This window comes from Chelatococcus sp. XZ-Ab1 (genome assembly GCF_029309855.1).
In the GTDB taxonomy this organism is placed as follows: domain Bacteria; phylum Pseudomonadota; class Alphaproteobacteria; order Rhizobiales; family Beijerinckiaceae; genus Chelatococcus_A; species Chelatococcus_A sambhunathii.
In genome coordinates, this window is the sequence record NZ_JARKII010000011.1 from 55,868 (window position 1) to 113,538 (window position 57,671).

The 57,671-nt window shown below is 68.6% G+C and carries 44 protein-coding genes (2 of these 44 running past the window's edge); 19 read left to right on the top strand and 25 right to left on the bottom strand.

What is annotated here, in order from left to right:
* From P2T65_RS16255 to P2T65_RS16290, 7 genes are all read left to right on the top strand, one after another.
* Nucleotides 1–514, top strand: partial view of an ABC transporter ATP-binding protein gene (locus P2T65_RS16255; protein WP_055460450.1) — the 3' portion only. The gene continues 191 nt to the left of window position 1, outside the view; 514 of the gene's 705 nt are visible here — the last part of the coding sequence; the start codon falls outside the window, past its left edge; its stop codon occupies nucleotides 512–514.
* 18 nt (nucleotides 515–532) lie between these two features.
* Nucleotides 533–1,327, top strand: coding sequence for a shikimate dehydrogenase (locus tag P2T65_RS16260; RefSeq protein WP_276200201.1), 795 nt, complete (start codon nucleotides 533–535; stop codon nucleotides 1,325–1,327).
* Nucleotides 1,324–2,082, top strand: a complete 759-nt coding sequence (locus P2T65_RS16265; protein ID WP_276200202.1) for an SDR family NAD(P)-dependent oxidoreductase — start codon at nucleotides 1,324–1,326, stop codon at nucleotides 2,080–2,082. Before P2T65_RS16260 ends, P2T65_RS16265 begins: the two co-directional genes overlap by 4 nt.
* A gap of 8 nt (nucleotides 2,083–2,090) precedes the next feature.
* A complete protein-coding gene (locus P2T65_RS16270) occupies nucleotides 2,091–4,295 on the top strand; it encodes an alpha-ketoacid dehydrogenase subunit alpha/beta (RefSeq protein WP_276200203.1) in 2,205 nt (734 codons plus the stop codon).
* A gap of 26 nt (nucleotides 4,296–4,321) precedes the next feature.
* On the top strand, nucleotides 4,322–6,016 hold the full coding sequence (locus P2T65_RS16275) for a choline dehydrogenase (RefSeq protein WP_276200204.1): 1,695 nt from the start codon (nucleotides 4,322–4,324) through the stop codon (nucleotides 6,014–6,016).
* Between the two features lie 509 nt (nucleotides 6,017–6,525).
* Entirely contained in the window at nucleotides 6,526–9,084 is a 2,559-nt protein-coding gene (locus P2T65_RS16285; protein ID WP_276200205.1) for a caspase family protein, read from the top strand.
* Nucleotides 9,085–9,330: 246 nt separating this feature from the next.
* A complete protein-coding gene (locus P2T65_RS16290; protein WP_186437996.1) occupies nucleotides 9,331–9,477 on the top strand; it encodes a hypothetical protein in 147 nt (48 codons plus the stop codon).
* A gap of 234 nt (nucleotides 9,478–9,711) precedes the next feature.
* Here P2T65_RS16290 and P2T65_RS16295 read toward each other — a convergent pair whose 3' ends face one another.
* The 10 genes from P2T65_RS16295 to P2T65_RS16340 all read right to left on the bottom strand — a co-directional run bounded on the left by P2T65_RS16295 (nucleotide 9,712) and on the right by P2T65_RS16340 (nucleotide 22,904).
* Nucleotides 9,712–11,232 (bottom strand): caspase family protein, encoded by a 1,521-nt coding sequence (locus P2T65_RS16295; RefSeq protein ID WP_083585996.1) that lies wholly within the window; start codon nucleotides 11,230–11,232, stop codon nucleotides 9,712–9,714.
* Between the two features lie 349 nt (nucleotides 11,233–11,581).
* A complete protein-coding gene (tssH, locus tag P2T65_RS16300) occupies nucleotides 11,582–14,248 on the bottom strand; it encodes a type VI secretion system ATPase TssH (RefSeq protein ID WP_071924232.1) in 2,667 nt (888 codons plus the stop codon).
* 14 nt (nucleotides 14,249–14,262) lie between these two features.
* Entirely contained in the window at nucleotides 14,263–15,357 is a 1,095-nt protein-coding gene (gene tssG, locus P2T65_RS16305; RefSeq protein ID WP_276200206.1) for a type VI secretion system baseplate subunit TssG, read from the bottom strand.
* A 16-nt stretch (nucleotides 15,358–15,373) separates the two neighbouring features.
* Nucleotides 15,374–17,329 (bottom strand): type VI secretion system baseplate subunit TssF, encoded by a 1,956-nt coding sequence (gene tssF / locus P2T65_RS16310; protein WP_276200207.1) that lies wholly within the window; start codon nucleotides 17,327–17,329, stop codon nucleotides 15,374–15,376.
* 37 nt (nucleotides 17,330–17,366) lie between these two features.
* Complete coding sequence (locus tag P2T65_RS16315) at nucleotides 17,367–17,915, bottom strand: GPW/gp25 family protein (protein WP_245280599.1); 549 nt, start codon at nucleotides 17,913–17,915, stop codon at nucleotides 17,367–17,369.
* A gap of 81 nt (nucleotides 17,916–17,996) precedes the next feature.
* Complete coding sequence (locus P2T65_RS16320) at nucleotides 17,997–18,488, bottom strand: type VI secretion system tube protein Hcp (protein WP_276200208.1); 492 nt, start codon at nucleotides 18,486–18,488, stop codon at nucleotides 17,997–17,999.
* Between the two features lie 137 nt (nucleotides 18,489–18,625).
* Complete coding sequence (gene tssC / locus P2T65_RS16325) at nucleotides 18,626–20,137, bottom strand: type VI secretion system contractile sheath large subunit (protein WP_055460460.1); 1,512 nt, start codon at nucleotides 20,135–20,137, stop codon at nucleotides 18,626–18,628.
* 12 nt (nucleotides 20,138–20,149) lie between these two features.
* A complete protein-coding gene (gene tssB / locus P2T65_RS16330) occupies nucleotides 20,150–20,692 on the bottom strand; it encodes a type VI secretion system contractile sheath small subunit (protein ID WP_082831600.1) in 543 nt (180 codons plus the stop codon).
* 110 nt (nucleotides 20,693–20,802) lie between these two features.
* Nucleotides 20,803–22,236: a type VI secretion system ImpA family N-terminal domain-containing protein gene (locus tag P2T65_RS16335; protein ID WP_276200209.1), complete on the bottom strand. Its 1,434-nt coding sequence runs from the start codon at nucleotides 22,234–22,236 to the stop codon at nucleotides 20,803–20,805.
* Nucleotides 22,237–22,373: 137 nt separating this feature from the next.
* Nucleotides 22,374–22,904, bottom strand: a complete 531-nt coding sequence (locus P2T65_RS16340; RefSeq protein WP_055460462.1) for an OmpA family protein — start codon at nucleotides 22,902–22,904, stop codon at nucleotides 22,374–22,376.
* A 97-nt stretch (nucleotides 22,905–23,001) separates the two neighbouring features.
* On the opposite strand from P2T65_RS16340, the gene tssI reads away from it, so the two are divergent.
* The 3 genes from tssI to tagH all read left to right on the top strand — a co-directional run bounded on the left by tssI (nucleotide 23,002) and on the right by tagH (nucleotide 26,857).
* The gene (gene tssI, locus P2T65_RS16345; RefSeq protein ID WP_276200210.1) at nucleotides 23,002–24,852 is read left to right on the top strand and encodes a type VI secretion system tip protein TssI/VgrG; all 1,851 of its coding nucleotides are present in this window, start codon (nucleotides 23,002–23,004) and stop codon (nucleotides 24,850–24,852) included.
* Nucleotides 24,853–24,893: 41 nt separating this feature from the next.
* Nucleotides 24,894–25,415: a hypothetical protein gene (locus P2T65_RS16350; protein ID WP_245280600.1), complete on the top strand. Its 522-nt coding sequence runs from the start codon at nucleotides 24,894–24,896 to the stop codon at nucleotides 25,413–25,415.
* A gap of 86 nt (nucleotides 25,416–25,501) precedes the next feature.
* Nucleotides 25,502–26,857 (top strand): type VI secretion system-associated FHA domain protein TagH, encoded by a 1,356-nt coding sequence (gene tagH, locus P2T65_RS16355; RefSeq protein ID WP_276200211.1) that lies wholly within the window; start codon nucleotides 25,502–25,504, stop codon nucleotides 26,855–26,857.
* A gap of 25 nt (nucleotides 26,858–26,882) precedes the next feature.
* Here the strand turns inward: tagH and P2T65_RS16360 are convergent, their stop codons facing one another.
* Together P2T65_RS16360 and P2T65_RS16365 are read right to left on the bottom strand one after the other, a co-directional pair.
* Nucleotides 26,883–27,641, bottom strand: a complete 759-nt coding sequence (locus P2T65_RS16360) for a hypothetical protein (RefSeq protein ID WP_063187092.1) — start codon at nucleotides 27,639–27,641, stop codon at nucleotides 26,883–26,885.
* 76 nt (nucleotides 27,642–27,717) lie between these two features.
* Nucleotides 27,718–28,218 carry a PAAR domain-containing protein gene (locus tag P2T65_RS16365; RefSeq protein ID WP_276200212.1) on the bottom strand — a complete coding sequence of 167 codons (501 nt, stop codon included), beginning with the start codon at nucleotides 28,216–28,218 and terminating at the stop codon, nucleotides 27,718–27,720.
* 194 nt (nucleotides 28,219–28,412) lie between these two features.
* On the opposite strand from P2T65_RS16365, the gene tssK reads away from it, so the two are divergent.
* The 6 genes from tssK to P2T65_RS16395 are packed head-to-tail and all read left to right on the top strand — an operon-like array spanning nucleotide 28,413 to nucleotide 38,349.
* Complete coding sequence (gene tssK / locus P2T65_RS16370) at nucleotides 28,413–29,750, top strand: type VI secretion system baseplate subunit TssK (protein ID WP_276200213.1); 1,338 nt, start codon at nucleotides 28,413–28,415, stop codon at nucleotides 29,748–29,750.
* Nucleotides 29,747–31,177, top strand: a complete 1,431-nt coding sequence (gene tssL, locus P2T65_RS16375; protein WP_276200214.1) for a type VI secretion system protein TssL, long form — start codon at nucleotides 29,747–29,749, stop codon at nucleotides 31,175–31,177. The genes tssK and tssL overlap by 4 nt, the downstream gene beginning before the upstream one ends.
* Before the next feature lie 6 nt (nucleotides 31,178–31,183).
* Entirely contained in the window at nucleotides 31,184–34,837 is a 3,654-nt protein-coding gene (tssM, locus tag P2T65_RS16380) for a type VI secretion system membrane subunit TssM (RefSeq protein WP_276200215.1), read from the top strand.
* A 1-nt stretch (nucleotide 34,838) separates the two neighbouring features.
* Nucleotides 34,839–35,528 (top strand): type VI secretion system-associated protein TagF, encoded by a 690-nt coding sequence (gene tagF / locus P2T65_RS16385; RefSeq protein ID WP_071924224.1) that lies wholly within the window; start codon nucleotides 34,839–34,841, stop codon nucleotides 35,526–35,528.
* Nucleotides 35,529–35,551: 23 nt separating this feature from the next.
* On the top strand, nucleotides 35,552–36,286 hold the full coding sequence (locus P2T65_RS16390) for a protein phosphatase 2C domain-containing protein (RefSeq protein ID WP_245282587.1): 735 nt from the start codon (nucleotides 35,552–35,554) through the stop codon (nucleotides 36,284–36,286).
* A 2-nt stretch (nucleotides 36,287–36,288) separates the two neighbouring features.
* Nucleotides 36,289–38,349, top strand: a complete 2,061-nt coding sequence (locus P2T65_RS16395) for a serine/threonine-protein kinase (protein ID WP_276200217.1) — start codon at nucleotides 36,289–36,291, stop codon at nucleotides 38,347–38,349.
* A gap of 3 nt (nucleotides 38,350–38,352) precedes the next feature.
* Here P2T65_RS16395 and P2T65_RS16400 read toward each other — a convergent pair whose 3' ends face one another.
* A complete protein-coding gene (locus tag P2T65_RS16400; RefSeq protein WP_055460472.1) occupies nucleotides 38,353–39,819 on the bottom strand; it encodes a transposase in 1,467 nt (488 codons plus the stop codon).
* A 146-nt stretch (nucleotides 39,820–39,965) separates the two neighbouring features.
* On the opposite strand from P2T65_RS16400, the gene P2T65_RS16405 reads away from it, so the two are divergent.
* Nucleotides 39,966–40,910, top strand: a complete 945-nt coding sequence (locus P2T65_RS16405) for an adenylate/guanylate cyclase domain-containing protein (RefSeq protein WP_276200218.1) — start codon at nucleotides 39,966–39,968, stop codon at nucleotides 40,908–40,910.
* An 18-nt stretch (nucleotides 40,911–40,928) separates the two neighbouring features.
* On the opposite strand, the gene P2T65_RS16410 is transcribed toward P2T65_RS16405, so the two are convergent.
* From P2T65_RS16410 to P2T65_RS16460, 11 genes are all read right to left on the bottom strand, one after another.
* A complete protein-coding gene (locus tag P2T65_RS16410) occupies nucleotides 40,929–42,185 on the bottom strand; it encodes an aminopeptidase (RefSeq protein WP_276200219.1) in 1,257 nt (418 codons plus the stop codon).
* An 84-nt stretch (nucleotides 42,186–42,269) separates the two neighbouring features.
* Nucleotides 42,270–43,757: a xylulokinase gene (gene xylB / locus P2T65_RS16415; RefSeq protein WP_071924221.1), complete on the bottom strand. Its 1,488-nt coding sequence runs from the start codon at nucleotides 43,755–43,757 to the stop codon at nucleotides 42,270–42,272.
* 12 nt (nucleotides 43,758–43,769) lie between these two features.
* Nucleotides 43,770–44,855, bottom strand: a complete 1,086-nt coding sequence (ugpC, locus tag P2T65_RS16420; RefSeq protein ID WP_055460475.1) for a sn-glycerol-3-phosphate ABC transporter ATP-binding protein UgpC — start codon at nucleotides 44,853–44,855, stop codon at nucleotides 43,770–43,772.
* A gap of 16 nt (nucleotides 44,856–44,871) precedes the next feature.
* Nucleotides 44,872–46,479, bottom strand: coding sequence for an FGGY-family carbohydrate kinase (locus P2T65_RS16425; protein ID WP_276200220.1), 1,608 nt, complete (start codon nucleotides 46,477–46,479; stop codon nucleotides 44,872–44,874).
* Entirely contained in the window at nucleotides 46,476–47,477 is a 1,002-nt protein-coding gene (locus P2T65_RS16430) for a sugar-binding transcriptional regulator (protein ID WP_276200221.1), read from the bottom strand. The genes P2T65_RS16425 and P2T65_RS16430 overlap by 4 nt, the downstream gene beginning before the upstream one ends.
* 4 nt (nucleotides 47,478–47,481) lie before the next feature.
* Nucleotides 47,482–48,381 (bottom strand): TIM barrel protein, encoded by a 900-nt coding sequence (locus tag P2T65_RS16435; protein WP_071924218.1) that lies wholly within the window; start codon nucleotides 48,379–48,381, stop codon nucleotides 47,482–47,484.
* 10 nt (nucleotides 48,382–48,391) lie between these two features.
* Nucleotides 48,392–49,213, bottom strand: coding sequence for a carbohydrate ABC transporter permease (locus P2T65_RS16440; RefSeq protein WP_055460478.1), 822 nt, complete (start codon nucleotides 49,211–49,213; stop codon nucleotides 48,392–48,394).
* On the bottom strand, nucleotides 49,213–50,154 hold the full coding sequence (locus P2T65_RS16445; RefSeq protein ID WP_063187076.1) for a sugar ABC transporter permease: 942 nt from the start codon (nucleotides 50,152–50,154) through the stop codon (nucleotides 49,213–49,215). The genes P2T65_RS16440 and P2T65_RS16445 overlap by 1 nt, the downstream gene beginning before the upstream one ends.
* A 7-nt stretch (nucleotides 50,155–50,161) precedes the next feature.
* Entirely contained in the window at nucleotides 50,162–50,713 is a 552-nt protein-coding gene (locus P2T65_RS16450; protein WP_055460480.1) for an SIS domain-containing protein, read from the bottom strand.
* Between the two features lie 81 nt (nucleotides 50,714–50,794).
* Nucleotides 50,795–52,144: a sugar ABC transporter substrate-binding protein gene (locus P2T65_RS16455; protein WP_276200222.1), complete on the bottom strand. Its 1,350-nt coding sequence runs from the start codon at nucleotides 52,142–52,144 to the stop codon at nucleotides 50,795–50,797.
* A complete protein-coding gene (locus P2T65_RS16460; protein ID WP_063187075.1) occupies nucleotides 52,141–53,184 on the bottom strand; it encodes an alcohol dehydrogenase catalytic domain-containing protein in 1,044 nt (347 codons plus the stop codon). Before P2T65_RS16460 ends, P2T65_RS16455 begins: the two co-directional genes overlap by 4 nt.
* Before the next feature lie 556 nt (nucleotides 53,185–53,740).
* On the opposite strand from P2T65_RS16460, the gene P2T65_RS16465 reads away from it, so the two are divergent.
* Nucleotides 53,741–53,941 (top strand): DUF4167 domain-containing protein, encoded by a 201-nt coding sequence (locus P2T65_RS16465; protein WP_055460483.1) that lies wholly within the window; start codon nucleotides 53,741–53,743, stop codon nucleotides 53,939–53,941.
* Nucleotides 53,942–53,962: 21 nt separating this feature from the next.
* Here P2T65_RS16465 and P2T65_RS16470 read toward each other — a convergent pair whose 3' ends face one another.
* Nucleotides 53,963–56,221 (bottom strand): GGDEF domain-containing protein, encoded by a 2,259-nt coding sequence (locus P2T65_RS16470; RefSeq protein ID WP_276200223.1) that lies wholly within the window; start codon nucleotides 56,219–56,221, stop codon nucleotides 53,963–53,965.
* 250 nt (nucleotides 56,222–56,471) lie between these two features.
* On the opposite strand from P2T65_RS16470, the gene P2T65_RS16475 reads away from it, so the two are divergent.
* On the top strand, nucleotides 56,472–57,671 hold the 5' portion of the coding sequence (locus tag P2T65_RS16475) for a circularly permuted type 2 ATP-grasp protein (RefSeq protein ID WP_276200224.1). It continues 219 nt past the right edge of the window; 1,200 of the gene's 1,419 nt are visible here — the first part of the coding sequence; it begins with the start codon at nucleotides 56,472–56,474; its stop codon lies off the right edge, out of view.

The following is a 57,671-nucleotide window of genomic DNA, read 5'->3' on the forward strand; positions in this document are numbered from 1 at the left end:
CATCGCCGGCATGGCGCCGGCCGACATCGTGGGCCGCGGTCTCATCCAGGTGCCGGAGGCGCGCCAGCTGTTCCCGGTGATGAGCGTGCGCGACAACGTGCTCATGGGCGCCTACCATCCCGCCGCGCGGGCCGGAGCGGACAGGCGCTTCGCCGAGGTGCTCGACCTCTTCCCCCGCATCGGCGAGCGGCTCGACCAGCTCGCCGGCTCCCTGTCGGGCGGGGAGCAGCAGATGGTCGCCATCGCCCGCGGGCTGATGGCCAATCCCAAGCTGCTGATGCTGGACGAGCCGTCCCTCGGCCTCGCGCCAATCATCGTGCAGCAGATGTTCGGCATCGTCGATCGCATCTGCGAGATGGGCACGACCGTGCTCCTCGTCGAGCAGAAGGCGTTCCACGCGCTCAAGATCGCCCATCGCGCCTATGTCATCGAGAACGGCCGCATCGCCATCGAGAACACGGGCGCCGGGTTGCTCGCCGATCCGCACATCAAGACCGCCTATCTCGGCATCTGACAGCCGCGGGAACTCAAGATGAACATCACCGGAACCACCCGGGTCTGGGGCATCCTTGCCGACCCGATCCACCACGTGAAGACGCCGCAGGCGCTCAACCCCATGATGGTGGCGCGCGGCGTCGACGGCGTCATGGTGCCGATGCATGTCGGCGCCGGCGCGCTCGCCGCAGTGGTCGGCGCCATGCGGCACGTGCGCAACTTCGGCGGCTTCGTCGTGACCGTGCCGCACAAGACGGCGATCGCCGCGCTGTGCGACGAAGCCTCCGAGACCGTCCGGCGCGTCGGGGCGGCCAATTGCGTGCGGCGCGAAGCGGACGGCCGGTTCGTCGCCGACATGCTCGACGGCAAGGGCTTCGTCGCCGGCCTCAAGCGCGAGGGCATTGATCCCGAGGGGATGGGCGTCCTCCTCGCCGGCGCCGGCGGCGCGGCGAATGCCATCGCCTTCGCGCTTGCCGAGGCGGGCGTGAAGCGCCTCGCCATCGCCAATCGCACCAAGGCGAAGTCCGATGATCTGGCCGCACGCCTCAGCAAGGCCTTCCCCGCGCTGCCCGTCACGACGGAGCCGGGCGGCGTCGGCGGCTACGCCCTCGTCGTGAACGCGACCTCGCTGGGGCTCAGCGAGGGGGATCCGCTGCCGGTCGATATCGCGGGGCTGACGAGCGGCCAGACGGTGGCGGAGGTCATCATGCAGCCGGCGGAGACGGCGCTCATGGCCGCGGCCCGGGCGCGCGGCTGCCACGTCCATCCCGGCAAGCCGATGCTCGAATGCCAGCTCGACCTGATGGCCGATTTCCTGGGGATGCGCGCATGAGCACGGATCGCTCGCAGGATCTTGCCGGCCGCGTCGCGCTCGTCACCGGCGGCGGCTCCGGCATCGGGCTCGCCATGGTGCGGCTCCTTGCGGCGCGCGGCGCGCGCGTGGCGGTGCTCGACCGCGATGCGGAGGTGGCCGGGGCCCTGCCCGCGGGCGTCACGCTCCACACGGCCAGCGTCGAGGATCCGGACGCCGTGGCGCGGGCCTATGATGCGGTCGAGCAGGCGTTCGGACCGCTCGACATCGTCATCGCCAATGCGGGCGTGTCGCAGAACGGCCCGACGCTGGAGCTCGACCTCACCGGCTGGCGGCGGGTGATGAGCGTCAATCTCGACGGCGTCTTCGTCACGGCGCACGAGGCGGGCCGGCGCATGGTGCCGCGCGGGCGCGGCGTCATCCTTCTCGTCTCCTCGATGTATGGCGTGGTCGCGGCGCCCGAGCGCCTTGGCTACTGCGTGTCGAAGGCGGGCGTTGCCATGATGGCCAAGGCGCTCGCCATCGAGTGGGCGCGCCACGGCGTGCGCGTCAACGCCATCGCCCCGGGCTACGTGCGCACGCCCTTCCTGGAGGAACTGATCGCGCGGGGCCGGCTCGACCCCGCGGCCATGGAGGTGCGTACGCCCATCGGCCGCCTCATCCGCCCGGACGAGATCGCCCAACTCGCCGCCTTCCTGGCATCGGACGAAGCCTCCGCCATCACCGGCCAGGTCGCAGGCGCCGACGGCGGCTGGACCGCCTACGGGTACATCTAGGGGCTGCCATGGTCACCCGCACGACATTGTCCGCAGCAGCGCCCTGGACGAGGCTCGCCACCGGTCCGGAGGACTGGGATGCGGCCGATCCGGCTCTCCTCGGGACGATGCTGGCGCAGATGCATCTCATTCGCGCCTTCGAGGAGGAGGTGCTGGTGCTCGCGGGCGAAGGGCTGGTGCACGGGCCGGCGCACTCCTCCATCGGCCAAGAGGGCGGGGCAGTCGGCTCCATCGTCGGCCTGCGGCCGAGCGATCAGATCAATGGCTCGCATCGCGGGCATCACCAGTTCCTCGCCAAGGCGCTCGCTTATGCGGCGCCGGGGCTCGATCCGACGGGCGCCCTCCCGGAGACGGTCGACCGGGTTCTCTACCGCACGCTGGCGGAAATCCTTGGGCTCGAGCCCGGCTTCGGCCACGGGCGCGGGGGCTCGATGCACTTGCGCTGGGCCGAGGCCGGGGCCCTTGGCACCAATGCCATCGTCGGCGGCGGGGTGCCGCTCGCGGCCGGTGCCGCCATGGCCCACAAGCTCGCCGGGACCGGCGACATCGCCGTCACCTGCTTCGGCGACGGGGCCATGAACATCGGCGCGACGCTGGAGACCATGAATCTCGCCGCCGCCTGGTCGCTGCCGCTCCTCTTCTTCGTCGAGAACAATTTCTATGCCGTCGCCACCCGTGTCGACGAGGTGACGCGCGAGGCGCGCCTCTCCGGCCGCGCGCCGGGCTTCGGCATTCCCGCCTGGCGCGTCGACGGCATGGACCCGCTCGCGGTCCACCTCGCCACCGAGGAGGCAGCGGCGCTGCTGCGCGCGGGACGCGGCCCAGCGCTCATCGAGGTCGAGGTCTACCGCTATTTCCACCAGAATGGACCCTTCCCGGGCTCGGCCTTCGGCTATCGGCCGAAGGAGGAGGAGGCGGCGTGGCGCGCGCGCGATCCGCTCAAGCGCACCGCCGACGAGATGATCCGCTGCAAGCTCATCGACGAAGCGGCCGTCGCCGATTTCAGGGACCGTTGCGAGGCGCTGATGCGCGACATCGCCGGGCGTCTCGTCGAGCCGGAGGGCAATCGCCGGCGCATCCGCCCCGGCCTGTGGCCGGACAAGGCCTTCGTCGACGTCGGCATCCGTGCGCCCTTGCCGGCCCACCCGCCCGGGCGCCGCACCGAGGAGGAGGCACGGGGCCTGCCCATGGCCGAGCGCCGCTTCGTCGATGCCATTGCGGACCTGCTCAACCGCCGCTTCGCCACTGAACCCTCGCTCGTTCTCATGGGCGAGGACGTGCATCGCCTCAAGGGCGGCACCAACGGGGCGACGCGTGGTCTCGCCGATGCCCACCCCGGCCGCGTGCTCGGCACGCCGATCAGCGAGGGCGCCTTCACCGGCCTTGCCGGCGGGCTCGCCATCGACGGGCGCTACCGGCCGATCGTCGAGCTCATGTATCCCGACTTCATGTGGGTCGCGGCCGACCAAGTGTTCAACCAGATCGGCAAGGCGCGCCACATGTTCGGGGACGACACCGACGTGCCGCTCGTCCTGCGCACCAAGATCGCCATGGGCACCGGCTACGGCTCCCAGCATTCGCTCGATCCCGCCGGCGTCTTCGCCACCGCGCCCGGCTGGCGCATCGTCGCACCGGCGACGCCCTTCGACTACGTGGGGCTGATGAACGCGGCGCTTCTCTGCCGCGATCCCGTCCTCGTCATCGAGCACGTCGATCTCTACCAGATGACGGGTGCGGTGCCGGCGGACGATCTCGACTATCTCGTCCCGCTCGGCAGGGCACGCATCGTACGGCCCGGCACCGAGATGACGGTGCTCACCTACTCTGCCATGGTGCATCGCACGCTGGAGACGGTGGACGCGCTCGGCGTCGACGCGGAGGTCATCGACCTGCGCACGCTCGACCGCTTGAGCCTCGACTGGGAGACGATCGGTGCCAGCATCCGCCGCACGCACAACGTTCTCATCGTCGAGCAGGGTGCGCGCGGCACGTCCTACGGCGGCATGCTCGCTGACGAGATTCAGCGCCGCTATCTCGACTGGCTGGACCAGCCGGTGCAGCGGGTGCACGGGCGCGAGGCCTCGCCGACCATCTCCAGGGTGCTGGAGCGTGCCGCCTTCGCCGGGCCGGCCGAGATTGCCGCAGGCCTTGCGCTGACGATGGCCGAGAAGGGAAGGCCGCTCGATGCGGCGGCGCTGGGGGCGCTGGTGTGATGGCGGGCAGGACAGCCGCAGACAGCATGGAGAGCTTCGATTTCGTCATCGTCGGCGGCGGCAATGCCGGCTGCGTCCTCGCCGAGCGGCTGAGTGCCGGAGGGCGGCATAGCGTACTGCTCCTCGAGGCGGGCGGGCGTGACAGCGGCTTCTGGATCCCGATCCCCGCCGGCTTCAGCAAGCTTCTCGTCAATGACGTCTACAACTGGCGCTTCGCCACCGAGCCGGAGGACAGCGTCAAGGGCCGCTCCATCGCCATCCCGCGCGGCAAGGGGCTCGGCGGCTCCACGCTCATCAACGGCATGATCTACGTGCGCGGCCAGCCGCAGGACTACGACACCTGGGCGCAGATGGGCTGCACCGGCTGGGCCTTCGACGATGTCCTGCCCTATTTCCGCAAGCTGGAGGCTTTCGACGGTGCAGCGGACGAGACTCGCGGCCGGGATGGCCCGCTCGCCGTCACGACAGTGACCGAGCGTCCAGCGCTGGCCGAGGCCTTCATCGCGGCGGCGGGGGAAGCCGGCTTTCCGCGCAACCGCGACTATAACGGCCGTGACCAGGAGGGCTTCGGCTATTACCAGGTGAACCAGCGGAATGGCCGCCGGGTCAGCGCGGCCGATGCCTATTTACGCCCGGCCCGCGGCCGGCCGAACCTTGCCGTCCGCACCCATGCGCACGTGCTCAGCGTGGATTTCGACGGCCGCCGCGCCACCGGCGTCACCTATCGCAGCGGTGGCCGTGACGTCAGCGTCAAGGCGCGCGGCGAGGTCATCCTCGCCGCCGGCGCCGTGCAGACGCCGCAGCTGCTCGAGCTCTCGGGCGTCGGCGATCCGACGGTGCTCACCGGGCTCGGCCTGCCGGTGCGGCACGCGCTCGCCGGGGTTGGCGCGAACTACATGGACCACTTCTGCACGCGCATGAACTGGCGCGTGAAGCAGAAGGTGACACTCAACGAGGCGACACGCGGCTACCGCCTCGCGCTCGCCGTCGCGCAATATTTCCTGACGCGAAAGGGCATCCTGACGCTCGGCACCGGCCTTGCGCACGGCTTCGTCAGGACGCGGCCGGAGCTTGCCGGGCCCGACATCCAGTATTTCTTCATGCACGCGAGCTATGCCAATGCGGCCGAGCGCAGGCTCGACCGCGAGCCGGGCATGACCATCGGCGTCACGCAGCTGCGGCCGGAATCGCGCGGCAGCATCCACGCCCGCTCGCCGGATCCGCTCGCGCCGCCCGTGATCCGGCCGAATTTCCTCGCCGCGCAGGTCGACCGCGACTGCATGGTGGAGGGCATGCGCATCGCGCGCCGCATCGTCGAGCAGCCGGCCATGGACGCCTTCCGCGCCCACGAGATGAGCCCCGGGCCCGACTGCCGCAACTATGACGACTGGCTCGATTTCGCGCGCAGCAACGGCCAGACGATCTATCACGCCTGCGGCACCTGCCGGATGGGCACGGACGAGCAGGCGGTCGTCGATCCGCGTCTCAGGGTGCGCGGTCTCCAGGGGCTGCGCGTCGTCGACGCCTCCATCATGCCGACGATCGTCTCCGCCAACACCCAGGCGGCGGTCTTCATGATCGCCGAGAAGGGGGCGGATCTCATCCTTGCGGATGCGGCGCAACATTGGGACGTGGGTAGTGGTTTCAGCACACCGGCGATGGTGTCCAGAATCCCGGCGGGGCCGACCGAGGAAAACGCTGGCCATGGCCGGGGAGCATGACATGCCGCCCGGGCGCTCCTCTGCGAGGCGGTCGATCTCGCCTATGCGAATGTCGTCAAAGGCGGATGGCCCTTCGGTGCCGTCGCCGTGAGGGAAGGCGGCCATTCCTGCCCGATGTGCCTCGCCACCATGCGCCCATCCGGCGTCGGTGCGGTCGTCTATGCCTATACGAACGAGGATGCCGCGCTCCACGGTCTGTCGACTGCGGCGATCGAAGCCGATCTTGCGGGCCCTTCGCCGCGCAGTCGATGACCATCAGCCACGATCCCATCCGCCTCGACGGGCGTCCGGACCTCTATGCGGCCTGGCGTCAGTGGCAGCAGAGCCAGGAACGCCGCGACGGAAGCTGACCGGCGCGCCTGTCTGTGCGGCAACGCGCTTTCCTCCTTCACCCCGTGCGAGTAGAATTGGCACACGATGAGAAGGGGGCTGCGGTGATCGCAAGCATTCTCTCGTTGCCTTTCGCCGGATCGTCATGGTGCCCTCGTCGCTCCGGGCCGGTCCGTTTCGTGACTTTCCTCGGTGCCTTTCTTTTCGTCCTTGCCGCTGGCGTTCTAGCCCTTCCGGCGCAGGCCGATACCCGCCGCGTCGCGCTCGTCATCGGCAATGCACGCTATGACACCCTGCCGGCGCTGAAGAACCCGGCCAACGAGGTCGAGGAGGTGACGACGACGCTGCGGCGCGCAGGCTTCGATGTCATCGCCGGTATCGACCAGGACCGGTTGGCGCTGGAGGAGAGCATCAAGCGCTTCTTCCGCTCTCTCAACGGGGCGGATGTCGGGCTCTTCTACTATTCGGGCCATGCGGTGCAGCTGTCGGGCCGCAACTATGTGGTACCGACCGATGCCACCCTATCGACGGCCTATGACGTGGAGATCCAGACCGTCGATCTTGAGGCGATCCTCGACCAGATGCGGCGTACGGCGAAGACGCAGATCGTCTTTCTGGATGCCTGCCGCAACAATCCCTTCCGGGCCGAGCGCTACTGGGTAGCGGAGAAGCTGCGTCCGGTGGAACAGCGCCAGGGCCTTGCGGACATTCGCCCGGGCATCGGCACTCTCATCTCGTTCTCCACTGAGCCCGGCAACGTCTCCTATGATGGCGAGGGGCCGCTCAGCCCCTTCACGCAGGCCTTCACCTCCCGGGCTCTGACGCCCAACCAGGAAATCCGCTCGCTCCTCACGGACGTGCGCCGCGATGTCATCAAGGCGACCGGCGGCCGGCAGGTGCCTTGGGAGAATTCCTCGCTGACCGACCCGTTCTATTTCATCTCGCGCGACGTGGCACCGGTGGTTGCGCCGATGCAGCACGTCCAGGTTGCCGCCGGCAGCACCATCCGCGTGGGCATCCCCGAGCCGCAGACCTACCAGGAGGCGGACCTCAAGGTTTCCTTCGACCTTTTGCCGGAGCAGGGCCGGATCCTGCTCGACGGCGTGCCCGTCGCCGCTGCTGAGCCCTATCCGGCCTCGGCTCTCGGGCGGATCGTCTACCGCAGCGAGGGGGTCGCGCCCGGTTTTGTCGGCATTCTGGGCTACACGGTATCCAACCGCTTCGAGCAGTCGAGCCGCGGGCTCGTTGCGCTCACCGTGACGGACGCGACCGTCGCGCAGGCCGGAGCGCGCGATACGAAAACCGGGCCGACCCGCTCCGCCGAGGCCGAAGACGGCGCCGTGATGGAGCGCTTCGCCAAGCGCCTCGCGGCGCACAAGGCGCGCGTGCCCATCGGCGTCGGCCCCGTGCCGCTCGACCTTCCCGCTTTCGAGGCACCGGCCGGTGCGGGCGAGCCCATCGTCTCGGTCGATGCCATTCCGCCCAAGGGTGTGTTGCGGCTCGACGGCAAGACGGTGCTCGCCGGGGCACGCATCGGCGCTTCGAGCCTCGCCCGCCTCGCCTACGAGCCGCAGATCGGCACGCAGGCGCAGGCCTTTTCGCTGACGCTCGGCCTGCCGAGGGCGGCGGGACGCGCGCCCCTGGTGGCGAAGGTCGCCGTCGAGCCCGTGCTGCACGCCTGCGACGTGCTGGCCGGCGAGCCGCTCGACCTTGCCGGCGTTACGGCCGGCGTCCTGCCCAACGAGATCGACGGGCCGAAGGCACTCGCCGCCTGCAACGAGGCGCGCCGCGACTATCCGCAGGTGACGCGCTTCCTCTACCAGCTCGGTCGCGCCCAATTGGCGAGCCGCGAGCTCGACGCGGCCTGGGCGAGTTTCGAGGAGAGCGCCGCGCGCGGCCATGTGCGGGCGCTCAACCAGCTCGGGTATCTGTACACGGTCAATGCCGGCCGGCCGATGGATCGCGCCAGAGCCAACGACTACTATAGACGCAGCGCCGACCTGGGGGATCCCTACGGCGTCTACAACTACGGCCGGGCGCTCTTCTACGGTCGCGGCCTACCGCAGGATGTGCCGGGTGGCCTGGCGATGCTGCTCAGGGCAGCGGAGATGGGCCACACCTATGCGATGAACGAGCTCGGCGCCATCTTCCTCTACGGCCGCAACATGTCGCCGGACGAGGGCCGGGGCGTCGCCTTCTACCGGGCCGGAGCGGCGCGCAAGGACATCTATTCCTTCAACAATCTCGGCCTTGCCTATCTCGGCGGCACGGGCGTGGAGAAGGATCCGAAGCGGGCCTACGATTTCTTCACCGCTGCCGCGAAGGACGGGCACCCGGCCGCGCCCTACAACATCGGCCGCATGTACCGCGACGGCATCTTCGTGAAGCGGGACGCGGCGGCGGCGGCGCGCTGGTTCGAGCAGGCGGCCGAGCGCGGCGACAGCTGGGGCGCATCGGCCCGGGGCGAGCTCGTTCTGGCCAAGCCGACGCCACGCAACCGGCAGATCGCAGCACAGTTCTTCGCCCTCGCCGTGGCGCTCGACCGCACCAACGGCAATACGGCGGCGCGGGAGCGCCTCACGCAGCTTCCCGCCGAGGCCAAGACGGCCGCCGCCCGCGAATTCGCCCGTCAGCTTAGGCGCAGTTTCGATGCAGGTGGCGGCGAACTCGACGACACCCTCGTCACGCTCGCTCGCGACGCCTGGCAGCAACGCAATCCCCGGGTCGATCTCTTCTGACGGAAAGGAAGACGCAGATGTCCCACGGTGCCACGACGAGCGTCGCTGTGGCGGCGTTGTTGCTGCTCGGCGCAACCTCCCTTCAGGGATGCATGACGCAGCCACGCCCCTATGACACGGCGATGGAGCCCCGCACCTCCCGCACGACGACGGCGGCACCGCGTGGAACGACCTCGCGGATACGGACTACTGCACCCACGAGGGCGCCGGGGTACTTCTCACCAAGCGATTCCGGTAACGGAGGAAATGACGGCGGCCCCGGCGGAGGAGGACCAGGTGGAGGTGGCGGCCCCGGCGGAGGAGGATCGGGCGGTGGTGGTCCAGGCGGCGGCGGAGATCCCGGGCGTGACGGCGGTGGCGGTGGGTGGCAGGGCTGAATGCTGCAGCTACTGATTCAACCGCGAGCAGAAGTAACAGCCAGCCAAGTGCAACGTCCCTACCGTCATGGCCGGGCTTGTCCCGGCCATCCACGCCCTTGATCCTGCATGCTGCTTCCACTGCGTGGATGCCCGCGACGAGCGCGGGCATGACGGCCTTGAGGGATAGGCGGGCGCTCCAGCCCGCCTGACAAGACGTTGCCGGCTGCTGACGCCGGGCCCTCACAGCCGGGCCCGGCGTCACCTGATCCTATCGATACCCGTAACTCGGCGAGGTCGGCATGGGCTGGCGCTGCGGCATCGGGCGATAACCGCCGTCATCGCGCATGCGTGGGGGGCGTGGCCGGCTCATGCCGCCGAAGATGGCGCCACCGATGATGTCGACCGCGATGGCTGGGCCGGGGTCATAGGTGCGCACGGGCCGCTCGACCCACACAGGCTCTTCAAAGTCGTCCGCCGGCGCGGGCGCGCGGCGCGGCTTGGTCGTGGCCTTCTTCGTCTTCTTCGGTGCCGGCGCGGGCGTCAACTTGGTCTTTGTGGGCTTGAGCGCGGGTGCCGGGGCGGGGCATACGGCTGCCAGCTGCAGCCTTGCGCGCTCCGGCGCGGTGGCGGCGAGGCGCATGGCCGCCTCGGCGTGCGAGGAGCCGGGGAACAGGCGCAGATAGAGGGCGAAAGCGTCCTTCGTGCCGTCGCGCACGGCCTCGGCCCAGGCCATCTCCTCCTGCCGCAGCGTCAGGATGCGGTGCACGCGCAGCGCCAGCAGGTCGTCGGGATGGGCGGCGAGGAACAGGCGGTAGGCGTCCAGCGTGTCCCAGTAGAGGGCGGTGCGGAAAGCCTCCGCCGCCGTCTGTCCGGTGAGGGCGGCGGTCGTGACCTGGGCGGCCCCCGTCGAGCCGGTGGTCTCAACCGTGTCGGCTGCCGTCTGCGGCGGTCCTTCGAAGAAGCTGAATGGCGTCGTCAGCGACGAGGTCTCCCATGGTGTCTGCTGGCCGCCGGTGGTCTCGTAGACGGCGAGGCGCACCTGGCGGAACAGCTGCTCCACCGGCAGGCCCGGCTCCCGTACCAGCTTGAGGAAGGCGGCGGCGAAGGGGCTGTGCTCGCCGGTGCCGTCGGCCGCCGTCGCGCCCGGGGAGGTCGAGAAGGCGACGAGGGTGCCGCCCTTCGATTCGATGCGCGCAAGGCCGGTCTCGCCCGCGGGGCCGGCGCCGGCACCGTCGAGGAGCGTCAACGCGAGACCGCGCGCTCCGGCCGGGTTGACGAAGGGATTGTCGCGGCAGGAATCGAGGATGACGATCTTGGTGCGCGCTTTCGTGGCGTCGAGGCGCTTCAAAATGTCGGTGAGCGAGACCGACTGGCCGGGCACGTCGGCATCGGTGCGGGGCTTGACGTCGATCGGCAGCAGGTAGTTCGTGCCGGCGAGCTGGACGGCATGGCCGGCGTAGAAAACGACGGCTGCCGCATCCTCGCCCGCCGCCTCGACCTTCTTGGCGAAGGCATCGAGTGTCGCCTGGAAGGCGGGCAGGGTGGCGTCAGCGAGGTGGACGACCTCGAAGCCCGCCTCCGTCAAGGCATCGCGCGTCGCCGCCGCGTCCCGCATCGGGTTCGGCAGCGCGGGGATCGCCTCGTAGGACGCGTTGCCGACGACGAGCGCGACGCGCTTGGCGGCTTCCGCCGGCCATGGGGTGAGGATGACTGCAACGACGGCGGCAGCGAGCCAGTTCACGAGATGGCCCGGCCGCATCGGCCGGGGAACCACGGCTGGACTGGTCATGAAAATACCCTCCTCAGCTTGCGAGACGGCGTCTCGCGCGCGCACCGGGCATCCATCATGGATGGCAGGCTGTCGGCCTCGTCTCTTCCGGGCGATTTCGCCGCGCAGGCTGCCGCGCCTGCCTGCCGGTGCAGTCCGACGTTAGGCGGGTCTTTCGCCAGCTGCCGTGAGGCGGCGCACATGCCGGCCCGCCGACCGTTCCCGCCGGCTTCCCGTGCCATCAGCCCTCATCGTGCTGTTGCGCACCGCTGCCGGTCTCTTCGTCAGGCATTCTACGCCTGTCTCGACCAGAAGACACGACTTTCACCCCTCCGCCGCACATGGCGGAGGGTTTTCTTTTGCTCGTTCATCAGCGCCAAGCATAGGCGAAGGTGCCTTCTTCGATGAAGACCCGCGCCTCCGCGACCGCTCCCTTGCCAAGGGAACGCTTCAGGAACTCGCGCGAGAGGGCGGGCAGCAGCGTGTTGGTGATGACGTTGTCGATCATGCGCCCGCCGGATTCCGGGTCGCGGCACAAAGCGACGATATGGTCCACCACCTCATCGTCGTAGATGAAGGTGGCGCCGTGGGCCTCGTCGATGCGCCGCGCGATGCGGCCGAGCTGCAGGCGCACGATGCCGGCGAGCACCTCCTGCGACAACGGCAGGTAGGGAATGATAACGATGCGGCCGAGCAGCGCCGCCGGGAACACGCGCAGCAGCTCCGGCCTGAGGGCGGCGGCGAGCGCTTCCGGATCGCCCGCATAGGCCGCGTCCTGCCCGAGCTCCATGATGACATCCGTGCCGACGTTGGAGGTGAGGAGGATGAGGGTGTTGCGGAAGTCGATGCGCCGGCCGGTGCCATCCTCCATCTGGCCCTTGTCGAAGACCTGGAAGAAGATTTCGTGCACGTCCGGGTGGGCCTTTTCGACCTCGTCGAGCAGGATGACGCTATAGGGCTTGCGCCGCACGGCCTCCGTCAGCCGCCCGCCCTCGCCATAGCCGACATAGCCGGGCGGCGCGCCCTTCAGCGTCGAGACCGTGTGCGCTTCCTGGAACTCCGACATGTTGATGGTGATGACGTTCTGCTCGCCGCCGTAGAGCGCCTCGGCGAGCGCCAGCGCCGTCTCCGTCTTGCCGACGCCCGAGGGGCCGCAGAGCATGAAGACGCCGATGGGCTTGTTCGGGTTGTCGAGCCGCGCGCGGCTGGTCTCGATGCGCTTGGCGATGATCTCGAGCCCGTGTGACTGGCCGATGACGCGCCGGTTGAGGATGTCCGGCAGCGCCAGCACGGTCTCGATCTCGTCGCGCACCATGCGGCCGACGGGTATGCCCGTCCAGTCCGAGACGACGGAGGCGACGGCCGCCTCGTCGACATGGGCGTAGATCTTGCGCGCCTCGGCTTCCATCGCATCGAGCGCGGCGAATTTCTCCTTGAGCATCGCGCGCGTCGCCTCGGCCTCGGGCTCTGTCTCGGCCTCCGTTTCCCCCTCTCCCTTCGGCGCGGCGAGCTTGTCGCGCAGGGCGTGGATTTCGGCGATGATCGCCTGTTCTGCCTGCCATTCCTCCTCGAGACGGGCGAGCTTTTCGGTGAGCGTGCCGATCTCGGTGTCAATCGCGGCGATGCGGTCCTCATCGGCGCTGCCGAGGTCGCGCTCAGCGACGAGCCCGGCCTTCTCCTTCTCGCGCGCAGCGATGGCAACGCGCGTGTCCTCGATCGTCGCGGGTGTCGTGGTCTGGCTGATGGCGACGCGGGCCGAGGCCGTGTCGAGCAGGCTCACGGCCTTGTCCGGCAATTGCCGGGCGGGGATGTAGCGATGCGACAGCTCGACGGCGGCGACGATGGCCGCGTCCGAGATGCGCACGCCGTGATGCTTCTCCATGGGGGCGAGGATGCCGCGCAGCATGTCGCAGCAGCGCTGAACGTCGGGCTCGTCGATCTGGATCGGCTGGAAACGGCGGGTCAGCGCCGGATCCTTTTCGAAGTATTGCCGATACTCCGCCCAGGTCGTCGCCGCGATGGTGCGCAGCGTGCCGCGGGCCAAGGCGGGCTTCAGCAGATTGGCGGCATCGCCCGTGCCGGCCGCGCCACCGGCACCGATGAGGGTGTGCGCCTCGTCGATGAAGAGGATGATGGGCTGCGGTGAACTCTGCACCTCGTCGATGACCGAGCGCAGGCGCTGCTCGAATTCCCCCTTCATGGAGGCGCCGGCCTGCATCAGGCCGATGTCGAGGGCGCACAGGCGCACGCCGCGCAAGGGCGGCGGCACGTCGTCGGCGGCGATGCGCTGGGCGAAGCCCTCGACCACCGCCGTCTTGCCGACGCCGGCCTCGCCGGTGAGGATCGGGTTGTTCTGGCGCCGGCGCATGAGCACGTCGACGATCTGGCGGATCTCTTCGTCGCGGCCGACGATCGGGTCCATCTCCCCCGCGCGCGCTTTCGCCGTGAGGTCGTGCGAGAAGCGGTCGAGCGCCGTGGTGCCGGCCTGCTCCGCCACGGCTTCCGCCCCCGGCGTACCGGCGGCCCTGAGGCCCGCGCCGTCGATCGGGCGCAGGTTCTCCTCCTCGGAGCTGGCCCAGATGGCCCGATATTCGCTCGCCAGCTGATCGACCGGGATCTTGCCGAACTCGCGCGAGGCGCTCGTCAGGGCGCGGCGCAGTTCGAGCGACTTCAGCGCGCCGACGAGGATATGGCCCGTGCGGATCTGTGTCTCGCCGAAGAAGAGGGTGGCATAGTGCCAGCCGCGGTCGAGCGCATCGATGACGGCGTTGGACACGCCCGGCATCTCGGTTTCGTTCTTGGCGAAGCCTTCGACGACATGGCCGATGTCGGCGAGCAGCCGGCCGCGTTCAAGGCCGAAATGGTCGATGGTCAGGGTGATGTCGGCCGCGTCGTGCTGCAGGATGTGGAAGAGCCAGTGCGCCAGTTCGACATGGCGGTTTCCGGCGCCCTTGGCCTGGCGGAGGGCCTGGATGAAGGTCTCGTATCCAACGCGGTTCAGCTTGCCGGTGACTGCTTCGAGCGAAATGTCGGCCATGGGGCGCCCCCTTGCTATCGGGCGTTGATGTTGCGGGCGCGCCGCAGACGCTCGGCGGGGTGGAAGCGCGCATCCCGCCGCACCGTTTCGTCGGTCGCCGCCCAATTTGGAGCCATCCAGCTCGTCCAGCCGAGTTCGCCGGAACGGCCGAGACGTACGGGCTCGACGCGGCCGGCGGGCAGGGCGAGTTCCACGTCCCAGTCGAGCATGTCGCCGAGGACGTGGAAAACCGCATCCGCCAGCATGGCCGAGCGGTCGCCACCGGGCAGGAAGCGGCGATAGTCGGCAAGGCTGTCCGTGAAAAGGCGGACGCGGAACTTGTCCTCGACGCTGAAGACGCTGGCGCCCACGAGTACATCGATGCCGAGGCCGCAGTGTTGTCGGCCAAGATGCGTGCGCTCATCTTTCTGGAAGACGAGGCGCGAGCCGACAAATTCTTCGATCTCCACATCGACGTCGAAGAGGCCGGCGAGGAAGCTGCGCAGCCGCGAAGCCGAGCGCGCCTGGGGCGCAAGGAGCCCGGCGAAGGCGAGCTTCTCGGCATCCGGCACCGTGTCGCGCCCGCGCATATGCGGGGAGGCGATGCCGACGGCCGCGCCGATATAGGCGCCGAAACGGTCGAGGTCGGGCCGGTCGTGCTGGGCGATGGGCCGCGCATCGGCCCAGGCACGGAAGAAGAGCTGCAGAAAGCGGTGGTTGAGGATGTCGAGGAATCGCGGAAAGGCGTCGTCATGCGCCAGGTGCCAGGCGTGCGCCTCCTCGGTCGTGGCAAGCGGCAGGGCGCCCTGCGGGCCGAGCAGGCCGAGGAACTTCACGAAGAGCCGGACACGCTCGCGGCTGTCGCGGTCGGCGCGGGCGAGCGTCGAGGCGGGGAAGTCGAGGTAGGGATCCTCTCCGAGCGCAACGTAGTCGTCGCGGCGGGTGGCGCTGTCGCCGATGCGCGGGCACTCGGGATGGTTGCGCTCAAGATGGCGCAGGACCGTAAAGAAGTCGAAGCGCCAGGGCGCGCGCCGAAGAGCGTCGAGAAAACGGTCCTGAGCCGCGCGGCTGTTTTCTGCGGCCGACAGTTCGACGGCATCGGCCATTGCGGTGCGCGGGTTCTCGTTCACGGCGGGCCCCCGGCGGTCACATCAGCGTCCTCGATCCGGCGCGCGGCGGCCCGCGCAGGATCTCGCCGCGCTCTGTCGAGAAGATCACCGTCTCGGTGAAATGGTTGAGCGTGACATATTCGGCAAAGAAACGGTCGAGCACCGTGCCGAGCAGGAAGGCGCCGCTGCCTTCGAAGGCCTTCTCGTCGAGCGTGACCGTGATTTCGAGCCCGCGTGCGGCACCGGTGCCGGCGCGCGCGCGCAGCCGTCGCACAACCGGCCGGCTGGTCAGCGAACGGATGCCGCGCAGCCTGCGCTCGGTGGTGCTGTCGGAAAGATCCGCGAAGAGCGACAGGATCTCGCGCAGTGCCTCCGCATTCTGGCCTGCGCCGTGGCGGACGAGACCAAGATGGTTGAGGCTGAGCATGTCGATAAGCCGCCAGGCGACCGTGCCGGTCGAGGCGTTCTCGCCGCGGCTCTGCCGGTAGGAAACGACGGGCTCGCGCGGCGGCGTCGGTCCGGCGATGCAGAAGACGTCGAGTGCCACGTTGTCGATGAGCCGGAAGTCCGCCCCGCCTTCGCCGATGGGCAAATGCTCCGGCAGGTGGCGGTTGGAGCACAGGGCCCGCACGCTGAGCTCGGCGATGCTCTCCCCGTCGCCTGTTCCGGCCGGCTCGCCGAGCGTGATGAAGACGTCTGTGCCCGTGTAGTCGGATGGTGCGCCCCAGCGGCGCTCTTCGGTGGAGCGGCGACGTGGCAGCCGGCGGATGGTGTAGAAGGGACCGCCGGGATGGCTGGCCGCGGCGGCAGAATAGAGCGGCCGCACCGGCACCTTCTCGCGCCCGCCCGTGTAATGGGCATGCACCTCCAGGATGCGGTGCGGCTCATAGTCGAGGTTGCGGCTTCGGTCCGGCACGACGTGATATTCATGCTGGTTCGGCCGGACGGGAATGCGCTCCGTCGTCTTCTCGAACAGGTTGATCGCCGGCACCGCATAGAGGGCGAACATGCCCGGCTCCACCGCCGCCGGAAGGCGCGTGTGCGCCTCGTCGAAGGCCAGGAGGATGTCGAGCGACCTGGCCTTGACCTGCGGCAGCACCTCGGCGAGCCGCTTCACTCGGAAGCCGAGAAACTTGCGGGGGAAGAGGAAATATTCGCGCAGCAGCTCGAAGCCGCGGAAGATCCGCTTGTCCTGAGGCAGGAGCGCCTCGTCCTCGCCGAAGCCGACCGCCTCGAGGATGTCGGCCGGCATCGGTATGACGATGGGGTCCCCATAGGTGTCGAGATAGCGGAAATAGACCCCGGTGCAGTGGCCGAAGATCTGCTCGTAGAGCGCGATCGCGTCCGCCTCCGCGCCGAGGATGTGGATGGGAAGATCCGTCGTGCGGCAGCCGGCGAACCAGCCCGTGGGCTCCTTGGCATCCTTGTCGGCCGGCTCGTCTTCGCGCCGCGCGGCAAGGCGGTGGGAGAGGGTGAGCCGCAGGCCTGCTGCCGCGTCGGCCCCGCCGGCAGCGCCGAGCGCCTGAAGGCTCGCGGGATTGGCGATATATTCGGCCGCCGCCACGTCGAAGGGCCATAGCGTTACGTCGGCGGCGAGCCGGTAGCGGCAGGTCACGCGCCGGTCGCGCTCGCGGTAGGTTGCATCGAGATAGGCGCCGCGGCGGATGCGGCTGCCGTCACGCAGGCCCGGGTCGGAATAGGGCGGCACGATCTTCGCCAGCATCGCAGAGGGCGTCGGGGCAAGATAGTTCGGTACGAGCTGCTCGATGAGGTTGTTGGTGAACTCGGGAAACTCGTGCTTGAGTTTCAGCTGCACGCGGGCAGCAAGGAAGGCGGCGCCTTCGAGGAGCCCCGCGACCATCGGGTCCATGCGCTCGGCGACGAGCCCGCCGAGGCGTTCGGCGATGCCGGGATATTCCTCGGCGAATTCGCGCGCATGCTCGTTGAGCACCTGAAGCTCGCGATTGTAGAGCGCGAGAAACTCCCTGTTCATCGGCAGTCCGTTCCTTTCCGGTCGCCCTGTCGCAACCTCAGCGGCGGGCGACGACCACCTTGCCGGTGTCGAGCTCGACGTCGGCGACGAATTCGACGGAAGCGGCCAGGGGCTCGCAACCGAGCGCGGCCGCGATGAGGAAGCGCACGCGCAGCGCCGCGGCATCGACGCTGTCGTCGCGTACGACCGTCAGGGAATCGCGTGCAAGGCGAGGCTCGAAGCGGGCAAGCGTCTCAGCAATCTCGGCGCCGATGCTGCCGACGGAGAACTCGTCGATCGAGCGGCGCACGAGATCCGGCCGGCCGTAGTTGAGGATCGAGCAACGCACGTGCTCGGCGGCGTCGAGCGGCAGCGAGGACGCGAGATTGACGGTGTTGAGAAGAATCTCGAGGTCGCGGATCACTTCCTGCCTGAGTTTCGGATCGGTGATGGCGAGGCGCGGGGCGCCGCGCCGCCCGGCGACGATGCGCTCACCCGCCTCGTCTCTCAAGTCGAGCTTCTTGCGCGCGTCGCGGGCCGCATGCGCCTCCCGGAATGCGTACATGAGCGGCGGGCGCAGCCTGTCCTTGCTCTTCGGGTTCACCATGGAACCTCACGCATCCTGCCCGGCATCGCCGGAAAGGCGCGGGCGCCGCCATCAAGGCGGCGCTGCCGGCCAGCCGCCGCTCTAGGCCGAGATGTTCTTCTTCGCATCCCACTTGAACTCGACCGGGGCGCCGAGAGAGCCGTCGGCCTTCTGTTCCTTGTAGGTCATCTTAACCTTGGCGAAGTTGAGCGCCAGCTGCTCCATGGGGATGCTCGACTCGGCGCTGTCGTGCCCGGCCGTGTTGATGGAGGAAATGATGATGTCCTCGAACTCGTAGACCAGGTACTCCTCCTGCTTGCCACCCGCCTTCCTCACGGTGAGCTTGCCCTTGGGGATGTGCTCGCCCTTGGCGCATTTGAGATAGAGCGTTGGGCTCGCCTTGTTCATCCTCATGGTGAAGACGATGTCCTGCAACTGCACCTTGCCGGCGCCGGCGCCGCCACCGTAATGGGCGGTGCCCGACTGGCTGGCGCCCCAGGAAAACGACAGAATGTCGATTTCCTCCTTATGCTTGTCGTCGTGCGATTCGCCCTTGATGCCGTCAAGCTTCAGAAAGTAGTCGACTGATGCCATCGTAGGTCTCCAACGGTTATCTGCAGCCCGGCTCGACCCTAGACACTGAAGGCCCTCGCCCTCGCGTGCCGCCACTGCGGCATCGGGCGGACCTTGTGCGGCAGGGCCCCGGCCCTGCCGTCGTTGTCAGGCACCTTTCACTGATTAACAGGTGCCGGAAGGCGGGATACGAGACTCAGGCCGACATCCATGCCTTCGAGCTGGTAGTGGGGCCTGAGATAGAATTTCGCCGCGTAATAGCCCGGGTTTTCCTCGTTCTCGAAGATGTCGATGCGCGCGTCCGCGAGCGGTCGCCGCGCCTTCGTCTCTTCTGTCGAATTGAGGGGGTCGCCGTCCACATATTCGAAGATCCAGTCCTGCAGCCACTTCTTGAGCTGCTCCTTCTCCTTGGTGGATCCGATCTTGTCGCGCACCATGCACTTCAGGTAGTGCGCGAAGCGCGAGACGGCGAACATGTAGGGCAGGCGCGCGGAAAGGTTGTCGGATGCCGTCGCCTCGACCCCGTTGGGCCCGAAATAGGTCTTGGGCTTGTAGAGCGACTGGGCGCCGATGAAGGCCGCCTTGTCGGTATTCTTGCGGTGGACCAGCGGGATGAGCCCCGCCTTGGCGAGTTCGGCCTCGCGCCGGTCACTGATGGCGATCTCGGTGGGGCATTTGAGGTCGACGCCGCCGTCGTCCGTGGGGAACGTGTGGGTGGGCAGGTTGACGACCTCGCCGCCCGACTGCACGCCGCGGATGCGCGTGCACCAGCCATATTCCTTGTAGGCGCGGTTGATGTTGACCGCCATGGCATAGGCGGCGTTCATCCAGGCGTATTTCTCGCCCTTGTGCCCGTCCGTCTCCTCCTCGAAGGCGAATTCCTCGACCGGCTCGGACTTGGCGCCGTAGGGCAGGCGCGACAGAACGCGCGGCAGGCAGAGCCCGACATAACGCGCATCGGGGGAATCGCGCAGCGATTTCCAGGCCGCATAGTCCGGCGTGTCGAAGATCTTGCCGAGGTCGCGCGGATTGGCGAGTTCCGTCCAGGCGTCCATACCGAGCAGCGTCGGATCGGCCCCGGCGAAGAAGGGCGTATGGGCCGCGCCCGCGATCTTGCTGAGGTCGCGCAGCAATTGCACGTCGGTCGGCGTGTGGCTGAAGTGATAGTCGCCGATCAGGCAGCCGTAGGGCTCGCCGCCCAATTGACCGAACTCGTGCTCATAGACCTTCTTGAACAGCGGGCTCTGGTCCCAGCGCGCGCCGGGAAAGAGGCGCAGGTTGCGGTAGATCTCGTTCTTCGAGATGTTCATCACCCGGATCTTGAGGGTCGCGTCCGTCTCGGAATTGAAGACGAGATAATGGAGGCCGCGCCAGGCGCTCTCGATCTGCTGGAACTCCGGCGCATGCAGGATCTCGTTCATCTGCGCCGTCAGCTTCTCGTCGATGCGCGCGATCATGCTCTCGATGGTGTCGAGCACGTCCTCCTGGATCACGCTGGTGTCGGCGAGAGCCTGCTGCACCAGCGTCGCGACGGCATTCTCGACTTCCGTCGCCGCCCGCTCGGTGCGGGGCTTGAAGTTCTGCTTGAGGATCGAAGCGAATTCATCGGCATCGCGCGTCGTTACGACGGCTTCGTTCGCTTGCCGTTCGGGTCCAGCTGCTGTGGCCATGGCACTCTCGCCTTACTCTTGCGCTTCGCTCTTGGCTGCCTCGCTCCCGCCCGGCGCGGAGGCGAGCCGCTCCTTGAGGGCGAGCATCAGCTGCGGATCGGCCAGAAGGGCCTTGATCTGGTCACTCGCCGCCGCCTTCCCGTCCATGTAGCGCAGGAGGTTGGCGAGTTGCTCGCGCGCCGCGAGGAGCCTTGCGAGCGCCGGCACCTGCCGCGCGATGGCGGCCGGACCGAAATCCTCCATCTTGCGGAAGCGCAGGGTGACGGAGAGCCTCTCGCCATCTTCAGTGCCGAGCCTGTTGGCGACCTTGAAGGACACGCCCGGCTCGATGGCCGCCATGCGCTGATCGAAGTTGTCCATGTCGAAGTCGAGGAAGTTCCGGTCCGCGATGTCGGGCTTTTCCATGCCGGCGTCGTTGCCGGACAGGTCTGCCATCACGCCCATGACGAAGGGCAGCTCGATCTGCCGCTCGGCGTCGTAGGGATCCTCGTAAGAAATGTGCACGCGTGGCGCGCGGTTGCGACGGATGAACTTCTGTCCGGAGTCTGCAGCCATCGGATATCCCCTTCTGCGCGTCAGCGCGTCCGTCAGGGCGCAATTACTCGGATTGCCCACGGGCAACTCGACGAGCCAAGAAGAGCAACGTCGTTTTCGCAAGCACGGCGTCAGTCTTCGGCATCGGATGACCTTAGCTGATCCGATAATACATCTTTTAGCAGACCGAGGAAATCGCGCTGTGCGAGCCCGCACGCGCGCTCGGTCAGGAGCGGAATGGGGCTCGAGGGTTCCGCAGCGCGGTAATATGTGCCGACCGCTTCGATGAGCGTGAGCGCCTCGCGCCGGCTCGTCGCCGCCAGCTGCGGCCGCGGCCCGCCGGCGTCGTTCGCGGACGGCGCCGTTCCCGGAACAGTCGCGGCTTGTCCCCTGCCCGGATCTTCGTCGCCGTCCTCGCCGCCCATCGCCAGAGAAGCGGCCTCGTCCTCCAGGGGACCGCCGTCGTCCGGCAGGAGGCCGGCCAGGCGCTCCAGCGGCAGTTCCAGGACTTGGCGGCTGCCGATTTGGAAAGCGGCCCGATCGGTGAACTCCGGCATCAGGATGCGAACCACGTCGGCGAAGGATTTGCCGATCAGCTCTCGCGCAAGGCCGACAAGGAGGATGGCCGGGTTCGACGGTTCCGCGCGGCGGAAATAGGCTGCTGCTGCGGCGAGCGCGGCGGAGGCTTCGTGCGGCGCGGCGATGACCGCAGTTGCCGGACCGGGGCCGGCGAGTGGCCGCGGCGCCTCGCTCGGCGAGTTATCCTGCGCCTTGGTGGGCGGAGCGGACCCGGCACCGGGATCCCGCCGGGCAACGGCCTCGTCGAGAAGCTTGAACATGGCGTCCGCCAGGGGGGACAGCCGCTCGAAGCTCACCGCCTCCGCGGCGCCGACATTCTCCAGCGTCACGAGGCGGATGCCCGCGAGTGCCGAACGCAGGACGGCGAGGGCATCGCGCGTCGAGACGAGGTCCGTCAGAGGCGTCTCGGTGAAGGCGGCCTCGATTGCGGCGACTCCGGGAGCGTCCTCGCCGTCCCGCGGTTCGGCGACGCCGCTTGCCACGAGGTGGCCGCGATAGCTGATCGCGCCGAAGCGGCGGCTGTGGGCGATTGGCACATGCTGAAGCGGCATGACCACCGTCGGCATGTCGTCGAGGGTTTGCAGCGCCGCGCAGCGCAGCGTGAAGTCGCCATCCTCACCGGCGGGATGCACCTCGCCCCAGCGCTCGGTTAGCAATGAGGCGATTCCGGCGAGGCAGGCAGCAAACTGGTCGAGATCGCGGTTGAGGATGAGGAGCTTGGCCAGCAGCACCAGGAGGCGCAGGTCGCGCGTGCCGGCGAGCAGGCCGGCGAGAGCCGAAATCTCCGCCGGGATGTCGATGCTCCCCCTGTCGAAGGGTACGAGCCGGCCCTCGGCGTCGTGGCTGAGGAAGGAGGCCGGCAGCAGGCCCTCGAGGCGGGCGACGAAGTTCATGTAGTTGGCATCGCCCGCGAGCTCGAGGTCAGGCCCGCAGGGCGCATCCTGCGAGACGGGGGCGGTGAGGGTGGAAAAGTCGATCTCCGGCATCGGCGGGCGAAGTTCCTTGCGAGGGGGCACCGAAATGCCGGAGATCGCGGCTGCAGCTCTTGCCGAGCGGAGAGCGTCTTCGCCGAAACGGACCTTCGGTTCTTCGCCGGCCGGCGTCCATTTCGGCGGCAAATGCTCTAGCGGATCTCCAGGCGCGTCTCGACGCGCCGGTTGGCGGCATCATAGGGGTTGGCCGTGCGCGGCCGTGTCTTGCCATAGCCTCTCGCCGTCAGCCGCGAGACGTCGATGCCCTTCTCGGTGAGATAGCGCACCACGGAACTCGCCCGGCGCTCCGACAGGCCGAGATTGTAGGCCTCGCTGCCGGTCGCGTCCGTATGCCCCTCAACGAGGAAGGTGGCGGTGGCGAGCCTTTGGTCGTTGAGCGCCTTGGCGAACTCGTCGAGGTTGCGACGCGCCTCGCGCGTCAGCACGTCGGAGTTGTAGTCGAAGGTCACGACGAGATCGAAGGGCTCTACCACCGGCTTGGCCGGGGCGGGCTTGCACTCGGCCTCGGTGCCGATGCACAGCCCGCGGGTCGCGCCGAGCTCCGGTTGCGGCGCGAAGTGCCGGATGATGTCGTTGGCATTGTAGGCTGTCTGCGCCGTTGCCGTTTGACAGAGGGGAACAAGCAACGCAAGCGCGAATACTGTAGGGACCTTGCTGCGCATGGGAGCACACCCGGTCTTTGACTGCTCGACGATGCTCCCATTTTCCTATATTGTCAAGTTCCGTACGTGCGCCACAACACGCGTCGAAGGCTGATCCATGAGCACCGATCTCAGTCAGGCACGGCGTATTGCTTCCTTCAAGACACCACTAGGCGACGATGCATTCGTCTTAACTCGCTTCGATGCTCGTGAGGGGCTGAGTGAACTATTCGAATACAGGATAGATGCTCTGAGTAAGCAGCGAAGCGCCAATCTCGAGCCATTCCTGGGCGAGAAGTGCTCCGTCAGCTTCCGGTTGCGCGACGGCAGCGAGCGGCATTTCAACGGCATTGCAGCCGAATGCCAACGTCTCGACGTGCGCGAGCACGAACAGGTCTACCGTTTTGTGCTCAGGCCCTGGTTGTGGCTTCTGTCTCAGAAGGCGACTTGCCGGATCTTCCACAACAAGCGTGCACCCGAGATCATTTGTGACGTTCTCGACAATGAAAGGGGCGCCCGCTACGAGTTGCGTCTGTCGGACGATTACCAGTTGATGGATTATTGCGTCCAGTATCGGGAGAGCGACCTCGACTTCGTGCAACGCCTCATGGAGGAGCACGGGATTTACTATTACTTCAAGCATACGGCCGACGGGCACACGCTGGTGCTGGCGGATTCCCGATCGGCGCACGAGGAACTGCGCCCCTCGGCGGCGCGCGGCGGGGCGCCGGCTGACGGTGCCTTTCCCTTCCTGCCGCGCGGGATGCACGATCAGCGTCAGTGCGAGCACCTCACGCATTGGCTCAGCGAGCGGCGTCTGCGAACCGGGCGCGTCGAGCTCAACGACTACGACTACACGAAGTCTGGCGCCGACCTGAAGCGTTCCAGGGAGGAGGGAGCCGCCCGGGCCAGGGCCTACGAGCTTTACGACTATCCCGGTCGCTACACCGATCGCAAGGACGGCGAACGCTTCGCCGAGATCCGTGTGCAGGCGGCGCAGGCGCAGGACGACAAGCGCCATGCCAGCGGCGATGCCGTGAGCCTCTATCCCGGGGCTCTGGTGCGCGTCGGCGAGGTGCCCGGCGAGAGCTACAAGGGCGACTATCTCGTGACCAGCGCCCGGCACGGCTTCTCGACCGAGGCCTACCGCTCGCAGGCGGGCTCGGGCGAGGACGAGATCTACAGCGGCTCCTACGAATTCCTGCCGACCGAGCGCCGCTTCCGCGCGCCGCTGGTGACGCCGCGGCCGGTCATCACCGGCCTGCAGACGGCCAGGGTCGTCGGCGAGAACCGTGAGGAAGGCGAGGAGATCGACGTCGACAAGTACGGCTGCATCTATGTCCAGTTCCACTGGGACAGGGACGACAAGACGACGTCGCGCCGCGTGCGCGTCGCTCAGATGTGGTCGGGCAAGGGCTGGGGCGGGCAGGTCATCCCGCGCGTCGGTCAGGAGGTCGTCGTCGCCTTCCTCGAGGGTGACCCGGACCGGCCGCTCGTCGTGGGCACAGTCTACAACGACGAGCACGACCTGCCTTATGAGTTGCCGGCGAACAAGACCGTCTCGGGCCTCAAGTCCAATTCCACGAAAGGCGGCGGGGGCTACAACGAGCTGAAGTTCGAGGACAAGAAGGGCGAGGAGGTCGTCACGCTGCACGCGCAGAAGGACCTCGCCTCCGTAATCCGGCACCAGGAGACGCGGGAGATCGGCCAGGATCTCAAGAAGCCGACCGGCGATTTCGCACGCAAGACAACCCTGAAGAAGGGCGACGATCACCTCGACATCGACCAGGGGTGCCTCTACGTCACGGCGAAGCTGAAGATCCGCTTCAAAGTCGGCATGAGCACGATCACGATGGATCCGACGGGGGTGACCATCAAGTCGCCGACCGTGACGGTGAAGAGCACGAAGACCAGCGTGAAGGGTGACGCGACCGTCGTCATCAAGGGTGGCATCGTCCAGATCAACTGAGGCCGGCCATGCAGCGGGTGCGCTTTCCCACGGCGAAAAGCTTGTTCGAGGCCTTTCCGGAAGCGGGGGAGGACATCGCCGCCCCGCCTACGGAAGAGCCGCCGCTCACCTTCGCCCGCCGTCTCGCAGCAGGCGAGACGCCGGAGGAGGCGATCACCTTCTGCGCCTATCTCCTGCCGCGGCGCGAGGCGGTCTGGTGGGCATGCCGGTGCGTCCGGGCGCTCGTGCCGCAGTCGGCCGGAGAGGAGGCGGCAGCGCTCGCCGCCGCCGAAGACTGGGTGCGCGAGCCGGAGGACGGGCGGCGCCGCGCCGCCCTCGCCCTCGGTTCGGCCGGCGACCACGGCCGCCCGGCCACCTGGGCGGCGCTGGCAGCGGCCTGGTCCGGCGGCAGCCTGGTGGAAGGGCACACGGTGCCGTGCCCGCCCCACCTCACCGCCAAGGCGGCGCAGACTGCCGTCCTTACGGCACTGGCACATGTGGATGCGCACGAGCGCGGCGGCCAGATCGCGGCCTGTCTCGAAACCGGGCTGTCGCTGCTGACGCCCGACGGCGAGAGGCGCTGAGCCGATACAACCGGCGCGCAAATTGGTCTAGGATCGGCAGGCGATGCGACGTGCGCGGCGCCGATGCGAGGAGGGCGAGCCCGGCGATGGCCCTGACGCTCACGATCGAGAACATGGCCAGCCTGCCCGACGGCGGCCCGCTCAGCGTCTCCGTCTCCGGCCCCCGCGGGCTCGATATCGGTCGCGACCAGCACCTCGACTGGACCCTGCCGGATTCGACCCGCACCGTCTCCGGCAAGCATTGCGAAGTGCGCTATCACGACGGTGCCTACTGGCTGACCGACGTGTCGACCAACGGCACCTATCTCAATGGCTCGGGGCAGCGCATGCAGTCGCCGCACCGGCTGCGCCATGGCGACCGCATCGAGATCGGCGACTACATCATCGCGGTCGCGCTCAATGCGACCGAGCCGGCGTCGCTGCCGGCAGAGGAAGCCCCCGGACCGTCTGCACGCGCGACCGGGTTCTGGAACAGCGCGCCCGATGCCGCCCCCCCCGCGCCGCGGCGCGACTTCCAGCCGGCGCGCGAGTTGCGTCCCGTGCGGCCGGATTTTCTCGACTGGGCGGTCGAAACGCCCGATGTCGCCGCGGCAGAGCGTGGCGCTGGTGCGGCAGGGCCGGCTCCTGCCCGTAGCGGCGTCCCTGCCGGCGAGGATCTGTCCTGGGCGGCGGCGCCCGTGCCGCAGCCACCGGCCGTTGCGCCCGTGCCGCCCGTCCCGACGCCGCGTCGGCCGCCGGCGCCTGCAGCTGCCAATCCGTGGAGCGAGCCGCCGGAGCCGTCGTCCGCGCCGCCCCCCGCACAGGAGCCTGCGCGTGCGGCAGAGCAGGGGCCGCCACCAGCGGTGCCGTTTCCTGCCGCGCAAGGCGCCGATTTCCTCGCCCGCTTCGCGCGCGGCGCCGGCCTGCCCGAGGAGGCGCTTGCCGGCCGTGATGTGGGCGAATTCGCGGAGCATCTCGGCGTGCTCATGCGCCTCGTCGCCGACGATCTCAAGCAGTTGCTCGCCGCCCGCGCCGAGGGCAAGCGCCTTGCCCGCAGCGCCAGCCAGACGACGATCCAGGCCGTCGACAATAACCCGCTCAAATTCTCGCCAACGGTGGACGATGCGCTGCGCCGGATGTTCGGGTCGCCGGAGAGCGGCTATCTCGATGCGCGGCAGACGCTGGCGCAGAGCTTTCGCGATCTCAAGATCCACCAGGTGAAGACCTATTCGGCCATGCAGCATGCGTTGCGCCTGCTGATGGAAGATCTCGCCCCCGAAGCCATCGACGAGGCGACCGGGGATGTGGGGATCGGCGGCCTCATCGGCTCGCGCAAGGCGCGGCTGTGGGATGCTTATGTTGCGCGCTGGCAGGCGAAGACGGCGCCGCACGAGCATGGCCTCGTCGATGCCTTCATGGTTTATTTCGCCGAATGCTACGACAAGGGCAGACGGGGCGGCTGAAGCGCGTCCCTTTGTGGGCCTGCAGTCAGGACCGGCCGAGGATCTCGTCCATCTTGTGCGGCTGCAGTTCCGGTGGCACCTCGTCGAGGCTCGCCTCATAGCGCATGAGGATGCGAATCTGATCGTGCACGTCCCATTGTGACTGGCCAGCTTCCGCGATTTCCTCCAGATTCACGATATTGCGCTCGATGTCGTAGACGGGTGAGGGCACCGATGGGCGCGATCGCTTCTGCTCCTCAGCAGCCGCATAGGCGGCGCGGGCGCCAGGAACCCACAGCGTGCGGTAGGCCTCGGCAATGTCCTGCCGGAGCGGAGCGTGGCCACGCAGCACGTATTCGGCGGCGGCGCGGAAGGCCTCGGTCAGGCCTTTGTTCTCGGCGGCGCTGTCGGCCTTGTTGAAATTGGCGGGCAGGGCGCGCACCTCGGCGAAGAGCGACTGCAGGGTGCGAGCACGGGTGATGTCCTTGAAATAGAGCCAAGGATAGCGGCCGTCGACCATGACCTGCCCTGGCAGCACGTGCGCCGCCTGGCGTGGGCGCCGTTCGCGGAAATGCTGCCACCGCGCCTCTTCGCATGTGACGCGGGGAAGGGGCGACAATGCCAGCGAGCGGTTCTGCGCATCGCGCAGCAGCGCGAGCCAGCACAGCACCTTCACGACATGGCCGTTGCGCGTCTCGGCATGGGATTTCGCGAGCTGCGGATCGCTCCCGAAATGCTCGACGGTCTGATGCGTGAACCGCGCCGCCTTGGCAGCCTCACGATCGGGAACCCTGCGCATGGCCATCGTGCTTCTCCCTTGCCGCGGCCCCCGCAGTCATCAACCTTCGTTCGCGCGGCCCCGCCGTGCGCCACGGCACGCGTTACGGACCGATGATGACGGTCGGCAGACCCATGGCGATCTTGTTGGGCGGGCCCACCGCCTCAACGATGGTGTCGCCCATGCGGCAGGCTGCGAGATTGTTGATGAGCACCGTCATCGAGCCGTCAACGACGACTCCCGGTCCATGCGGCGGGATCGGGAGCGGTGTCGCGCACAAGTGAATGTCGGCGCCGCCAGCGGCTGCGGTGATGGTCGATCCCATCGCCGTGGCGGCGGCGGCCTTGGCCGCTTCTTCCGCGGCCTTGGCCGCGGGGGCGCCCGGCGTGCCGGCGGCGGCGATCGTCGCGGCCTCGGCAGCGCGGATGGTCGCTTCCGACGCCGCCTTGGCCGACTGGATGGCGGCCGCGGCTCCGGCGATGACGCCGCGCCAGGCCGGCAGGCCGCCGATGAATACCGTGGGGCTGCCCGGCCCAGGCGACAGCAGGCCCGGCAGAGGATGGAGAACCGGGTCTGTGACCCGCGCGGCGAAACCTTTCGGCATCCGGCGATCCCCGACAAATGGGCTTCAGGGCTCGTGCGCGCCCGCACGTCAGTCATCTTGCGCCCGGGCCAACGTGCGATCAAGCGCACTGCTTGCGCGACGACTTCGGCCGGCCCCGCGACAACCTGCAGGCGACAGGTGACGACGGGGCGGGTGCAGTCTATACTTCTTCGGCGAGACCGGCGGGAAAGCAAATGTCCTGGTATAGCAAGGTCGTTTGGTCGGAAGGTCTCTTCCTGAGGCCGCATCACCTGCAGCAGAGTGATCGTTACCTCGAAAATCTGGTCGAGAGCCGCATCCGCCATATCACGCCCTATCCCTGGGGCTTTTCCGCGCTCGAAATCGACCGGGATCTCGCGCAGCAGAGCAAGTTCGGCCTGCGCCGGGCGAGCGGCGTGATGCCGGATGGCACGCCCTTCAGCGTGCCCGACAACAGTCCCTTGCCTGCGCCGCTCGACGTGCCGGAGGATGCCACCAAGCAGGTGGTGTGGCTGTCGCTGCCGGTCGCCGCGCCCAACACGCGCGAGGTTGAGGACGGCGAGGCCGACAGCGCGAGCCGCTTCGTCTCGGCGAGCGCCCTCATGATCGATTCCACCTCGCCGCTCAGGGTCGAGGAGGAGATCGACGTCGCCTATCCGCGCCTCGCCTACGAGCTGCGCCGGACGCCGAAGCCGGGCTTCGTCAACCTCGCCGTGGCGCGCATCCTCGAAGTGCGCGACCGGGCGGTCATCTTCGACGAGAAATTCGCGCCGCCGGTGCTGACGTGCAGCGCCCATCCGGTCGTCGACGGCTGGATCGACCGCGTCATCGGCTGGATGGACAACAAGCTCGAGGAACTCGCCCGCTATGCCGCCGACCCGACGGCGGGCGGCGGCCTGCAGAGCGCCGACTATCTCATCCTGCAGCTGCTCAACCGGCACATCCCGGTGCTCAAGCACTTCCGCCGCTCGCGCTACGTGCATCCCGAGCGGCTCTACGAGGAACTGCTGCGCATTGCCGGCGAACTCGCCACCTTCGTCACGGCCGAGCGGAGGGCGCGCGACTACCAGGCCTATGACCACGACGACCTCGAGCCGGTCTTCGCGCCGGTCATCCGCGACATCCAGGACTTCCTCAGCGCTCAGATCGGTCGCCGCGCCATCCGCCTCGAGATCGTCGAGCGGGCGCACAATGCCTTCACCTCGACCATCCGCGACCGGGCGCTGTTCCGCAACGCGACGCTCGTGCTGGAAGTGGCGGCACAGCGACCGCTGACGGAGATCCAGAACCAGTTCCCGCATCTCTTCAAGGTCGGGCCCAACACCAAGATGAACGAGATCGTGCATGCCCACCTGCCGGGTGTGCCGCTCATCCACCTGCCGACGCCGCCGCCGCAGATTCGGGCGATCACCGATCACGTCTATTTCTATCTCGACCGCACCTCGCCGTTGTGGCCGGAGTTCAGCACGGCGACCTCCATCGGCATGCATTTCTCCGGTGACTGGCCGGGCCTCGAGCTCGAACTCTGGGCGGTGCTGGAGGGGCGGCGATGAGCGGCGACGACAACGGCCCGCGCGATCCCTTCGGGCGCAGCGAGCGCACCATCATCCGGCCGCGGCCGGCCGGGCGCGGCCCGGCGGCGCCGCCTCCGAGCGCCACGCCTCCACCGGCCACGCCTCCACCGCCGGCGGCGAGCCCGCCTCCAGGACAGAATGCGGGCGACGAGTGGGTCGCCGCCGTCCCGCCGCCGCAGGCCGCGGGCGGGGAGCGGCAGGAGGGGCGGGCCCGGGCGCTCGTGCTGCGGCGCGAGGAACTTCTCACCCCGAACGACAATCCCCTCATGCGGGCCGCCGGGCCGCTTCTTCTCCTTCTCGGCGAATTGCGGGTGGGCACGCTCAGGGCGCCCTACGCCCAGCTGATGGAACAGGTGGCCGACAGCATCTCGGAATTCGAGCGCGACGTGCGCGCAGCAGGTCTTCCCGCGGACGAGACGCGCGTCGCCAAATATGTGCTTGCGGCCACCGCCGACGACATTGTCCAGAACATTCCCGGCGAGGATCGGCATGTGTGGACGCAGTACAGCATGCTGAGCCGCTTCTTCGGCGAACGCGTCGGTGGCGTGCGCTTCTTCGACGAATTGGAGCGGGCGAGGGCCGATCCGAGCGTCAACTACGCCCTTCTCGAGCTCATGCACGCGTGCCTTGCTCTGGGCTTCCAGGGCGTGCACCGCACCTCGGCCGGCGGAGTGGCGGCGCTGCAGCAGATCGAGCGCAGTCTCTACGAGACGCTGCGCCGTGTGAAGCGGGCGAATGAGGAACTGTCGCCGCGCTGGCAGGGGCAGGCCGTTCCGGCGGAGGCGGCTCGCCTTCGGGTGCCGGTGTGGGCCGTCGCCTCGCTTGCCGGGGTCGTCCTTCTCGGTCTCTTCCTCCTTCTGCGCAGCCTACTCGGCAATGATGCCGAGGCCGTCGCGGCATCGCTCATCGCCGTCCACCCGACCTCCGAGATCGGCATCCAGCGGCGCGTCTTCTCGGCGCCGCCGCCTCCGCCGCCCTCCGCCCAGGCGAGCCGACTGCAGCAGGACCTCCAAGGCGAGAAGATCCTCGTTCAGGAGAGCGGCAACAAGGTGCTCATCCGCATCTCCGACCTGCCGCTGTTCGCGCCGGGGCAGGCGATGGTGCGCGACGAGTTCAAGCCGCTTCTGGCGCGCATCGCGGCGGCGGTGGAGAAGGAGCCGGGAACGGTCAAGATCGTCGGCCACACCGACAATGTGCCGATCCGCACCGTGCGCTTCCCCTCCAATTTCGTACTGTCGCAGGAACGGGCGAAGGCGGTCGCCGACGTCATCAAGGCGCAGCTCACCAATCCGGGCCGCGTCGCCACCGAGGGCAAGGGGGCCGACCAGCCCATCGCCTCCAATGCCACGGCGGACGGGCGCGCCAAGAACCGTCGCGTCGAGATCCTCATCGAGCGGAGCCATTGACGTGCCATGCCCGCAGCAGACGCCAGAGGGACAAGCAGAGGCCGCCTGACGCTGGCAGGTGCGCTGGCGCTCGGCGCGACGCTCGCCGGGCTCGTGGCCTTCGGCCTGCTGGTGTGGCTGGCGGGGCCGCTCCTCGCCTTGGGCGAGATACGGCCGCTGGAAGATGCCTGGGCGCGTGCCGCGCTCATCGGCATCGTCGTGCTCACCGTCGCAGGGCTTCTTGCCTGGCGCCTCTACCGGCGCCGGAAGGCGAGCCGCGAGCTGGAGGAGGGGATTGCCGCCAAGGCGACGGAGGAGAGCGACGCCGAGGCCCTCAAGGAGGGGATGAAGGATGCGCTCGCCACCCTCCGCCAGTCGAAGGGCGGCAGCGGCGACTATCTCTACGATCTGCCATGGTACCTCATCATCGGCCCGCCCGGGGCCGGCAAGACGACGGCGCTGATCAATTCCGGCCTCAAGTTCCCCCTCGCGCGCGGGGGCACGCCGCAGGCGGTCGCCGGCGTCGGCGGCACGCGCTACTGCGACTGGTGGTTCACCGAGGAGGCCGTGCTGATCGACACCGCTGGCCGCTACACGACGCAGGATAGCGACGCCAAGGGGGACCGCGCGAGCTGGCTTGCCTTCCTCGATCTCCTCAAGGAGAACCGGCCGAAGCAGCCGATCAACGGCGTCCTCGTCGCCATCAGCGTCGAGGATCTCCTGACCGCCGGCTCGGAGGAGATCACCGCCCATGCGGGGGCGATCCGCAAGCGGTTGATGGAGCTCAACCAGCGCCTCGGCGTCGATTTTCCCGTCTATGCGCTCCTGACCAAGACCGATCTCGTCGCCGGCTTCCGGGAGTTCTTCGGCAGTTTCACGGAAAGCCAGCGCCGCATGGTCTTCGGCCATACGTTCCAGACCGGCGACAGGACGCGCAATATGATCGCCGACGTGCCGGGGGAATATGACGCGCTGATCGCCCGGCTCAACGAGCTGCTGCCGGACCGCCTGCACGAGGAGCCGACGCCCCAGGCGCGGGTCGCCCTCTTCAGCTTTCCGAGCCAGATGGCGACGCTGAAGCGGGCGGTGGTCGACTTTCTCGACCGCGTCTTCGAGCCGACACGCTATCATGTCAATGCGACGCTGCGCGGTTTCTACTTCACCTCCGGTACGCAACAGGGCACGCCGATCGATCAGCTCATCGGCACGCTCGCGAGAAACTTTGGTGCCGAGGCCGCGGCGGGCGCGGCCTATTCGGGTCTTGGCAAGAGCTATTTCCTGACGGATCTCTTCCGCAAGGTCATGCTGGGCGAAGCCGGCTGGGTGTCGACGAATCGTGCCGCCGTGCGGCGCGCGCGGATGCTGCGGGCGGCCGCCTTCGGCGTGATCGCCGCCGCCGTCGTCGCCGCCGGCGCCCTGTGGTGGCTGAGCTACAGCAGGAACCGGGACCTCATCGCCTTCTCCGGCAATGCCGTTGCCGAATATCGCGAGATCGCCGCGCCCGTGCTGCGCGAGACGACGGTGGTGGAGCGCGACTTCGGCAAGATCCTGCCGCTTCTGCACAAGCTGCGTTACATGCCGGCCGGCTACGCCCAACGGGACGAGGCAACACCGCTTGCCGCCACCTTCGGCCTCAGCCAGCGCGAGCGCCTGCAGTCCGCCTCCGAGACCGCCTATCACGCGGCGCTCGAGCGCGTGCTGCGCTCGCGCCTCATCTTCCGTCTCGAAGAGCAGATCGAGGCCAATCGCAACAACCCGAGCTTCCTCTACGAGGCGCTCAAGGTCTATCTGATGATCGGCGGCCAGGTGCCGACCGACGCCGATTTCGTGCTCGCCTGGATGCGGCGTGACTGGGCGGACAATCTCTTTCCTGGCGCCGCCAACGCACGCGGCCGCGAGGCGCTGGAGGAGCACCTCCTCGCCATGCTGGAGCTCGAGACGGGCGAGGCGACGATTGCGCTCAATAACGCGCTCATCGAGGACGCGCAGCGGACGCTGGCGCGGATGAGCCTCTCCGAGCGGGCCTACGAGTTGCTGAAGTCGCAGGCGCGCGGCCAGAGTCACAAGGACTGGGTGGTCGCCTTCCGCGGCGGGGCGGACACCGCCCTCGTCTTCGAGGGCACGGGCGGCGAGGACCTCGAAAGCATCCGCGTGCCCTATTTCTATACCTACGACGGCTTTCACGAGGCTTTGATCGCCCGCCTGCCGGACATCGGCGCGCAGGTCGAGCGCGAGCGCTGGGTGCTCGGCCCCGCCGGCCAGCAAGCGGCGGTGGCGACGCAATACCAGACGCTCTTCCAGGATATCCTGCGCCTCTATACGCGCGATTTCGTCGCCGCATGGCAGCAGGCTTTGCTGCGCCTCAAGCTGCGTCCGCTGACGGCGGACAAGCCGCAATATGTCGCACTGAGCGCGGCTGCGGCTGCGACCTCGCCTATCAAGCAATTGCTCGAATCGATCCGCGACGAGACCAGGCTGACGCGCGAGCGCCCGGCGGCGCCTGCCGATAGCGCCAGCAACGGCAAGGCAGCCGCGATGGCCATCGACGCGGCAGCGCGGGCTGCTTCGCAGCTTGGCGGTTCAGTCGGGCGCATCGGCTCTGCGGCCGGGCGCGTCGGTTCCATCGCCGGGCAGGCTGGCGTCGGCCAACGCGTGACTGGCGGGGCGGCCGGCCCGGCCCCCATCTCCTCCGATGGCCAGGCGCCCGGCGCCAATATCGAGGCGCTGTTCAAGCAGTTCCACGTGCTCGTTGATGGCGATCTCGGCCGCCGGCCGGTCGACCAGTTGCTGCAGAGCCTCAGCGAGATCAACCAGAACCTCGCCGTCTCGGCCATCAACCCGGCCCAAGCGACGCAGGCCAACAACGCGCTCGTGCCGCAGATCGCGGTGCTGCGGGCCACGGCCTCGCGCTTTCCCGCGCCGTTCGACCAGATGATCCGCTCGGCGGCGGGCGATTTCGAGGGTGATGCGGCCGGCGCTTCGGTGGTCAATTTGCAGCAGGCGCTCGCCGATCAGGTGACGCGCGTGTGCCAGCAGATCGTTACCAACCGCTATCCCTTCGTGCGCGGCAGCGGGCGCGAGGTGCCGCTTGCCGATTTCGCACGCCTCTTCGCCCCCGGCGGCATCATGGACCGTTTCTTCAGCCAGAACCTCGCATCCTATGCCGATCAGTCCGCCGCCCAATGGACGTGGCGGGGCGACAACCGGGTGGCGCAGTCGCTCTCGGCGGCGACATTGCGGGAATTCCAGCGTGCGGCGCAAGTGCGTGACGCCTTCTTCCCCACCGGCGGCAATATGCCGTCCTTCACCATGGCGGTGACGCCGCTGACGCTCAGCGGCGATGCGCAAAGCGCCCAGCTGGAGATCAACGGCACGGTTGTCGCGAGCCAGCAGGGCGTCAACACGCCGACCAACGTCAACTGGCCGGGCGGCGGCATCGGCCGCACGTCGATCACCCTCGGCGGCGGCTTCTTCAGCGAGGGAGCACGGCTGGAGCGGCAGGGCACGTGGTCCCTCTTCCGGCTGCTTGATGCGGGCTCCGTCCTGCGGCGCGGCGACAGCATCGTCGCGAGCTTCCTCGTCGGCGGCCGCGAGGTGTCCTACCAGTTCAACGTCGGCTCGCTGCTCAACCCGCTCGTGCTCCCGGCGCTCCGGGAGTTCCGCTGCCCGACGGGGCTGTGACATGCGCCTCGGCCTCTTCGGCAAGCTGCCGGCCAAGCGGGACTTCGTCGCCACCGGGCTGCCGCGCGACCTCATCGGCCTGTGGGAGAAGTGGATGGAGGGCGGGCTATCGACCAGCCGCCTCAGGCTCGGCGCGGGCTGGCAGGAGGTGTTCCTGAAGGCGCCGCTGTGGCGCTTCTGGCTCGGCGCCGACCTCTGCGGCGCGACCGTCGCTGGCGTCTTCATGCCCTCCGTGGATGGGATCGGCCGCTATTTTCCGCTCAGCGTCTTCGCCGTGGCGGAGGCGGGCGAGGCCTGTCCCCCGCCCGAGCTCGACCCGCAGGATGGATGGTTCGCTGGGGCCGAGGAACTCCTGCTCTCGGCGCTCGCCGAGGGCGCCACCTACGAAGGCCTGCTTGCCGCGCTCGCCACCTTGCGCCCGCCGGTCGCGCACCTTGTGCTGCCGCCACCGGAGGGGATGATGCGCCTCGCCGATGGCAGCGTCGCGATCAGGGCGCCGCTTGCCGCCCTGCCCGAGACGCTGGCTGCCCTCCGTGTCGAGGATTATGCTCGCGCTTATGCCGCTGCCAGCATGTGGTGGACGGCAGGCGGACCCGGCTTTCCTCCCCTGCTGCTAGTGGCCCGGCGCATGCCGGACCCGCATCTCTTCGCCGGCATGCTGACAGGCGCCTTCGACCGAGCCATTGCGTGACGGAGCCGCTACCGATGCACCAGATGGCCGCAACGTTCGAAACCGGTGCCGCCACTCATACCGGCAAGGTGCGGAGCCTCAACGAGGACCGTTTCCTCGCCCGGCCGCAGGCCGGCTTGTGGGCTGTGGCCGATGGCATGGGCGGCCACGAAGGCGGCGAAATCGCCAGCGCCGCTCTCATGACTGTGCTCGAAACCATCGGCGCGCCGGCATCGGCGCCCGATCTCCTCGCTCGCCTGGAGGATCGGGTGCTGCGCGCCAACCGGCAGCTCCGGGAGATGAGCCGCGCGCGTGGTGGCGTTCTCGGCACGACGCTCGCGGCGCTGCTCGTCTTCGACCGCGATCAGGCCTGCGTCTGGTCGGGCGACAGCCGCATCTATCGCGTGCGCGACGGCTCCATCGCGCAGCTCACGCGCGACCACAGCGAGGCGCAGGAGATGGTGGACCTGGGGCTCCTGACCGCGGACGAGGCGCGCGTCTGGCCGCGGCGCAACGTGATCACGCGGGCCATCGGCGTTAGCGATGAGCCGGAGCTCGAGATCCACCAGGGCCGGGTCGCGCCGGGGGACATCTTCGTTCTGTGCAGCGACGGGCTTACCGCCCATGTTGCAGACGAGGAGATCCTCGCCCATGTCGCCGGCGCGCCGCCGCAGGTGGCCTGCGATGACCTCATCGCGCTGACGCTGGAGCGCGGGGCGAGTGACAACGTCACTGTGGTGGCGGTGCGCTGCATGCCCGGGCCGCGGGCGGGAGGCTAGCCATGGACGAGAAGACGCGCATCGCGCCGGCCCGCCAGCGCATCGTCGCGGGCACGCGCCTCAACGACATCTACGAGATCGAGCGGCTCGTCGCGGTCGGCGGCATGGGCGAGGTCTACAAGGGCCATGCCATCCAGACGGGCGATGCGGTCGCCATCAAGACGATCCGGCCGGATCTTGCCGAGAACGAGGCGGCCATCGCGCTCTTCCGCAAGGAGGCCTCGGCGCTGCACGAGCTCTATCACGAGGCCATCGTGCGCTATTTCGTGTTCTCGCGCGACCCGGTGCTCGATCTCACCTATCTCGCGATGGAATTCGTCGACGGGCAGGCGCTGTCGGAGCGCGTGAAGGCGGGGCCCCTCAGCTTTGCCGAGGTCGACCTGCTGCGCCGCCGCGTCGCCGCCGGCCTCGCCGCCGCGCACGAACTCGGCATCATTCACCGCGACCTCTCGCCCGACAACGTCATCCTGCCCGGCGGCAACGTGGGGCGCGCCAAGATCATCGACTTCGGCATCGCCCGCTCGACCAGGCTCGGCGAGGCGACGGTGATCGGCAGCGGCTTCGCCGGCAAGTACAACTATGTCTCGCCCGAGCAACTCGGCCTCCACGGTGGGGACGTCGGGCCGAAGTCCGACATCTACAGCCTCGGGCTCGTCTTGGCGGAGGCGCTCCTCGGCCGGCCGCTCGACATGGGCGGCAGCCAGAGTGCGATCGTGGAGAAGCGCCGGGCCGTGCCGGATCTTGCCGGCATCGATGCGCGCATGCGGCCGCTCATCACGCGCATGCTGCAGCCACGGCCAGAGGACCGGCCGGCCTCCATGGCCGAGGTCGCCGCCTGGCAGCCGCCGGCGGAGAAGGCTCCTGCCGGGCGCCGGCCGCTGGCCCTTGCCGGGCTCGCCGGCGCGGCGGCTGTGGCGGTTGCAGCCGGGATCGCGGGCATGCCGCTGCTGCAATCGCTGCTTGGTCCGCAACTCGGCGTACGCAGGGTCGAAGCCCCGGTGCTGACGCCGGCATCGCGCCCTCCGAACGTGGAGGAAAGCGCGGCGCAAGGCGAACAGCCCGCCCTCGTACCCGACGACGGTGCGCCGACGCAGCAGGACACAGCGACTCTGCCAGTGCCGCAGGCCGCCCCGGCGGCCGAGACTGTCGCGCCTCCCGCGCCCCCGCCAGCGCAGTCTGCGCCACCTGCCGCACCAGAGCCTCTCGCAACGGAGGTGGACAGCACGCCTCAGGAGGCGCCTGCTTCAGCTGCAGCTCCAGCGCCGGCTCTGCCCCCGGCTCAGCCAGCGGAGGGACGGCCCGAGGCCGGCAGCGCCGATCCGCCGCCGCTGCTTCCGGCCCCGTCGCAGAGCAGGACCGATGTTGCCGCGCGGCCGGCACAGCCGGAGCTCGTTCCCACGACGCCTGCCGTGACGGCGCCCGCGCCGGCCGGGCCGGTGCCGCGCATCGCCGAGATCACGCGCTATATCGACGAATACAGCGGCGGGGACTGCTTCTTCCTCAATCCCGTGGAGGTGAGCGCCAATGCCGCGCAGGTGGAGGGCTACGGCGCCGCGACGCAGCCCTTCGTGGCGTTCGACGAGGCCTTCCGGCAGGTCAACGGCTTCGAGGCGCAGATCAGCCTTCGGCAGGTGACGGGGGCGCAATGCCCGCTCGTCGCCTTCCTGCGCCAGATGGGACCGCTGCGCGGGGAGCCGCCGCGGCTCGACATCGTCGCCTTCAGCCTGCGCAGCGGCGAGACGCTGAGCGGCACGGTCGCCGGTACGGATGGCCGCGAGGTCACGGTGCTGCTCGTCTCCGACGACGGCTATGTGCACAACCTGGCGAGCTTCCTGAAGAAGGACGCCGAGGCGCTGTCCTTCAGCCTGCGCGTCGAGCGCACCAGCGGCACCGGGGCCCGGCCGCAGGTGGTCCTCGCACTCGCGAGCCCGGCGCCGCTCGCCACGCTTGCGGGCGGCAAGACCCTGGATGCAGCGACGCTCTTCCCGCTGCTTTTTGCCGAGATCGACCGGACGGGCCAGAAGGTGGGCGTCGCGGCGAAGTACTTCAGGCTGGAGGAATAGGCCTCAATCGACGCGTTTGCCCGGCGCCGGCTCCACGGCCGCCTGGATGCGCTTGACCTCGCGGTAGCGGGCGAGGCGCACCGAGATCATGGCCTCGAACTTCTTGTGCACTTCGGCGAGGGAGAGGGTGCCGCCGGCCTTGTCGTAGAAGATTGGCCGGTTGGCTTCCGCGGGCTTGGGCAGGAGCTCCGCGGCCACCCGGTCGGGCGCGCCTTCCATGGCGTCGATGAACAGCTCGGCACCGCCCGGGCCGAGGAAATGGACGAGATAGACCTCTCCGCCGGTTAGCGGCCGGCCGATGCGGCGTTCGATGCGCAGCGTGTCGCGCTTCAGCATCTCGGCGGCCAGCAGTGCCGAGAGATAGGGCTCGCGGCGCAGGTCGAGGATGCGGGCGCGCTCGCCGGGGTCGGCGACGACATGGCGCCGGTCGACGCGCTGGATGAGCGCCGCCTCGCCGGCGAGACCGTGCTTGGCGCCGAAGTCCTTCACCACACCGAGCCAGGTGCTCTCGATGAACTGGTAGAGGCCCGTTGCCGAGGAGGTCTTGGCCTTCACCTCGGTTGCGAAACTCGATTCCTTGTCTGCGACGGCCATGAGCAGGGAAGGATCGGCTCCGACCACGCGGGCGGCGCGCACGATCGTCTCGACGAGGTGGCGGCGGATCTTGATGGGGCCGAAGGTGAGGATCTGGTTGGCGTTGCCGGGGGAGGTGACGATGGGGTCCGCCCGCTCCTGCGGCACGATGGTCGGCTCTTCCTTCTCGATGAAGTCGACCGCCTGCTGGGCGGCGGCGAGATCGTCCTCGACGGCGGAGAGCAGAATCGAGGGCGGGGTCGGCGCCGCGACCAGCGCCGGCGCGCTGTCGGACGGCACTGTGGCGCTTTCCTGCCGCAGCGCAAGCACGGCGGTGCCGATGGCCGCCACGACGATGAGGCCGCTCGCCGCGGCAACGAGATGATGACCACGAAGGCGCGCCCGCACGGGCGCCACGGCTTCCTGCGTTGCCAGAGCGGAGGGATCAGCAGTCGGTGATGCCGCTGCCGCGCCGCCGTCTCCCACGCGCTTGGCTATGGCAACGTACCATCCGACGAGGGGGCCGGCGGCGTCCGCGGCCGCGAGGCGCTTCAAGGCGTCGTGCATGTATCGTGCGGTGCCGGCCGGGCAGCCGAGCCGGCGCTGTAGAGCCCGTGCCGAGGGGCCGCCGTTGCGACCGCTGCCGAGCTTCACGGCGAAGAACCAGTCCGACAGTGCAATGCGCAGCGGCTCGAAGGGCGTGCCGACGCAGGGGTAGAGGGCGTGCCCGCAGGCGCGGCAGGCGAAGGCGCGGTGCTTCACGTCGCGCACGAAGCCGCCGTTCCTGCCGCAGGCCGGACAGTCGATGGCGGTGCCGCCGAAGCGCAGCGCCATGATGGTGTCGAGACAGGCGCTTTCCGGGAACGCTGCCCGGAACTGCCTCAGGGCGTCGTCCATGTCTGCCGTCCCCGCCCCTCTCTAAGGCGGCGGTGTCCCCGCTTCTTCTTCCTATTCATAGCACAGGAGGGGCGCCGACGGGTGCCGGCGCGCACGGGCGGCCCGCTTCCGCCGCGCGCCAAAGGCCGCTACAACCGGCAGGCGACATGGGCGTGGTGATGGGCCCGGGCGACAAGGGGATGGTGGCGACGATGGCCGGCCAGTCCTGCGAGATCGGCATCCTGTTCGGCGACATCTCCGGCAGCACGCAGCTCTACGAGGTGCTGGGGGACCGCGCCGCCCTCGCCGCCATCGAGGGATGCCTGCGCGCTGCCACAGGCGTCGTCACGGCGCACGGCGGCGCCGTCGTCAAGACCATCGGCGACGAGTTGATGGCGGCCTTTCCCGATCCTGCAGCGATGTTCGATGCGGCGCTCGCCATGCAGCGCTGCATGGAAACCCAGGCGGGGCCCGAAGGTGCGAAGCGGCTCGCGCTGCGCATCGGCTTCCACTACGGGCCGGCCATCCGCACCGGGGCCGATTATTTCGGCAACACGGTCAATGTCGCGGCGCGCATGGTGCAGATCGCCCGCGCCGGGCAGATCATCACCAGTGGCGACCTCGCGGGGCTCCTCCCGCCGGCGCAGCGTGCGGCGACGCGGGAGCTGACGCGCTTTTCTGTCAAGGGTAAGAGCGAGGCGACACGCATTGTCGAAGTGGTCTGGCAGGAGAGCGGCGGGTTGACGGCCGTCGACGTGCTGTCCCGCTCGCCCCCCACCGTCCTGCGGCCGCTGCTGCAGCTCGATTGCGCCGGCATAGTGCGCATTTTCGAAGGAGAGCGCGAAGTGACCCTCGGGCGGGACGCGGGCAACGACCTCGTCGTTGCCCATGACCGGGTGTCGCGCCGGCATGCCACGCTCGGGCTGCGGCGCGACCGGTGGATGCTGACCGACCACAGCACCAACGGCAGCTTCATCGCTTTCGACGGCGAGCCGGAGCGGCCGCTGCACCTCGACGCCATTGACCTGCACGGCGCCGGCACCATCGGCCTCGGGCAGCCGGCGGCGCTGGGCGGGGGCGTGCGCTTCTCGGTGCTGCTACGCCGCCGGTGACGGCGCCGCGCGCCGTATTTACGCCCACTCTCCCTTGCGGAAAACGGGGACGCGGGTGCCGTCCGTCTTGATGCCGTCGATATCGATCTCGTTCGAGCCGATCATCCAGTCGATGTGGATGAGGCTCTTGTTGCCGCCGCGGGCGGCGATCTCGTCCGGGCTCAGCGCGCCGCCGCCCTCGAAGCACTTGGCATAGCACTGGCCAAGCGCGATGTGGCAGGCGGCGTTCTCGTCGAAGAGGGTGTTGTAGAAGAGGAGCCCGCTCTTCGAGATGGGCGAGGAATGCGGCACCAGCGCCACCTCGCCGAGGCGACGCGCGCCCTCGTCGGTGTCGAGCACCTTGCCCAACACCTCGTCGCCGCGGCTCGCCTTGGCCTCGATGATGCGCCCGCCCTCGAAGCGCACGGCGATCTCGTCGATGAGCGTGCCCTGGTAGGAGAGGGGCTTGGTGCTGACGACGCGACCCTCGACGCGCAGGGCGTGCGGGGTCGTGAACACCTCCTCGGTCGGGATGTTCGGGTTGCAGGTGATGCCGTTCTTCGCCGTCGAGGCACCGCCGTGCCATTCGTGGCCGTCGGCGAGGCCGACGGTGAGGTCGGTGCCCGGCCCGGTGAAGTGCAGCGCCGCGAAGCGCTCGCCGTTGAGCCAGGTCGTGCGCAGCCTGAGCGCCGCGTTGTGCGCCTCCCATGCGCCGACGGGGTCTTCGCCGTCGACGCGCGACGCGGCGAAGATGGCTTCGGCGAGGCGCGCGACCGCGACGTCCTCCTCGTCGCCGGGGAAGACCTGCTTGGCCCAGGAGGCGGTCGGGTAGGCGATGATGTTCCAGTTGATGTCGAAGCCGGCGATCTTCTCCAGCGCCGGCTGGTAGGCGAGCGAATTGGCCTTGTTGGCGCGGGAAACCTTAGCGGGGTCCTGACCGGCGAGCAGCATGGGGTTGTCGCCCACGATGGCGAGGCGAGCCGTGTCGGCGGTGAAGGCCTTGGCGACGCCCTCGTAGAGCCAGACCGGGGCGCGGTCGAAGCTCGCATCCTTGGCGAAGCGGTAGCGGGCGAGCGTCAATTCCTCGTCGGACAGGATGGGCGTAACGAGGCCGGCACCGGCCTTGTAGGCGTGCTCGGCGATGCGCCGCACCAGCGGCAGGGCGGCGACCGGCGCGGTGAGGAACAGGTCCTGCCCCTCGCGCAGCTGCAGGCCGACCCTGACAGCGACCTCCGCCAGCCGGTCGAGCTTCACGGGGTCGATCGATGCGACGATGGTGCGCTGGTGTGTGGTCATGAGATGCCCTGCCTGCGAGAAACCTGTGCGCATCGATATACGCTGGCCGGCCGCGATCACAATGGCGAATGCCGCCTTTATGGCTCAGGAGGGCATGCCGCGCGTCGCCTTTTCCGCCGGATAGAGCTTGCGGAAACGCGCCAGCCGTTCGGCATAGCCATCCTGTCCGCGCGGTGAAAAGCGTTCGCGCAGTGGCGGCTTGCGGCAGATCTCCGCCTCGCTGCCGGCCTCCGCGGCGAGCATGCCGAGCCGGGCCGCGCCGAGCGCCGCGCCCGCCTCGGCCCCCGCCGGCAGGTCGAGCGGCAGGTTGAGGATGTCCGCCAGCATCTGCCCCCAGAAGCGGCTGCGCGAGCCGCCGCCGACGAGCATGCAGCTATCCAGCCGCGCCCCGGCTTCGTCGAGCACGTCGAGGTCGTCGGCGAGGCCGAAGGAGACGCCTTCGAGCACGGCATAGGTGAGCGCGTCCGGCCCGTGCTCGGCCCGAAGGCCAGCGAAGAGGCCGGTGGCGTCGGCGTCGTTGTGCGGCGTGCGCTCGCCGGTGATGTAGGGAAGAAACAGGGGCGCGTGGATGCGGTTGCGCTCGCTTTCCGCAAAGCGCTCCACATCGGCGAGCAGGCCCGCGATGTCGCCGGCGCGGCCGACGAGGGTCGCGACCCAGGTGAGCGCCGAGGCCGCGGCGAGGGTCACGGCCATGCCGTGCCAGCGGCCGGGCAGGGCGTGGCAGAAGGCGTGCAGCGTGCGCTCGGGCAGGGCGGTCAGCCGGTCGGTGACGACGAAGAGCACGCCGGAGGTGCCGAGGGAGAGGAAGCCTTCGCCAGCGCGCGTCGCACCGATGCCGACGGCCGAGGCGGCATTGTCGCCGCCGCCGCCGGCCACCGGCACGCGCCGGCCGGCAAGGCCAAGGAGCGCCGCCGTGTCGGCCGAGAGGCGGCCGGACAGCTCCGAGCCCTCGACCAGTTCGGGCATATGGGCGCGCGTGAGACTGCAGGCCTCGATGAGCACGTCGTCCCAGCTGCGGGCGTTGACGTCGAGCCACAGCGTGCCGGCGGCGTCCGACATTTCCGAGACATAACCGCCGGTGAGGCGGAAGCGGATGTAGTCCTTCGGCAGCAGCACCTTGCGCGTCGCCGCGAAGACATCCGGCTCGTGCCGGCGCACCCACAGGAGCTTGGGGGCCGTGAAGCCGGGCATGGCGATGTTGGCGGCGCGGCGGGTGAAGTCCGGCACCCTCTCCTGCAACTCCCGGCACTCTGCGGCGCAGCGCCCGTCGTTCCAGATGATGGCCGGGCGCAGCACACGTCCCTCGCCATCGACGAGCACGGCGCCGTGCATCTGGCCCGAGAGGCCGATGCCGGCGAGGCCCCGCCATGCCTCGGGCGCGGCGTCCCGTACTCTGGCGGTGGCGGTAAGTGTCGCCTGCCACCATTCTTCCGGATCCTGCTCCGACCACAGCGGATGCGGTCGCGAGATGCCGACCGGCACGGTGGCCTCGGCGATGGTCGTCTGGCTCTCGTCGAGCAGCAGCGCCTTGACCGAGGAGGTGCCGATATCGAGCCCGAGATAGGTCGGCATGGAGATCTCCGATCAGATGGCGCGGCCGGCGCCGTCGAAGAGATAGGCCTGGGCAGGATCGAAGCCCGCGCGGATGCCCTCGCCCGGCGCGAGCGAACGGCGGCCCGGCACTTGCAGGATCAGCGTCTCGCCGTTGCCGGTCTGCGCATAGAGCTGCGAGGTGGCGCCGAGGCTCTCGGCGAACTCACCGCGGAGGGCGAGGCATGCGGCCCCGCCGTCGCCCACCGAAAGATGCTCCGGCCGCAGGCCGAGCACCACGTCCTCACCCGGCTCGACCCTCGGCGCATGGCGCGTGGGCAAGGTGAGGTCGGCGGCGAGCGCCGGGTGCCGCACGGTGACGGCGCCGCCGTTCACCGCCGCGACGGAGACCTTGAGGAAGTTCATCTTCGGCGAGCCGATGAAGCCGGCGACGAAGATGTTGTCGGGGCGCTCGTAGAGGTCGGCCGGCGAGCCGATCTGCTCGACCCTGCCGGCGCGCAGCACGACGATGCGGTCGGCGAGCGTCATCGCCTCCACCTGGTCGTGGGTGACGTAGACCATGGTGACGCCAAGGTCGCGGTGCAGGCGCGCAATCTCGACACGCATCTGGCTGCGCAGCTCGGCATCGAGGTTGGACAGCGGCTCGTCGAAGAGGAAAAGCTTCGGGTTGCGCACGATGGCGCGGCCGATGGCGACGCGCTGGCGCTGGCCGCCAGAGAGCTGGCGCGGCTTGCGCTGCAAGAGGCTCTCGATCTGCAGGATGCGCGCGGCCTCGGCCACGCGCCGGTCGATCTCCTCCCGCGGGGTCTTTGCCATCCTGAGGCCGAAAGAGATGTTGTCGTGCACGCTCATGTGCGGGAAGAGTGCATAGGACTGGAAGACCATGGAGACCTGCCGCGCCGCCGGCTCCGTGTCGGTCACGTTGGCACCGTCGAGGTAGATGGCACCCTCACTCACCTCCTCGAGGCCGGCCACCATTCGCAGCAGGGTGGACTTGCCGCAGCCGGAGGGGCCGACGAAGACGACGAACTCGCCGCGCTCGGCGGTGATGTCGACATGGTCGATGACCGTCGCATCGCCGAAGCGCTTCACGATCTGCTCGAGCTTGAGAAAGCTCATGTCGGGCGGGCTCCTTTCATCTGTCCTGGCCGGAGGCGGCAAGAGCCTTCGCCTCCCGCTCGATGTCGTTGCGGAAGGCGAACAGCTTCAGATAGACGCCATAGGCGGCCTCGTGCGCGGCGCGCCAGCGCGGGTCGGGGGCGAGGCTCTCCTGCGCCGGAGCCATGGCGTCGAGCGCGGCGAAGAGATCCTGCTGCAGGCCGGCCCCGACGGCAGCGACCATGGCCGTGCCGAGTAGCACCGGCTCGGCGCTGTTGCTGAGGACGAGCGCGGCATCGCCGAGCGCGTCGCGGTAAAGCCTCACCATGAGCGGGTTGCGCAGGTGCCCGCCGGAGAGGGCGACGCGATCGAGCGCATAGCCGTGGGCATTGAGGTGCTCGATGATGTGCCGGGCCTGCAGGGCGAGCGCGCGGGCCGTGGCATAGTAGGTTTCGAGGAAGGCGCGGCGGCTCGTATCCTCGCCGACGCCGACGAGGATGGCGCGCACGCTGCCGTCGCCGAGCGGCGCGCGGTTGCCGAGGAAGTCGGGCACGAGATGCCGGCGCGCGGCGAAAGCCGGCCCCTCTGCTTCGAGGAAGGCGAGGATGTCGCGGACTGCGGCCGCATGCGCATCGGCCGAGGCACACCGCGGCCCGCCGGGATGGTGGGCGAGCACAGCGTCGAGTGCCGCGCCGGCGAGCGACTGGCCGGCCTCATGCATCCAGTAGCCTGGAAAGACCGCGTCCCTGAACGGACCCCACACGCCGGAGATGCGGCGCTCGTCGGGCGCGAAGGTCATGTAGCAGGTGGACGTGCCGCCGATAAGCGCCACCGTGCGGTTCATGTTGCCGGCAAAACCGCGACCCAGGACGCCGAGCGTGCCGGCCTCAGCGTCGATGAGGCCGACAGCGACGGGAATGCCGGCAGGCAAGCCCAGGCGGGCGGCGACGGCCTCCGTCACCCGGCCGTGCCGGTGGCCGACAGGTAGCGGCTGGGCCGCGAGTGCGCCGAGCTGAGGCAGCCGGCCGAGGCCGAGGCGCGCGAGGAGGTCGTGCCGCCAGGGCTCGGCATCGGCCGGCAGGTAGGCCCATTTGCAGGCGAGGCCGCAGAGGGAGTGACGGTCCTCGCCCGTCGCCCGGCGGGCGAGTTCGTCGCACAGGTCGCGGGCGCCGGTGACGCGAGCGAAGGCTTGCGGGTCGCGCCGCGCCAGCCAAGCGAGCTTCGGCGTGTGCATTTCTGGCGACATGGAACTGCCGGTATAGGCGAGCAGCCGGTCGCCGCTTGCGCCGATCTCCTCGGCTTCTGCCTCGCCACGGTGATCCATCCAGCAGAATACGTCCGCCTCGCCGGCGAGCGGCGGCGGTCCTTCGTAGGAGAGCGCGAGGGAGGAGGTGGCATCGAAGGCGAGGGCGGCGACCTGTCCGGCCGCCTCCGTGCCGGCCGCAACGAGACAGGTCCGGATCGCCTCTTCGACCGCCGTCCAGATGTCGTCCATGCGATAGACAGCATGATGCTCCGCCGGCCGCAGCAAGGGGAACTCCCGTGCAGCGGTGGCGAGGAGACAGCCGGCGAGGTCGAACAGCCCGGCGCGAGCCGAAAGGGTGCCGACGTCCACGGCGAGCAGGAGTTGCGGGGCGGACGTCATGGCACCTTCTCCAGTGGCATGCCGAGGATCGCGCGGGCGCAGTCCTCGTCGGTGACGAGGCGGTTGACGTAGCCGCCCGACAGGATGGCGTGCACGACCGGCGCCTTGTTGAGCCCGCCCGAGGCGAGGATGGAGCGCGGGACGACCTTCAGTTCCTGCGGCGAGAGGGCCATAACACACTGGTTGAGATGATGGGCGATGGGCCGCCCGTGCGCATCGAGAAAGGTGCCAAGGAGGTCGCCGATGGTGCCGGCAGCCTCGAGTGCCTGCTGGTGCTGGCGCACGGTCTGGGTGGCGGCGAGCAGCGAGTGGCTGGAGACGTCGCCGCAGGAGACGAGGGCGACATCCACCTCCCGCGCCCGGCGCATGACGTCGGCGAGTCCGTAGTGGGTCAGCAGGTCGTTGCGGCTGTGCTCGCTCGGGCAATAGATGGGGGCGGCGAGATAGTGGCATTCACCGCCGATGGCTTCGGCGAGGCGCGTCGCGACTTCGAAGGTGTTGGTGCCCGAGCCGCGCGTGAGCCCGCCCATGAGCGACACGACGCGGCTCGCGGGCAGGCGCCGTGGCCCGAGGCTCGCGACGCTGGCGCTCAGCGTGCGACCCCAGCCGATGCCGATGGACTGGCCGTCGCCCAGCAGGCGGCTCAGCATGGTGCCGGCGGCCTCGCCAATGACGCGCTGCTGGTCCTCATAGCCGGGTACGGCCGGCACCACCGCCACCTCGGCGAGACGATAACGGGCGGCGAGTTCCTCCTCCAGCGCCACGCACGAGGCGAGCGGCAGGCGCACCTCGATACGCACCGAGCCGTCAACACGCGCCTGGCCGATGATCTTGTTGACGCGCAGGCGCGTGAGGCCGAGCCGGTCGCCGATCTCCTGCTGGGTCAGGTTGCCGACGTAGTAGTACCAGACCACGCGGGCCGCGACCTCGTCGCCGGCGCTGCGCTGGGCGGCGCGCGGCGGGTCGGTCATGGTGGTGCCCGCAACGGGATCGTTCATCGCGTCATTCCCCACCGAGCACCGGCGCGAGCACCGCGACCGAGCGGCGGACCCGGTCGAGCACCGCGGCATCGGTCTCCTCGAACGGGTAGAAGACTTCGAGGAAGACGGGCCGGTCGGCAAGCCCGAAACGTGCGAGCGTCGCCGCGACGGCCTCCGGATCGACGATGCCGGGCTCGGTGAAGTCCCAGTGGCGGTCGAGGCGGCCGTCGCTCTGCTGGATGTGGATGGCGCCGATCTCGCGGCCGATCGTCTCGAGCCACGGTTCGACGCGCGCTTCCTCACCCGCATAGGGCGGCGAAAGGATGGCGTGGCCCCAGTCGAGGCAGTAGCGCCAGGGGACCGCGGCACCGGCGAGGTCGTCGCTCAGGCGCCGTGCCTGCCCGGGCGTCCACGGCCACTCGCGCCGGAGCGGCGTCGGCTCGATGTAGAGCTCGGTAAGGCCGTGACTCTGCGCCTTCTCGGCGAGACGTTTCAGGCGGGCGGTGAGGTCAACATAGTCAGCGGCCGGGATCGCGTCTGCCTCTACGGCGTCGAGCCGGGCGCCGATGGCGCCGAGGGGGCCGCCTGCGGCGCGGATGCCGGCCTTGCCGCAGAAGGCATAGGCGCGAGCGAGCCAGTGCTCGGCGGCGTCGCGTACGCCGGGCTCGGGATGAAGCAACTGGTTGAAGGTGTAGTGGGCAAGGCCGATGAAGCCGCTGTGCACCATGATGCAGTGCTCGGCGCAGGCCTTGCGCATGTCCGCGGCCGTCTTGTCCAACACCTCGTCCGGCCACAGCGGATCGACGAGGTCGAACGAGAGCTGCACGAGGTCGAGGCCGAGTTCCTCGCGCACGAGGCGGGCCCAAAGCGCGGGCGTCACCCAGCGCTTGACGCAGAAGGAGAGATTGATGCCGAGCGCCATCGCCGCCTCCCTATTTGGTCGCGCCCATGGTGAGGCCGCGGATCATGTGGCGCGAGACGATGAGGGCGAAGATGGTGACCGGCAGGACGATGACCGTGCCGGTCGCCATGATCTTGCCCCAGGGCAACTCGTAGCCGGACATGAAGCTCGTCGCTGCCACTGGCGCCGTCTGCACATTGCGGCGGGTCAGCACCAGCGCATAGAGCAGTTCGTTCCACGAGAAGATGAAGCTGAAGATGGCCGACACCGCGACGCCCGGCAGGCCGAGCGGCAGGTAGATGCGCCAGAAGACGTCGAACTGCTTCGCCCCCTCGAGCCGCGCCGCCTGCTCCAGCTCGGGCGGGATCGAGCGGAACTGGTCCGTGCAGATCCAAACCACGATCGGCAGGTTGAAGGTGAGGTAGATGAGGATGAGGACGAGGTGCGTGTCGAGCAGACCGAGGGACTGGGCGAGGAGATAGACCGGCAGGGCGAGCACGATGGGGCTGATCATGCGGTTGGAGATGAACCAGAACCACAGGTCGGACTTGCCGCGGAACTCGAAGCGGGCGAGCGCATAGGCCGCTGGCGTGCCGAGGAGGACGGCGAGCGCGGTCGTCGAGACGGCGACGATGAGCGAATTGACGATGGCGGCCGTCACCTTCTGATCCGCCCAGATCTCGGCGTAGTGCTTAATCGTCGGCTCGAAGAGCCACATTGGTGGCGAGGCGAGCAGGTCCCCCTGGTCCTTGAAGCTCGACGAGACCATCCAGTAGAACGGGAACATGGCGAAGGCGAAGACCAGCACGAGGCCGGCCAGATGCGCAAAGCGTGCCGCGGGGCGGGACACCATCACTCGATCTCCCGGTAGAAGATGCGGATGTAGAGTCGGCTCAGCAGGATCGTGAACAGGAGCAGCAGCATCGCCTGGGCGGAGGCCGCGCCGAGATCGAACACGCGGAAGCCGACGCGCTGAATGTAGATGGAGATGAGCTCGGTCGCCGTGCCCGGCCCGCCGCGTGTCATGGTGAAGATCATGTCGAAGAGCTTCAGAACGTCCGCTGAGCGCAGGATGAGCATGGCCGTCAGGCCGGGCAGGAGATAGGGCAGCTGCACGTGGCGCAGCAGCGCCCAGTGGCTCTTCGTCTCCAGCCGCGCCGCCTCCTCGATGTCGACGGGCACCATGGAGAGCCCCGACAGGAAGATGAGGGCGCAGAATGGCGTCCACTGCCAGACGTCCATGATGACGATGGCGGCGAAGGCCCCGCTCGGATTGCCGAGCCAGTCGAAGGGCGCGAAGCCGAACCAGGACAGGAACTGGTTGGCGACGCCGAAGTTGCGGTTGAAGATGAGGTTGCCGAGGAGGCCGACGACGGCATAGGTAGTAGCGAGCGGCACGACGAGCGAGACGCGCGCAAGCGAGCGCATGAAGCCCCAACCCGGCCGGTGCAGCATGAGCGCGATGAGAAGGCCGAGCGCCACCTGGATCGGCATGACGGTGAGGAAGAACCGGCCCGTCAGCAGGAGCGTGTCCCAGAAGGTCTGGTCGCTCAGCACGCGCCCGTAGTTCTCGAAGCCGACGAAGGGGAAGCCCTCGCGCGCCCGGGTGAGATTGTAGCGGCGGAAGGAGGTGACGAGCGCGAACAGCATCGGGTAGAGGCCGATCGCGAGCAGCGTCACCACAGCCGGGGCGAGGAAGAAGAGCGGCGTCCAGCGGCCGTGCTCGAGCCGGCGTCTGCGGGCGGGCCTCGCCCGGGCCGCTTCCTGTGCCAGTGCCTGTCCCTCGACGCTCATCACGTCCCTATTCCAGATTGGTGTGGTTGGCGCGCATGGCCTCGGCGCTCACGCCGAGCTTATCCTTGAGCTTGAGGATCATAACCTCGAAGAGGATGTACTGCGCGCCCTCGTAGAGCGAGCCCATGGGCAGGACGGAGGAGGCGGGTCCCCGGTCGTCGGCCATGGTCTGGGCGGGGATGGTCAGGACCGTGTCGGCCTGTTTCGCCGCCTCGCCGCCGGGCTGCGCGGTGACGAGGAGGCACGCCGCGCCCGCCTTCCGCGCTTCGCCCATGAGCGCGAGAACCGTCGAGAATGCGCCCGGCCCGGCCGAGACGACGAGCAGGTCGCCTTTTCCGAGCGGCGGCGTCGTCATGTCGCCCACCACCGCGGCGTCTCGGCCGAGGTGGAAGAGGCGCATGGCGAAGCCCTTGATCTGCAGGCCTTCCCGACCGACGCCGTAGAGGGCGATGCGCCTCGCCGCGGCGATGCGCTCGACCGCGGCATCGACGGCCTGTTCGTCGATACGGGCAAAGACCGCGCCGAGCTCGTCGAGCGCGCGTTGATAGAGCGAGGGCATGGAAGAGGCTCCGCCTGTGCTGTCACACGTTGGGACGATGCCGGCCGGCCCGGGGTTCGCCCGGGCCGGCGGAGCGTCTCGTTACTGCAGCAGCGCCTTCTTGCCGTCGTAGTAGCCTTCCTTGGCGAGGATGTCTTCCATGCGGGTGCCGATCTCCTTGGCGCCCTGCTCGGTGGACACCTCGCCGAGCATCATCTTGGTGCCCCACTCGGCGATGATCTCGGAGATGGCCGGCCAGGCGGGGAAGCGCGGACGGAACTCCGGCACGCCCTTCTGCCAGGAGGCGACCATCGGCTCGACGAACTTGTACTTGGCCTTGATGTCGGCATCCTCGTAGATGCTCTTGCGGCCGGAGACGCCGCCGGCTTCCACATAGGCGCGGGCGATGTCCTCGGAGGTCGCCCACTGGATGAACAGCCAGGAGGCCTTCTGCTCCTTCTCCGGCGCCTGGGCGGCGACGGCGAGCGAGAAGCCGCCGAGGGCCGGCAGGCGGCCAGCCGGGCCGGAAGGCTCGGGCGCGACGGCGAGGCAGTCGACGATCTTCGACGTCGCCGGGTCGATGAGCGTCGAATAGAAGGCCGACCATTCGGTGATCATCGCGACCTGGCCCTGTGCAAGGGCGTTGACCGCCTCGGCATGATCATAGGAGACGATGCCTGGCGGCATGTACTGCATCAGGTCCTGGCGGAACTTGAGGCCGGCCTGGCTCTCCTCGCTCAGGAGGTTCGACTTGAATTCCTTGTCGAGCAGCGAGCCGCCGAAGGGCCACAGCACGCGCATGAAGCTGTCGGCGGACTGCGTCTCGCCGCGGCGCGACTGCAGTGCGAAGGCGAACTGGTTCTTGGCCTTGTCGGTGAGCTTGGGCGCGTAGGTCTCGTAGAGCTCCTGCCAGGTTTCCGGCGGCTTGTCGAAGCCGGCCTCCTTCAGCATGCACTGATTGTAGAAGAGGAGGCCCGAATAGTTGTCGAAGGGCAGGCCGTAGACCTTGCCGCCCCAGGAGCCGAAGGCGTCGAGCAGCAGCGGGAAGAAACCGTCGAGATTGAGCTTCGGATCGGTGATCGCGGGGTCGCTGGTGAATTTCTCCACCGGTACGATCCAGCCGTTCTCGGCGAATTCGCCGATCCAGACGAGGTCGACGAGCGCGATGGTGAGGTCGCCGTTGGAGCTGAAGTTGAGGACCTGCTTCTCGCGCGAGCTCTCGTAGGGCACGATCTCGTAATTGACCTTGATGCCCGTCTTCTTCTCAAACTCCGGCAGCAGCTGGATGATGGCGCGATAGCCGGGGCGGTCGAGAAAGACGACGTTGATCTGCGTCCCCTTCAGCGGCTCGGCCGCCTTCTCGAGCGACCAGTCCTGCGCCTGCGCCGGCGCGCAGAGGGCCGCGGCAGCGAGCGCGAGCGCACCGACCGCAGCATGCGTGAACAGTCTCATGAGCGTCTCCCCTGATTATTGTCGTTCGGAAAAATGATGCTCTTGACCATGCCGGGGGCGTCTTCGGCGTGCAGGCGGAAGGCCTCCGGCGCCTCGTCCAGCGTGAAGCGGTGGCTGACCAGCACGTTCACGTCGACCTTGCCGGTCGCGACGAGTTCGATGGCCCGCGGATAGACGTCCCCCATCCGCCGGGCGAACTTGATCTTGAGGCCGCGCCGGCGCGCCTCGGCGGCCGGCAGCGTGTAGGTGTCCCCGTCCGGGATGCCGACGAGGACGACGCGCCCGCCGATGCGGGCGGCGAGCACGGCATCGCGGAAGCCTTCGGGCGCATTGGTGGCTTCCACCACGAGCGGGCAGCCCTCGCCCTTCGTCCAATCGCGGATCTCGGCCACCGAGGCGCCCGCGCGCGTCGCGCCGAGCTTCGTGGCGAGGTCGCGGCGGTGCGGCTGCGGGTCAACGGCGAGGATCTCGCCGGCGCCGGCCGCCTTGAGTACCTGCAGGATGAGAAGACCGATCGGGCCGCAGCCGACGAGCGCCACCCGTTCCAGAAGCCGGGGCTTGGCGAGGTCGACTGCATGGATGGCGACGCCGAGCGGCTCCAGCATCACCGCCTCTTCGGGCGTGAAGCGATGGGCCAGCGGCACGATCAGGTCTTCGGGCACCCAGATGCGCTCGGTCATGGCGCCGTCGAACGGCGGGGCACCGATGAACTCGACGTTGGGGCAGAGGTTGGGGTGGCCCGAGCGGCAATGGTCGCAGTGGCCGCAGGCATGGTTGGGGTCGACCGCGACGAGGTCGCCGCGGGCCAGCCCGCGTGCCGGCAGGTCCTCGGCAAGATAGCCGGCAAACTCGTGACCCGGCACGAAAGGCGCAAGGATCCTGGCCGAGCCGATGCCGCCGTCCTTGTAATAGTGCAGGTCGCTGCCGCACAGGCCGACGGCCGCCACCTCGAGCAGCGCCTCGCCGGGCTGCCCCTCGCGCAGGTTGAAGGGGGCGACCCGTGCATCGTGCGCGCCGTGGAGGAAAAGAGCTTTGCCCATATGGTCGCCCCGTTGGTCGCCCGTTCCGAATGCGACTCCTTTATACAGATGTAATTCTTTCATTACAATCGTATCAGCGCGGCGGCGCGGGTTCAGTGACACGCGGCGGTTGCGGCGACTTGAAAGCGCCGCATTGCCCTCCCATATCAGCGTCTCGGGCAGGTTCCGATGCGCAGGATGCGCGGAAGGGCCGGGAGGACAGCTGATCTTGGGGTTGCGTCGACCGCACCCCGATGCCCGTTTACCCAGAACAAGAAGGACATTGCTGCGGCTATGATCGCGGCGGACAGATCATGAGTAAAATGGAGAAGTTGAAGAGCGTGGTTGCCCGGGCGCGTCCGGCGCCGCATGTGGTGGCGACCGGGCCTGCCCGGCGACCCGAGACGTCTCGTCGGTCGGACGTGGCAATGATGCGCCGGGCCCAGGAGCCAATCTGGCATCCCGAACCTTGCGGCCTGTCGCGCGGCGAACTGCGGGCCATCGTCGCCGACGTGCTCGGCTGAGCCGGGCGTGAATGCAAGCGGAGCCGGCGAGGCCGGCTTCACGGTCATGACCCATGAACCAGGATGAATCCCAGGCTATCCGCCCGCGCTCGGCGGAGCGGCAACCGGCCGGCGCCGAGGCGCGCCGCACCTATGAGCGTTATCTCGCGCTCGCTCGCGGCGAAGAGCGCATCGGACACCGCATCGAGGCCGAACGTTTCTATCAATATGCCGAACACTATCTGCGTCTGAGCAAGGGACGGAACGAACCGTAGCCGGCCCGCGCCGGCCCCTCGTCAGCGCAGGCGTGCGGGATAGTGCAGGGCGGGCCGATCCTGCTTGCGCAGCTGCGAGCGCAACATGTCGAACGGCCCGGCCTTGCTGAAGCGGAAGCCCTGCGCCGCGTCGCAGCCGATGGCGCGCAGGAACTCGAGCTGCACGTCCGTCTCGACACCCTCGGCGATGACCGTCAGGCCGAGATTGTGCGCGAGTTCGATGAGGGCACGGATGATGGCCGGGCTTTCAGCTTCCCGACCGATGCCGGCGACGAACGAGCGGTCGATCTTGATGCAGTTGATCGGGAAGTCCCGGAGGTGCGTCAGCGACGAATAGCCCGTGCCGAAATCGTCGAGTGCAATCGGCACGCCGGCCTCGCTCAGTTCCTCGACCGCGAGGCGGACGTTACGTGCCTGCTCGCCCATCAGCACCGTCTCGGTCACCTCCAGCTTGATCCAGGACGGTGGAATATCGCGGGCGCGCAATTGGCGCAGGAAGCGCTCGGCGAAGTCGCCGCCGGCGAATTCTGCCGCACTCGCATTGACGCCGATGACGATCGGTCCCTCGAAACCTTCGGCGCGCAGTTCGGCGAGATGGGAGGTCACCAGGTTGAGGACGCGCTCGCCGATGCGCCGAGCGCTGTCCTGGTCGGCGAAGGCGTGGGAAAAGGCCTGCGGTGACATAAGCATGCCGTCGCGCCCGCGGATCCGCACGAGAGCTTCATAGCCGCTGAGCTGGCCGTTCCGCAGCTTCACGATGGGCTGGTAGAATGGCACGAGCCGGTTGCTCGCAAGGGCCTTGCGCACGGTCTCGACGGCCAGTCGCCGTTCATCGAACAGCGATGCGACCTCCGGAGCGTAGGTTCCGACCGCGCCGCGCTCGCGCCGCTTGGCAGTGTAGAGGGCCACATCCGCGCATTTCAGCAGTCCGTCGGCTGTCGTGGCATCGGTCGGATAGGTGGCAAGGCCGACCGTCGTCGTCACGTAATGGCGATCGCTGCCGATGCGGATGGGCTTTCGAATGGCGGCGACGACACGAGCAGCCACCCGCTCGGCGCCGTCTACCTGGCTGCTCTCGTCGCAGACGATGGCAAATTCGTCGCCGCCGAGGCGGGCGAGGAACATATCCCGGCCGCTGCAGATCTGCCCGAGCCGTTCGGCGACCGCGATCAGCACCCGGTCGCCGACATGGTGTCCGCAGGTGTCGTTGATCTCCTTGAAGCCGTCAAGATCGAGCAGCAGGAGCCAGACGGGCCTGCCGGCGGCGGCGGCTCTATCCACCACCGCCTCGAGATGGGTCTTGAAAGCGGCGCGGTTGGCGACACCGGTCAGCCCGTCAAGGTGAGCCGCCCGCCACAGGGCCTGGGTGGCCTCGATCTCGCGAGTTACATCCTGGACGACGCCGACGACGCGCACGTGGCCGTCGTCGTCGCCCGCCACACGCTCCCCGATCGCGCGCACGGTGCGCCGCTCGCCGGCGGCGGTGACGAGGTCAGCCTCGAAGGAACAAGGACTGCCGGTGCTTGCGGTCAGCTCCAGCTGGCGTCGCATGGCGGCGCCGGCCTCCGGCGTGTAGCGGGCGACCACATCGTCGATGTGCAGGCGGCTGCCGATTTCGAGATCGTGCAGGCGGTAGACTTCGTCCGACCAGATGATTTCCCCCGTCGCGGCGTCATATTCCCATCCGCCAATCGAGGCGAGGTGCTCCGTCTGCGCGAGCAGCCTGTTGCGGCGGGCGAGCGCCTCGCTCTGACACCGGGCATTGGCCTCCGACACGGCAAGCTTGACCGCGTTGGCGTGGGCGCGGATCAGCCCCTCCACCACCTGGTCGAATTCGGTCAGTATGCGGGCCTTGTCCGCGTCGAAGCTCCTCGGCTTCGTGTCGAGCAGGCACAGCGTGCCCAGCTGGTGGCCGCTGTCGCTGCGCAGTGGGCAGCCGGCATAGAAGCGTGCGTAGGGTGGGCCCTGGACGAACGGGTTGTCGTGGAAGCGCGGGTCGGCGTGCGTGTCCTTGATCACGAAGACGCCATTCTCGACGAGGGCGTAGTTGCAGAAGGCGTAGCGCCGCGGCGTCTCCTCGATGTCGAGGCCGTGCCGGGCCTTGAACCACTGCCTGTCCTTCTCGAGGAAGGAGATCACGCTGATCGGGCAATCGAAGAAGGATGCTGCCAATCGCACCACGGCATCGAAGTCAGGCCCGGTGGGGGTGCCGACGATACCCAGCATCTCGAGGGACTGTAGACGGGCCTCCTCATCCCCTGCGATCGGGTATGGCAGCATGTGAAGACCCGCGTGCATTCAACGAATCGATCCATCATAGAATCTTGATGCCCGCCGACAATAGACTGCCTCGGTCCCTGCCGGCCCGGCGGACTGGCCACTGAAAGGGCATGCTTCCGGCCAATCCGCGATCAGTTTGCCCATCTCTTGGGCGGCTATGTGGCGGCTCCCACCTCGCTTCAGCTTTCCACGGGCGATTTGGCACGCAATTTGATAGGCTTCGTCAAGGCGCGTTGCTGCGGGAGGACACATGACGCCGAGAGCCTTCGACGAGATGGGCGGCTTCGGAGAGGGTTGCAGGCCGTGCTACGCGGCACTGAAGCGGTGGCTCGATGAGGCCCCTGCGGAACTCCTCGATCAGCGGCGCAAGGAGGCAGAACTCCTTTTTCGCCGCATCGGCATCACCTTCGCCGTCTACGGCGAACAGGCGGCCCAGGAGCGGCTCATCCCCTTCGACATCATTCCCCGCGTCATCGCCGGGAACGAGTGGCGCAAGCTGTCCCACGGGCTCGAGCAGCGGGTGAAGGCGCTCAACGCCCTCCTAAAGGATGTCTACGGCCATCGCGAGATCGTGCGTGCGGGTGTCGTCCCTGAAGAGCTCATCCTCTGCAATCCCTACTTTCGGCCCGAGATGGCGCAATTGCGCCTCGCAGGCGACATCTACGTTGCGATCGCCGGCATCGACGTAGTGCGCGTCGATGCCGATACGTTCTATGTGCTCGAGGACAATGCCCGCACGCCCTCCGGCGTTTCCTACATGTTGGAGAATCGGGAGGCGATGATTCGGCTCTTCCCTGAACTGTTCTCCCGCCAGAGCATCGCGCCGGTCGACGGGTATCCGGACGAATTGCTCGCGACGCTTCACTCCATCGCGCCGCGACGCGGCGAGGAGCCGTGCGTGGTGCTGCTGACGCCAGGGCCCTACAACAGCGCCTACTACGAGCACTCCTTCCTCGCCGACAAGCTGGGCGTCGAGTTGGTGGAGGGACGTGATCTCTTCGTGCGCGACGAGACGGTCTTCATGCGGACCACGCAAGGGCCCAAGCGGGTCGACGTCATCTACAGCCGCATTGACGACGATTTTCTCGATCCGCTCGCCTTTCGACCTGATTCAGTCCTCGGCGTGCCGGGGCTGATGCTCGCCTATCGGGCGGGCAACGTGAGCCTGGCCAATGCGGTGGGCACGGGCGTCGCCGACGACAAGGCGATCTACAGCTATATGCCCGAGATCGTGCGCTTCTATCTCGGCGAGGAACCGATCCTGCAGAACGTGCCGACCTGGCGCTGCCGCGAGCCGGAGGCGCTCGCCTATGTCCTCGACCATCTCGGAGACCTCGTCGTCAAGGAGGTCAACGGCTCGGGCGGCTACGGCATGCTCGTCGGCCCGGCGGCGGATGCGGCGACGCGACGGCTTTTCGCCGAGAAGCTCAAGCGCCGGCCCGACAATTTC

Bases quoted from the DNA above. Each gene is read 5' to 3' on its own strand.
- P2T65_RS16260 (WP_276200201.1), top strand. From the start codon at position 533: ATGAACATCACCGGAACCACCCGGGTCTGGGGCATCCTTGCCGACCCG.
- P2T65_RS16265 (WP_276200202.1), top strand. From the start codon at position 1,324: ATGAGCACGGATCGCTCGCAGGATCTTGCCGGCCGCGTCGCGCTCGTC.
- P2T65_RS16270 (WP_276200203.1), top strand. From the start codon at position 2,091: ATGGTCACCCGCACGACATTGTCCGCAGCAGCGCCCTGGACGAGGCTC.
- P2T65_RS16275 (WP_276200204.1), top strand. From the start codon at position 4,322: ATGGAGAGCTTCGATTTCGTCATCGTCGGCGGCGGCAATGCCGGCTGC.
- P2T65_RS16290 (WP_186437996.1), top strand. From the start codon at position 9,331: ATGACGGCGGCCCCGGCGGAGGAGGACCAGGTGGAGGTGGCGGCCCCG.
- P2T65_RS16295 (WP_083585996.1), bottom strand. From the start codon at position 11,232: ATGACCAGTCCAGCCGTGGTTCCCCGGCCGATGCGGCCGGGCCATCTC.
- tssH (WP_071924232.1), bottom strand. From the start codon at position 14,248: ATGGCCGACATTTCGCTCGAAGCAGTCACCGGCAAGCTGAACCGCGTT.
- tssF (WP_276200207.1), bottom strand. From the start codon at position 17,329: ATGAACAGGGAGTTTCTCGCGCTCTACAATCGCGAGCTTCAGGTGCTC.
- P2T65_RS16315 (WP_245280599.1), bottom strand. From the start codon at position 17,915: ATGGTGAACCCGAAGAGCAAGGACAGGCTGCGCCCGCCGCTCATGTAC.
- P2T65_RS16320 (WP_276200208.1), bottom strand. From the start codon at position 18,488: ATGGCATCAGTCGACTACTTTCTGAAGCTTGACGGCATCAAGGGCGAA.
- tssC (WP_055460460.1), bottom strand. From the start codon at position 20,137: ATGGCCACAGCAGCTGGACCCGAACGGCAAGCGAACGAAGCCGTCGTA.
- tssB (WP_082831600.1), bottom strand. From the start codon at position 20,692: ATGGCTGCAGACTCCGGACAGAAGTTCATCCGTCGCAACCGCGCGCCA.
- P2T65_RS16335 (WP_276200209.1), bottom strand. From the start codon at position 22,236: ATGCCGGAGATCGACTTTTCCACCCTCACCGCCCCCGTCTCGCAGGAT.
- P2T65_RS16340 (WP_055460462.1), bottom strand. From the start codon at position 22,904: ATGCGCAGCAAGGTCCCTACAGTATTCGCGCTTGCGTTGCTTGTTCCC.
- tssI (WP_276200210.1), top strand. From the start codon at position 23,002: ATGAGCACCGATCTCAGTCAGGCACGGCGTATTGCTTCCTTCAAGACA.
- tagH (WP_276200211.1), top strand. From the start codon at position 25,502: ATGGCCCTGACGCTCACGATCGAGAACATGGCCAGCCTGCCCGACGGC.
- P2T65_RS16360 (WP_063187092.1), bottom strand. From the start codon at position 27,641: ATGGCCATGCGCAGGGTTCCCGATCGTGAGGCTGCCAAGGCGGCGCGG.
- P2T65_RS16365 (WP_276200212.1), bottom strand. From the start codon at position 28,218: ATGCCGAAAGGTTTCGCCGCGCGGGTCACAGACCCGGTTCTCCATCCT.
- tssK (WP_276200213.1), top strand. From the start codon at position 28,413: ATGTCCTGGTATAGCAAGGTCGTTTGGTCGGAAGGTCTCTTCCTGAGG.
- tssL (WP_276200214.1), top strand. From the start codon at position 29,747: ATGAGCGGCGACGACAACGGCCCGCGCGATCCCTTCGGGCGCAGCGAG.
- tssM (WP_276200215.1), top strand. From the start codon at position 31,184: ATGCCCGCAGCAGACGCCAGAGGGACAAGCAGAGGCCGCCTGACGCTG.
- tagF (WP_071924224.1), top strand. From the start codon at position 34,839: ATGCGCCTCGGCCTCTTCGGCAAGCTGCCGGCCAAGCGGGACTTCGTC.
- P2T65_RS16390 (WP_245282587.1), top strand. From the start codon at position 35,552: ATGGCCGCAACGTTCGAAACCGGTGCCGCCACTCATACCGGCAAGGTG.
- P2T65_RS16395 (WP_276200217.1), top strand. From the start codon at position 36,289: ATGGACGAGAAGACGCGCATCGCGCCGGCCCGCCAGCGCATCGTCGCG.
- P2T65_RS16400 (WP_055460472.1), bottom strand. From the start codon at position 39,819: ATGGACGACGCCCTGAGGCAGTTCCGGGCAGCGTTCCCGGAAAGCGCC.
- P2T65_RS16405 (WP_276200218.1), top strand. From the start codon at position 39,966: ATGGGCGTGGTGATGGGCCCGGGCGACAAGGGGATGGTGGCGACGATG.
- P2T65_RS16410 (WP_276200219.1), bottom strand. From the start codon at position 42,185: ATGACCACACACCAGCGCACCATCGTCGCATCGATCGACCCCGTGAAG.
- xylB (WP_071924221.1), bottom strand. From the start codon at position 43,757: ATGCCGACCTATCTCGGGCTCGATATCGGCACCTCCTCGGTCAAGGCG.
- ugpC (WP_055460475.1), bottom strand. From the start codon at position 44,855: ATGAGCTTTCTCAAGCTCGAGCAGATCGTGAAGCGCTTCGGCGATGCG.
- P2T65_RS16425 (WP_276200220.1), bottom strand. From the start codon at position 46,479: ATGACGTCCGCCCCGCAACTCCTGCTCGCCGTGGACGTCGGCACCCTT.
- P2T65_RS16430 (WP_276200221.1), bottom strand. From the start codon at position 47,477: ATGAACGATCCCGTTGCGGGCACCACCATGACCGACCCGCCGCGCGCC.
- P2T65_RS16435 (WP_071924218.1), bottom strand. From the start codon at position 48,381: ATGGCGCTCGGCATCAATCTCTCCTTCTGCGTCAAGCGCTGGGTGACG.
- P2T65_RS16440 (WP_055460478.1), bottom strand. From the start codon at position 49,213: ATGGTGTCCCGCCCCGCGGCACGCTTTGCGCATCTGGCCGGCCTCGTG.
- P2T65_RS16445 (WP_063187076.1), bottom strand. From the start codon at position 50,154: ATGAGCGTCGAGGGACAGGCACTGGCACAGGAAGCGGCCCGGGCGAGG.
- P2T65_RS16450 (WP_055460480.1), bottom strand. From the start codon at position 50,713: ATGCCCTCGCTCTATCAACGCGCGCTCGACGAGCTCGGCGCGGTCTTT.
- P2T65_RS16455 (WP_276200222.1), bottom strand. From the start codon at position 52,144: ATGAGACTGTTCACGCATGCTGCGGTCGGTGCGCTCGCGCTCGCTGCC.
- P2T65_RS16460 (WP_063187075.1), bottom strand. From the start codon at position 53,184: ATGGGCAAAGCTCTTTTCCTCCACGGCGCGCACGATGCACGGGTCGCC.
- P2T65_RS16465 (WP_055460483.1), top strand. From the start codon at position 53,741: ATGAACCAGGATGAATCCCAGGCTATCCGCCCGCGCTCGGCGGAGCGG.
- P2T65_RS16470 (WP_276200223.1), bottom strand. From the start codon at position 56,221: ATGCTGCCATACCCGATCGCAGGGGATGAGGAGGCCCGTCTACAGTCC.